This window comes from Limosilactobacillus sp. DJ3M12, from assembly GCF_947381695.1.
In the GTDB taxonomy this organism is placed as follows: Bacteria; Bacillota; Bacilli; order Lactobacillales; family Lactobacillaceae; genus Limosilactobacillus; species Limosilactobacillus kinnaridis.
The window spans coordinates 1-57671 of sequence record NZ_CANCWY010000008.1 but is presented as its reverse complement, the minus strand read 5'-3'; the positions used below and the strand labels follow the sequence as shown (position 1 = coordinate 57671).

Here is a 57671-nt window from a genome sequence, read left to right as displayed (position 1 = left end):
ACTTTCGCAATTTCTTCATTAAGCGGTTGAAGAGAAGCTAAATATTTGCGTGCATTTCTTTGGTAATCCTTAGCATGTTGCGGATCAATTTTACCATATTGAGTTGCAAGATCATTTGCTAACTTTTCGACCGTCTCAGGTGCATACCAAATATGCTCATTGTCGCCATCTTTCTTGCCGGTTAAAGATGCTACATTAATTACTTTAATCTTGTTATGGTTACTGCTTGATTTAACGAGTTTGTTTACCCAGCTATCGTAACCAAGACCATTTTCAATTACTACATTGGCTTTAGCAACTTGCTGGGCTTGCTTAGTATTGGGTTGATAATCATGAGGATCAACCGAAGCATTATCAATAAACGAAATCACTTGGCCATGATCGCCAGCTACTTTCTGCGCTACTTCACCATAGAAATTCATCCCAGTTACCACTCTAATTGGCTTTTGATTTTTCCCCATCGATTTCCACGGAACAAAGGATAACCCAAGAATTATAACCAACAAAGCAACAATACTACTAATACTGATAATATATTTTTTCATTCTTTCCCTCTTCTTTAATCGTAATCATTACTATTTAGAACAATGAATATAATATCGAACTTTATGCTAGATTGCAACTATAAAAATAAAAAGGACAAGAGGAGAGTGGAAAATAACCTCCTCGACAAGGCGGTGGGCTAAGCTAGAACGATGATTAGCACGGCATGGGCTGATTAGCGTTCGTACTTAGCCTCGAGTCTTGTGGCGACATGAAGCTAGTTTCACGTTATCTTACTATTGTTCATAAAAGCAGTTGAGGCTGGGAGAAAACAAAAGTTTTCTCTCAGCCTCATTCCTCTTGTCCTTAAATATAATCAAAGCAAAGTTACAACATGAACGTCGCGACAAAATCCCCGGATACTATTTTGAATCCGTTTTGCTCGCGATTCTGTATGGCAGATTGCGAAGACGGTTGGTCCCGTCCCACTCATCTGGGCAACATCGGCCCCCAATTCTTTCATCTTATTCTTTAGACGACCAATCTCTGGATAAAATTTCATCGTTAAGGGCTCTAAAACATTTCCCATATATTTTGTTGCTTCTTGCCAATCCTCTTTCTTTAAATTTGTCAGTAATGCTTCATTATTAAGATGTTGAAGCTTCTCATAATTAATTTGTCGTAAGATTTGCGGCGTAGAAACACTGATCTTCTGTTTTGCAATTACAGCCCAATAATGAGGTTGCGGTGGTAACAATTCGATTTTTTCACCATGGCCAGTAACGTGGGCTAATTTGTTATATATACAATACGGGACATCAGAATCAATTGTTAATGCGATCTTTGCTAGTTCTGATAAACTCAAGCCCAACCGCCAAATACTATTTAATGCGCGTAAAACTGCCGCTGCATCTGAAGAGCCACCGCCCAATCCGGCCGCGACTGGAATTTGCTTCTTAATCCGAATTGTAACGCCATCTTTACAATGAAAACGACTACGTAAAATATGAGCTGCTTGGTATGCTAAATTACGTTGGTCATTGGGTAAAAAGCCACTATTTGTATAGACTTTAATTGTTGCAGGGCGCCGGTGTGTCTCAACAGTTACATAATCAGCCAGGTCTGCCGAGACCATTACCATATCCCATTGAGGAGAACCATCAAAATATCGCATCGGCGTATCTAAACTCAAATTCAATTTTGCTGGTGCTTTTTCTGTAACTATCATCCGGCAACCCTCCTTATTTGTAATAATTTAGTTAGTTAAATTATACTAACGGAACTATAATCCTTGCAACTACTGTTTCCTAACTATTCCTAAAGCAAAAGGAGTGAATAAAAAACTGCCTTCCTGTTGAAAGGTATTTTTACTCACTCCTATTATTTTATAAATATGAATTTTAAATTATCAGTTTATTCTGCTTCATCGAAGGCAATTGAAATATTTCGTGTTAACAAATCAGTATAACTATAGGAAACTCGATCCAATGTTCCTTGTTCATCATTTAAATGAATAACAAATACTGCAGGATAAGTCTTACTTAAAATACCGTGATGGGTGGTAATACGTTTACGTCCAGCTTGCGCTTTTACTAAAACATGCTCGCCAATCCGTTCATCTAGCTTCTTCTTAATTTCTACAATGCTATTAGGCACGACTCCTTCACCTCACTGTAGACTAGCATACTCTTTTTTTACACAAAAATCAAAATTGTACCATAATATTTTATAACGGTCAACCATCTTTTACAAGAGATTTTGCCGGTGAAGAGCATTCGCAAGTTCAATAAATTGTTCGAGGGTTAATTTTTCTGGCCGGATTTGTGGCGAAATATCCAGCTGAGCTAAGACAGCAGTCATTTTCTCTTTTACCGCTGGATCCTTACCAATTACACTTTGCAAGTTATTCCAAAGACTCTTGCGACGATGAGCAAAGCATCCCCGGATAAAGCCAAATAATTTTTGCTTATCAAAAGGCTGAACCGGAAGCGGATTTGTCCGTGGCGTTAATACCACAATTGCTGAATCAACATTAGGCGACGGCACGAATACTTTCCGTGAAACATCAAAAGCAATTTTAGCTTGCATTTGGTATTCAATCGCTAATGTCAACTCACCATATTGTTTAGTTCCTGGTTTAGCAGTGAGTCGTTGAGCAACTTCCTTTTGCATCATCACACAAATCGTCGCCCACTCAACAGGACTAGCCAGCAAATTCATTAGAATGGGACTCGTAATGTAATAAGGGAGATTAGCAACCACCTTAATTGGTCGACTAGGATCCTTAAATTCCTTTTTGATTAACTCTGGTAAATTAGCTTGAAGGACATCTTGATTAATCACTTTTACATTATCATATGGTGATAATACTTCTTTTAATACCGGAATTAAATCTTGATCAATTTCTAAGGCTAAAACTTCTCCCGCCGCTTGTGCTAATTGCTCCGTTAAAGCACCAATTCCGGGACCAATTTCAATTACATTGTCATTAGCTGTAATATCTGCTGCCTCAACGATATTTTTTAAGACGTTCAAATCAGTAAGGAAATTCTGGCCGAAACTCTTTTTTGTTCGGATCCCGTACTTTTCCATTATCGCGCGGGTACGTGTTCGACTACCAATTTCTGGTGAATTACTCATGATCTGCCTCCTGATTTATTTGCTTAATCGCTTTTTCAAATGTTGCCCGGTCAACTTGAAACATGTTTAAACGGTGAATCAATTGTTTCCCATTTCCATAACCGATTCCGAGTAATTGCCCTAACTTTTCACGCCGTTTTCGTGAATCTGCTTGACCTGTTAATCCCCATTTTTGCAAATCTTCTCGCTTAAAAGCTTGCTGAGGTGTCGTTGTTTGAGTATAAAGGTGCTCCAAAGCTGATTTTATAATTGCTGGCGTTGCATGCTCAACCCCTAAGCTACCGTGAGCCTCAGTTGGCACACCATCTTTTCGTTTAATAAAAGCATGCTTAACGCCAGGAATGGCTTCACTGATTATTTTTCTAATCCGCTCCCCGTTAAAGTCCGGATCAGTAAAAACAATTAGGCCTCGGCTTGCTTGTAACTTTTTCAACTTTGCCAAGTCAGCCGTTGAAATTGCAGATCCATTTGTTTCGTAAGTATCGGCATCAACCGCTTTTAAAATTTGCTTAGTATCATCTTTACCTTCAACAACTATAACTTCTTTTATTCTAATCATAGGCCTCTTTCTTCATTTTCCAAAAATAAGCGACGGGCGTTCGTAAATGTTTTATATGCCACTTTGCCAGCATCAACCTGCTTTAAATCTGCAATTGCATCCACCGTAAATTTAGTAAAACCGGGTTCGTTTTGCTTTCCTCGGTATGGGAGCGGAGTTAGGTAAGGAGCATCCGTTTCAACCATCATCTTTTCCAGGGGAACAACTAATGCTGCTTCATGGACTTCTGTCGCATTTTTAAAGCTTACGACACCACTAAATGAAATCATCATCCCGAGATCCACAAATTTCTCTGCCCATTCTGAAGTCCCATTAAAACTATGCATAACCCCGCCAAATTCATCGACGTGGGCATTCCGCAAAATTTCATACGTGTCAGCCAGTGCATCCCGGCAGTGAATTGAGACCGGTAATTTAAGTTCTCGCGCCCACTCAAGCTGTTCAGCAAAAATTTCTTGTTGTTGCTGGTGAGGAGAATGCTCGTCATTATAATAATCTAAGCCAATCTCTCCAATTCCTACAACTAAGGGATCTGCTAATTGTTGGCGTAACTCTTTCTTGGTTTCACTATTCCAATTAGCAATATCTTCTGGATGCCAACCGATAATTGGATGCAGGTTATCGTACTGATGTCCCAACTTTAAAGCACGAGTATTCAATAGCTGGTTCGAGCCAACAATGTTCATCTCCGTCACGCCATAATGAGCAGCACGGTTAATAAAGGCAGGCACATCATCATAAAACACATCGTCATTTAGGTGGGTATGGGAATCATAAACCAATTGCTGGTGTTGATGATTACTCACTTTATTCAACGCCCATTCCAGGTACTAAATTGTCAGGAACAGTTACTACTTGAACATTACCGTCTTTTTCAGCAGACAAAAGCATTCCTTGGCTTAATTCGCCCCGCATTTTCCGTGGTTTCAAGTTAGCAACAATCAAAACTTTCTTACCTACTAAAACAGAAGGATCTGGATACCATTTAGCAATTCCAGAAAGGATTTGCCGACCTTCTTCTGTTCCATCATCCATGTGGAATTTCAGAAGCTTATCAGCACCTTCTACATGGTCGGCAGCAGTGATTTGAGCTACTTTCAATTCAACTTTGTCAAAGACATCAATCCGAATTGGCTTTTTGCCATCTGCTTTTTCTTCTTGTGCTGCTTCCTGGGCTTTTTCTTTTGCTTCAGCCATTGCCTTTCTTCCCTTCTTCTTTTCGTTTACTGTCATCTTGCTCTTAATAAATTCAACCTCGGCCTTCACATCCAATCGTGGGAAGATCGGAGTTCCTTTGGCGACAACCTGAGCTTCTGCTGGGAAATCATTAAATTGAAGATCGGTTAATGATAAGTCAGTCCCTTCAATTCCAAGTTGTTCAACAATTTGTTTTGGTGCATGCGGCATAATTGGTTGAATTAGGGCTGCAATAATCCGCAAACTCTTTGCTAGATGGGTCATCACATCTGATAATACATCCTTCTTACTATCATCTTTTGCTAATACCCATGGTTCAGTTTCATCAATGTACTTGTTAGCACGACTAACCAACTTCCAAACAGCTGCTAATGCTTCAGCAAATCGTGTTTTGTCCATCAGTTCTTTATACTCAGCGATTACATCACTAGCAGTTTGTTCTAAATCAGCATCAAAATCAGTAGTTGCATCATTAGTACCAAGCAATTTGCCGTTTTGATACTTATTAATCATCGCAACAGTCCGATTGAGCAAGTTTCCTAGATCGTTAGCGAGGTCATAGTTTACCTTATCAACAAAGTCTTCTGGACTAAAGACGCCATCATTACCAAATGGCATTGCCCGTAATAGGTAGTAACGTGTAGCATCAAGGCCGTAACGATCAACAAGGGTTTCAGGATAGATAACGTTTCCCTTTGACTTCGACATCTTCCCATCACGCATTGTTAACCATCCATGACCAATAACGTGTTTTGGCAATGGTAAGCCAAGCGCATGAAGCATAATTGGCCAGTAAATCGTGTGGAAACGAACAATTTCCTTTCCTACCATGTGAACATCAGCAGGCCAGTACTTCTTGAAGAGGCTATCATCATCACTGCCATATCCTAGCGCAGTAATATAGTTTGATAATGCATCAATCCATACGTATACCACGTGTTTAGGGTCATTAGGAACCTTAACCCCCCAGGCAAATGATGTCCGCGTAACTGCAAGATCTTCTAGCCCTGGCTTTAAGAAGTTATTAATCATTTCATTCATCCGTGATTGCGGTTCGATAAAATCAGGATGTTCCTTATAGTAGTTCATTAACCAGTCAGCATACTTACTCATCTTAAAGAAGTATGATTCTTCCTCAACTAATTGAACTTCATGACCTGATGGCGCTTTTCCACCGATCACATTACCGTCTTCATCACGGTAAACTTCTGCTAACTGACTTTCTGTGAAGTATTCTTCATCATCAACTGAGTACCAACCAGTATACTTACCCTTGTAAATATCCCCTTGGTCAAGCAATTGTTGGAAAATCTTTTGGACAGCTTTTTCATGGTAGTCGTCAGTTGTCCGAATAAACTTGTCATTTGTAATTTCAAGTTTTTTCCATAGCTCTTTAATTTGGGCAGCCATTTGATCAACGTATTCTTGTGGCTTCATGCCGAGCTTTTCAGCCTTTTGTTCAATCTTAAGGCCATGTTCATCGGTTCCTGTTAAGTAGAATACGTCATAACCCATCAAACGCTTAAAACGTGCTTCCGCATCACATGCAATTGTTGTGTACGAATTACCAATATGGAGTTTACCAGATGGATAGTAAATTGGTGTTGTAATGTAATAAGTTGGTTTTTGTTCAGCCATATGAAGCCCCTCTTTCTAAGATATTACTAATTAAGATTTAACATTTAGTATAGCATTTTATTAGGGCTTGCTCCATCCTAAAACAGATCAAGCTGTTCTGGTGATTTGGGTGCCAATCCCTCGAATTCAATATTCATCATTTTTTGAAGACTCAATGCATTGGGTGCTGCATCTTTAGCTGAGTTATTGTTGAAGATAACACAGAGTTCTTTAGGTTGCGGCTGCAAGGACTCAATTTGTTTTTTAAAGAATTGGAGTTCTTCCGTCGAATATCGATATAAAGTCCGCGTTTTCCGCCATTCTTTTCCTTGATTTTCCCATCCTTTGCGATTACGACCATGAAGGCGCAGCATGGCTAAGTCGGAATTAGTTGCTGCAAGCACAAATGGTACTGACGTCGGCGTATTATGGGGTTCATCAGCGGCCACTAATGTGAAATTGAGCTCACGACAGAAATTTAAGACTGACGGTAAAATTTCTTTCTTATACCAAGTTTGATTACGAAATTCGACTGCAATTGGCAAGTTTCCTAACCATTTCCGAATTAATCGTAAGTAAGAAAAGTCACGCACAGTTGCATCAAAATATGGAGGAAACTGAAATAATATCGTCTTTAATTGACCAGCAGCTACCAAGGGGGAGATTGTTCGGCGATATTGTTGAAAGACCTGTTCTAATTCGCCACGTTCTTGATTTCGCTGATGCAATGTCATTTTCTGGTTAGCCTTAACAATAAACTGAAAAGTTGGTGGAACAGTAGCAAGCCAGTTTTGAATTGTTGCTATCTGAGGTAAAGCGTAGAAAAAAGTATCAATCTCAACCACTGGAAAATGTTGAGCATACTCATCAAGCTTTACTGGGCGTTGTTCATCATGAATGAGTACTGGATGCTCTGTCCAAGTTGTCATCCCCATCGTTATTTTCATCTTTAATCCTCTCTTTCGTACCCCAAAATCCTCATCAAATTACTTAGCAAATTCTTATACACTACAAAATAAATCTATATTCATTTTTCAAGGACTTGAATCGTTGTTTTTATCGCTTTTATTCATTTTTGTAGTAAAAAGCGAACGGATTATGCATCATTTTCACCCATTAAAATGAAATCGTTTCTCATACTTCATTATTTCTCTAGGGAAAACGTTCAAAACATGTTATTTTACAAGTGAACAATATGAAAGGAGCGATCAGAAATGCTACTAAAGAACAAAGGTATTCGTCACATTTTTTATCAAGAAAAGGCTACTACTAAAAAGAAGGGTTCTCATTTAGTAGCACTCCCATTCAAAGTTGATGGGAAGGTCGTTTTCTTTGAATAACTACTGGAGCAAAAAGAAGCTGGAAATTGTCCTCAGACAACTGCAGCTTCTTTTTTATACTTTTAATTCGTCAAAGAATTTTGTTGCGTCGTCTTGAACCATTTGAAAGTCAAAAGGAAATTGCAATAACTGCTGATTAACAGCAATCACCTTTGCATTTGGATTGCGGTAATCTAGCAAGCCCGCAAATGGGTATACTTTCATCGAAGTACCCACAATCACAACTAAATCAGCTTGTTGCATTGCCTTGACAGAATTGACAATATCCTCTTGCTTAATTCCTTCATCATATAACACAATATCCGGACGCAAGGGACCATTATCCTTTTGATGCAAGCGACTATTCAAATATTCACTCACCGGAACTGTTTCATGACACTTTTCACAATAAACGTGGAAAAGGTTCCCATGAAAATCAATTAAGTGTTTTGTTCCAGCTTCTCCATATAAGTTATCAATATTTTGCGTTATAACTGTCGCGCGATCCTGTTGCGTCAACGCTGCCTGTTTTTGATGAATTACGTTAGGTTTTGCATCTGGAAAATATAAATTCTGCTTGCAAAATTCGTAAAAGCCTTCTGGATCACTAGCAAAATAACGGTGACTTAAATAATATTCGGCATTCCGATTTTGCGTATATAAACCGTTTGCTGACCTAAAATCAGGAATACCAGAAGCAGTTGAGATACCAGCTCCCGTTAGAAAGACAATATTTTTTGCGTCGTCAAATGTTTTTTGAATCGTCGCATCCATCTAACTCACTTCCTTACAATGTATGGAATGCTATTCTGTTCAAGAAATTCCTTCACTGGTTGATCATATATCTTCTTAAATTCTTCTGGCGCATTTTGAGCCGGTGCCGGAAGAGTAAACGAATTTTGACCATCACTCCGCCGAAGACCAACATAGGCGCGCTTATCTGTCCCCCGTTCTTTCATATCAGAGTGATAGATTTCAAAAACTTGACGCATCTCTAAACGTAATTGCCGGGCACTTAATACCGGTGAGAGAGTTGTATATTCATTATTATGTAAGGCTGGTAAGCCCCATTCCTGCATTTGTTGATCAAACAAAGAATAAATCTTAACAATTGACCGGCGCATATCGAATGGTGACTTAATTGGCTTCTTTGTAATCTCAGCATACATCTTTTTTGCTGCAGCTAGTGCGAGAGGGTACTTTTCTGCCAAAGTTTTTTCATACTTTGAAATGTGATCACCATAAAAGACTAAGGCATCCAAAAGGGTTAATAACCGTAACGTCCGTTCATCATCTTCCTCTTTTTCCGGAGTTAATGTGTATTCAATCCCCTTTAGATACTGCTTTTCAATCTCATCGGTAATAAAACCATGCTTACGTTGTTCTGCAACCACTACTCGATGCATGGCAATGTTATACAAATCCGTTGACATAATCATCATCTGTTCATCGAGTTCCTTATCACCAAGAGATAGTTGGAAAAAGATTTGTGGAAACCCTTTTAGCAACATCAAAAGGTGCAATAACTCATGTGAAGCAGTGTAATTTGGGGCAGTCAAGTCAGTCACAATAATAACCAAGGCACCAGGAATAGTTTGTTGAGTTGCTTGGTCATGGCGAACGTATCCTGACTTGTCACCATGAAACTGGACAAAGACACTACCTTCAGGATATAGACTGTTAACCTGATCAAGGAGTGCTTGATTTTCTTTATTTAGTGTAATTCTCTCTTCAGTCATTAACTTGGTCCTTTCTGATCGTTGATAGTATTTCTTTAGCAAGTGCTTGGTCAACATGTGATTGCTGCTTTAATTGAGCTACCACTAACGGTACTTCTGCTGGCGTAGCTCCGACACTTGCCGCTAATGAGCGATATTGGAGTTTCATATGACCAGCTTGAATCCCAGTAGTTGTCAATGCCCGCAAAGCAGCCAAATTTTGTGCTAATCCGACACTTGCTGTTACTGCTGCTAACTCTTCGGCGCTTTTAATTTGACTAATATGATAGTTTATCTTTGTTATCTTATTTAATCCAATTGAACCACCAATTACACCAACTGGTAAAGGAAGAACAATTTTTCCTACCAAGTAGTCGTCCTGAATTTCCCAAGTACTTAATCCTCGATATTGCCCATCACGAGCAGCATAGACATGGGCCCCGCTTTCAATTGCCCGCCAGTCATTTCCACTGGCGATCATGACCGCATCAATCCCGTTCATTATTCCTTTATTATGGGTAGCTGCCCGATAAGGATCAACTTGCGCAAGGTCACTAAGGCGGGTAATTCGTTGAGCAACCTCTTTACCATCCATCTCCGTAGTTGCTAAGTATCGAAAATCAACTTTACAAGTAGCGGTTTGCAGACTCTGCGTTGCAAGATTGCTTAAAATTGCGGTAATAACATGGAAGCCCTGGTCTGTTAACCATTTTCCAACCGCTTCTGCCATCGTATTGACACTATTAGCGCCCATTGCCTGACAAACATCAATCCCCAGGTCAATGCTAATAAAGTTCCCAGGAGTACGAACTTTCATCGACTTCGCACCCCCACCTCGTGCCTGCATTGAGGGATGAGCCTGGTTAGCAATTGTTAAAATCTCATCTTGGTGTTCTAATAACCATGCTTTAACTGCTGCTTTATCGATCACATCATCTAACACAACTTGCCCCACTAATTGTCGGTCTTGCCGAGGAGCAGTAAATCCTCCCGACCTACTTACCCGGTGTGCACCATTGCTAGCAGCGGCAATGACTGATGGTTCTTCAACCACCATTGGTACAACATACGGACGATTATTTACGGTTATATTTAAGGCTACTCCTTCAGGTAAAGAATAATCAGTAATATAATTTTCGACTAACTCATCCCCTAAATCTGAACTTGTATTTGCTAATACTTGCTCTTCCATAGGGGATAGGTGACGAGCTTTTGCTAATTGTTGACGTCGATCATCGGCAGATAACTTATAAAAACCGTGTTGCCAATCAGTCATGATGTCGCTTCCTTTGATTTACATATTCAGTGATGATTCCTTCGCGGACACCACTCTCTGAAAAAATAACCCGGCCATCACTGTTGCGTTGCAAAAGGGTTACAAGAGGCAGCATTCCACCAATAATAATATCTGCTCGTTCCGGTTCTAGACCAGTCAGCCGTTTACGCTGGGCCAAGTTCCGATTTAATAATTCACGGTAAGTCGCAAATACTACTCGTGAGGAGAGTTGATACCCATGAATCGAACCGTTTCGGCGGTGATGGTGATGATAGGATTGAGTCATACGCGCCAAAGTCCGGTTAGCACCACCTAATAAAACAATCGGAACACGCGTTGCATATCGTAACCACGGAATCTTGGTCAATCGTTCATTCATGGCTACCTGAGCACGAAAAAGGTCAGCCGAACGAACATAGCCATTTAAGTGGTATTGTTCTGATAAATTAACAGCTCCCACCGGAATAGAAATCAAATTACGTGCTTTTCGCTGTTGCACCAATATCAATTCACAACTTGCTCCACCAACATCTAGAATCAAACAGTGGTTAAGTCGCAATGTCCGAACAACGCCTAGATAATCATAATAGGCTTCTTTTTTACCAGATAAAACTTGTAGATGAATACCGACTTCTTGTTGAACACGATTCAAAAACTCTTGACGATTTCGTGCTTGCCGAACTGCAGCAGTTGTGATCGCACGAACTTTAATATTGGGAATCTCTTGGTAGATTTTTTTAAATCGTTTTAGAGCCGCAATTGTGCGTTCAATTGCACTCTCTTGTAACATTTTTTCTCGTCCCATTCCCTCAGATAAACGTGTATTTTCTTTTACACGTCGAATTTCACGAAATCGTCCATCTGGAGCAATTTCTGTTATTGCCATTCGGGCCGAGTTTGAGCCGAGGTCTACAATCGCGAGGTTTTCCACCATTTTCACCTCCGCTTTAATTAATTATTTTTCGTATAAATACATCTCTTTTATGTTACCATGTTCTGCTATGGGAGACACGAAAAAAAACGGGGCTCAGGTAAAAACTTATTTTCCTAGCAGCCTCGCTTTTTTAGTTTATATTTTTAGCCAAAGTAGTTAATCCCGATTGCATCACGAACTTCTTTAAGTGTCTGGTTTGCAACCTCATTTGCCCGTGCTGAGCCTTCTTTAAGAACTTGATCAACATAATCAATATTAGCTGCATACTCTTCACGCCGCTTGCGAATTGGTGAAAGTTCAGCTTCAAGAACTTCATTTAAGTAGCGTTTAATCTTAACATCCCCAAGGCCACCAGCTTGGTATTGCTCCTTCAATTTAGCAACTTGCTCTTTGTCTGGATCAAAGATGTCAAGGTAAGTAAAGACAGTATTGCCTTCAACGTGACCAGGATCACTAACCTTGATATGTGTTGGATCAGTATACATCGACATTACTTTCTTTTGCACTGTATCAGCATCATCAGAAAGATAAATTGCATTGCCAAGCGACTTACTCATCTTTGCATTACCATCTAGCCCTGGAATCCGTCCTTGACCCTTTGGTGGGAATACCCCTTCAGGCTCAACTAAAATATCTTGTTGGTAAATCCGGTTGAACGTCCGCACAATTTCACGAGTTTGTTCAAGCATTGGTTCTTGGTCATCACCAACTGGCACTGTATCAGCCTTAAATGCTGTAATATCTGCTGCTTGGCTTACCGGGTAAGTAAAGAATCCAGCTGGCACACTTTCACCAAACTTCTTTTGCTTAATCTCAGTCTTAACAGTTGGGTTTCGGCGTAAACGTGCAACAGTTACTAAGTTAAGGTAGTGCATCGTTAATTCACTCAATGCTGGAATTTGTGATTGAACCAAAATTGTTGATTTCTTTGGATCAATTCCAACCGCCAAATAATCCAGAGCAACTTCATGAAGACTACGGCGGATTTTTTCCGGATCCCGGGCATTATCGGTCAATGCTTGTTGGTCAGCAATCATGATAAATGTGTCATATTTACCTGTATTTTGTAATTCAACCCGATTCTTTAACGAACCTACATAGTGTCCAATATGCAACTTACCAGTTGGTCGATCACCAGTTAAAATAACGTGTTTTTCTTCTGCCATTTTAAATTCCTCCTAAATTACAAAACGCCCTACTTAGTCGTATAAACTAAATAGGACGCTTTTCGCGCGGTGCCACCTAAATTGCAATCATTATTGCCGCTCATTGTGTATCTTGTTGTGACCATTTCGCACTTTGGGGACCTTTTCACCGACCGCCCCTCGCTAAGGCTCGCGCTACTTAATATAATTAATTTTAATCCAACTCCTACTAAAAAGGCAAGACAATCCTGAATATGACAAGTATAATAATATTAAACGTCGAACAGGAGTGGTCTATATGCGCTCAAAAAGAAATAAAACAATCGATTTCACGCTGGAGGAAGCTTCACCTGAGCTCCTCAACCAAATTATTCAGCCTACTGATAATCTCCAGACAATATCCAATAAGATTATCAACGGGGATTCCTTCAAGGTAATGACTAAATTATCACCACACCAGGTTGATCTCGCCCTTATTGACCCTCCTTACAACCTTAATAAACAGTATGATGGTTTAAGCTTTAAAAAAATGTCCACAAGCCAATATCAAGCTTACACGCAAAAGTGGATTGACCTCTTAAAACCATTATTAAAAGAAAATGCTAGTATCTATGTCTTTTCTGATTGGGCAACCAGCATGGCACTTGCGCCGATCCTCGAAAAAAATTTTACAATTCAAAATCGGATTACTTGGCAACGAGAAAAGGGCCGGGGTTCACTGAAAAATTGGAAAAATGGGATGGAAGATATTTGGTTCTTAACCGCGAACCCGAGTGATTACACCTTTAACGTCGACCAAGTTAAGCAACGACGACAGGTGGTAGCTCCTTATCGTCAAGATGGGGTAGCTAAAGACTGGCAAGCTACTAAAAATGGTAACTTTCGGGATACAATGCCGTCTAATTTTTGGGATGACATTTCAATTCCGTATTGGTCAATGCCAGAAAATACTGGTCACCCTACGCAAAAGCCTGAGAAATTGCTGGCAAAAATCATCCTTGCCAGTTCTAATCCTAATGACTTCATTTTTGATCCTTTTGCTGGTTCCGGTTCGAGTTTAGTGACTGCCGCTAAACTTAACCGCCGTTATCTTGGAATCGAGCAAAGTCTTCTATATTGTGCATGGGGACAGTACCGACTTAATCAAATAAAAGATGATCCTAGCATCCAAGGCTACACTGATGGAGTCTTCTGGGAGCGTAATACCTTAGCAGTACAACGAAAGATTAAACGTCAACAAAGGGCAAGTGAAAAATAAAAAGACTGAGAGGAAAAATTTTCTCTCAGTCTTTTTATTTTCTACTGTTTATCTTTAATATCAAATTCTGGGAACCAAATACCAATTTCACGAGTGGCACTGTTAACGTTATCAGACGTATGAATGATATTTCGCAAGTTACCATCAGGCCATTCACGACCATAGTCACCACGAATTGTTCCCCATTCAGCTTCACCAGGGTTAGTAGCTCCTGCCATGTTATGAATTGCTTGGATTACATTAGTACCAGAAACAACAATTCCTACAACTGGTCCTTCTGTCATGTATTCTAATAATTCAGGGAAGAATGGTTTGTCAACTTTATCAAAATAATGCTGACGAAGCTTTTCTTCTGATGGGTTAATCATCTTAAGAGCTTCAATATTATACCCTTTCCGTTCAATACGGGTAATAATATCTCCAATATGACGAGTTTTTACCCCATCAGGCTTTACTAGTACAAGTGTGTATTCGTCTTTAACCATGGCGAAGCATCTCCTTTTTCTATATCTACCCCATTAGATTATCACAAGTCACCATCTCTTGAAAACGTTTTTAGACAATAGAAAAATTTAATTTTTATTTGGCAATTGATATTCAATCGTTAAAAGACGCCCAGCTTTCTCGTTAATTGCGTCGCTAACTGAACCATTGCTTAAAAGGACCAGTTCATGCATTGCCCGTGATGCCATTGTATAGATCATACCGACTTCATCAGTATTAGCTAGGTTTTTAGCAGAGACATCCGCAGCAAGGACAGCATCGAATTCGAGTCCTTTTGCTAAGTAAATTGGGAGAATTAAGATCCCCTTTGGCAATTCACTTGCATCCTTATCTAAGAGATGAATATTTTCAACCTTTTGCCGGCGAAGTAATTGATAAATAACAGCGGCTTGCTCTTGATTCTTGGTTAAGATCGCTACAGTTTCATGTTTGTTAGCTAGTTTAAGTGTCTCATCTAACAAGCTTTGCTGACTCTCTTTATCAGAATAACGGACTAACAAGCGTGGTTTCTTTCCATGGCGAGTGAAAGAAATTATCTTATCTCCATCCGGCAACAAGGCCTTCGCAAAATTAGTAATCTCCGTCGTGGAACGATAACTTCGCCGTAAAGCAATTAAATTAGGCCGCTTAGCCTTTAATACCCCACTAAGTTTGTTTAATAACTCTTCCGGTAACTGCAATGGCTTAAAAAGAGCCTGTTCACTATCACCGAGGACCGTAAACTTAGCTTGGGGAAAGGCGTGTTTTAAGTAGATTAACATCGCTGTTGAATAATCTTGCATCTCATCAATAAATACATATTGAAAAGAACGATTTTGTCCTGTACCGGAAATCAAATCACGCAGATACATCAAAGGTGCCGCATGCATTAATTCCAGCCGATGGCATTCAATCTCATCTTGAAAAGCAAGAATCATTGTTGCCCATTCCCGCTGACTAATTGTCTTAGGTACCTCAACTTGATGCAAAAACTTATTATATTGATTATAAAAATCGAGAAAGTAATTATTATAGATCGCATCTGCAATCACACGTAAGCGTCGTTTAGCTAAGCGCCGCGAAAGGTAAACATATTGCTCATCTTCATCCTTAAAGTCATCAATTGACTTCTTACCACAAAGATTGTGCAATTGTTGTAAATCAAGTGAATCCAGTTCTTTAGCTACCCAATCTTTTTTAGCTTCATCTTTAACTCGCCGCTGTAATTCACGAATTAACTTATTTTTCAATTGAACTAACTTATCAGCAGGAGCCATCGTCAATGGTAATTCTTTATAAAGATCTTTGACGTGGTCAGCTGAAAAGAAAACTTGACCATTAAAACGAATATCAGCAAACTGCAAATCCTCAATTGTCATTTTCTCGACATAATGTGCAATTGACGTCATAAAAGATTCACTTTCAATAAAGTCAGCAACAACATGAGAAACATTTTCAGGTTTTTGCCGCTCTTCATAGCGATCAAATAATGTTTCTACTTGCAAGCCTTCAAAACGCCGCCGGATAAACCCTTCTAATGTTACTTGCCGCATATTTCTTTCACCAAGACTTGGCAAAACTTCAGAAATGTAGTGGCTAAATAAATTATTGGGACTAAAGAGGACAATCTGATCCGCATTCAATTCTGTTCGACTATGATAAAGCAAGTATGCAATTCGCTGAAGGATCGCTGAAGTCTTTCCTGAACCAGCCACTCCTTGTACTAGCAAAAGATCACTACGCGTATCACGGATAATATCATTTTGCTCTTTTTGAATTGTTGCCACAATATTATGCATATACTGGTCATTTTGCTTTCCAAGAGCTGCTTGCAAAACTTCATCACCAACCGTTTCATTGGTATCAAACATGTTAGTGATCTTACCATCCTTAATAGTGAATTGGCGTTTCTTTTTTAATTCTGTGGTTTGCATCCCAGCTGGCGTTTCATAATTGACTTTCCCAAGGGTACCATTATAGTAAACCCCAGAAATCGGTGCCCGCCAGTCATAAATTAAAAAGTCTGTTTTATCTTCATTCATTAAAGAAGAAGTACCAATGTATAGCGTTTCACTCTTATCTTCACCAGGATCTTGAATATCAATCCGGCCAAAATACGGTGACCCTTTTAAGTTTTTCAAAGTTCTTAACTGGTGCTTTAGAATTGATTCACTTTCCGCTGCTCGTGAAACCAATTGTCGCTGCTGTTCAATCATTGACCGAGATTCAGCAATATCATCAACTTCATAACGATTAATAGATGCATTTTCACTATAATTACGTTCAACTGCCCGTGTTTCACGATGAGCATCTTCAACAGCTTTAGTGGTAGCAGCTATCTGTTGGTCAATTTGTTTTTCAACATTATCAACCCGCGCTTGCTCCGTTTCTCGTTCATGATTTTCCATCAAAAGCCCCCTTTACTCAAGTTCGTTGGCTGATCGTTTCAATGCATTCTTTAAAATAAATGGCGCTAATACAGTTGCGATAATAATCACGGTAATTACATCTGAATAATACATTGGCGAAAGAAGATGTGCTTCATAACCAATCTGGGCTGTAATTAATCCCATTTCACCACGGGCAACCATCCCACTACCGACAATATAAGAACTTGGCATGCTAAAGCCAGATAGCTTAGCACCCGCTCCACATCCAAGCAGTTTTGTTAAGCATGCAAGGATTGTCATTACAATAACAAAGACAAACGATTCACCAATATTATCAAAGCGCATGTTCAAGCCTACACTGACAAAGAATAGCGGAATAAACATTGCATATCCAATTGGAATAAAACTCCGGTCAACAACTTCTTTATGCTTGGTGTTAGCCACAGCAATTCCGGCGAAGAAGGAGCCAACAGCCCCACTCAAGCCAACATAATCAGCAATTGCGGCCATGCCTAAACAGATAATCATCGCCATTACCGACGTTGAAGCAACTGTTAATAGGCGATCACTCATATGAATCAGGTAAGGTGCTAACCAACGAATTAATAGGTAAGTTCCACCAAAGAACACTAACTGCATCAAGAGGACAATTCCTAAAGGCTGACCATTGCCGTGGCCACTATTGCTGCTTCCATTGATTACACTAATCATCACACTTAACAAGATAACACCAATAATATCATCGGCAACCGCTGCTCCAAGCACTGTTGCCCCCTCTCGGCTATCTAGGCGATTAAATTCACGCAATACTGCAACTGAAATACTAACAGATGTTGTCGCAAAAATAACCCCGATAAAAAGTGATTCAAGCTTAGTAAAGCCAAACATATAACTTACTGGTCCCATAATTACAATGGGAACAATTACCCCCAAAAGCGCCACAACAACAGCGGGCTTCAAGTATTTTCTTAGTAAGGATAGGTCGCTTTCCAATCCTGCGATGAACATCAAGATAATAACCCCAATTTCCTGAAATTCATTCATCATTGAATTTAAATGAACCCAATCTAAAACAGCGGGTCCTGCAATGATTCCAACTAGGATTTGTCCAATCACTTCTGGAATCTCAACGCGACGACATAAGTGTGCTACGATCTGGGTTGCAAGCAATAACCCCGCCAACACTGCAATAAATTCCATTTCTTTTCCTCCAATTTATCAATTAAGCTAATGCTATATAATTTTGATTTTAACATAGCCGTAATTTCAATCCTAATTATATTACTAGCAAGGTCATATTCTTATAAAGAAGAAAAGAGATTTAGAAAAACGAATCGTTTTTCTAAATCTCTTTTCTTAGTTCATTTTAAGCCATCTAGCGGGTTCGAACCGCCGACCTCATCCTTACCATGGATGTGCTCTACCTAGCTGAGCTAAGATGGCGCTTAAAGTATACCCGAAGATGGTCTTAAATTGCAAGAGTTACCAACCTAACTCTTCTGCATTTGCGGGAGCTGCTAATTTACCAGCGGCTAATTCCGCGAATGCTTGATCAATCATCGCAAAAGCTTGATCTAATTCTTTTTCTGTAATAACTAATGGTGGTTGGAAACGAAGAATACTCCCCCGTAAACTAATGATAATTGCTCCTAATTCAAAGATGCGGTACATTAGCTTGGTTGTTGCTTCTGTATCACCTTTTCCCGTAACTGGATCAATGATATCAATACCACCATCAAGTCCATACATTCGAACATCACCCACAAAAGGATATTTTTGCTGTTCAAGCTTAAAAAATTCAGCTGCTTTTTTGCCAAGGCGTTGTGAACGTTCTAAAAGATGCTCATTTTGAATAACATCTAAGGTCGCGTTCGCTGCTGCAGCCGTAATTGGGTTACCAGCTGTAGTGTAAACATTGGCTGGCGCACCTAATGATTCCAGAACCTCCTTACGACCAATCATTGCACTAAGCGGCATTCCCGAAGCTAAGGACTTACCAACAGACATTAAATCTGGTTCAATCCCAAAATGCTGGATCGACCACCATTTACCAGTCCGTCCCATCCCTTGATTAACTTCATCAATGGCAAAGAGAATTCCATTAGCTTTAGCAAATTCGTATACCCTTTGCATATAAGCAGGAGGAGTCTTAACAATTCCCCCATCACCTTGAATTGGTTCAATAAGAATTGCAGCAACTTCATCAACTGGCAAATAAGTTTCAAAAGGCAGCATAAATTGATGAAACATCCGCTCAACAAACGCCTCGTCACTTTCATTAGTTAATCGTTCCCAGGGACTCGGGAATGGTACTTTTACTACGCCTGGTAGCATTGGACCCATTTTTCGTGTCATATTTAATGAAACACCTGACAAGCTCATTGAACCGTAAGTTGAACCATGATAGGCCCCCGTAAAGGAAATAATATATTGGCGTCCAGTATATGCTCGCGCAAATTTGATAATTGCGTCATTAGCATCCGAACCAGAATTACCCCATACCATTTCAACTGGCCCGCTTATCGGCGCTAATTCTGCTAATCGAGGTGCCAACCGCGCTGCTTGTGAATTAGCAAAGTACGCTGGAGTATACTGAATCATTTTAGCTGCTTGTTCTTGAATAGCTTGCACTACTCGCGGATGCGCATGACCAGTATTAGTCGAACTAGCACTGGCAAGCAAATCGATATAATCATTTCCTTCAATATCAGTAACCATTGCCCCCCGTCCATGATCTAATACAATATCGTAGTACTTAATCCGGGCAGCAGTTGCAAATGCATTTTTTTCTTCTAATAAAACATCTCTATTCGTTTTCTCCTGCTTCAGTTTCGTTTTTAACATTTTGTCCATCTTCTTTCTTTACCATTGACGAGTGACGCATTCCATAAGCAAAGTAAATAATTAAGCCAAAGACAAACCAGATACCAGCGTAAAGTTTTGCCTGGTAATCTAATCCCATAAACACAAGTAATGAAGCAAGAAAACCAAGAGCTGGTAATACTGGATAGAATGGCATCTTAAATGAAGGATTTGGAATATCTTTTCCTTCACGACGACGTAATGCATAAATACCAAGTGAAACAAACATAAAGGCGATCAACGTACCGGTTGAGACCAATTGGGAAAGAAAGGCGAATGGGAAGAAAGCACCGATCAAAACAACACCAATTGTAAGTGTCCAAAGTGCACGATTTGGTCGATTATGTTTATCAAGTTTTCCAAGCCATTTTGGCAGCATTCCATCACGACCAAATGAGTAAATCAACCGCGAACTAGCCATACTCATCCCAATCAAGGCGGTAAACATTCCTAGAACAGCAATTGTTTGAACAACAGTTGCTACACCACTATGATGAGCTGCACGTAATGCAAGCCCAACTGGTTCAGCACTGTTAGCGTATTGTTGATATGGTAATACCCCAATCAGTACAAGACTAACTGCTATAAAAAGAACAACCGCGATTACTAAGGAACCAAGGATTCCACGTGGCATCGTTTTTTGTGGATTGATTGCTTCCGCTGAATTAGCAGCAATTGAGTCAAATCCGATATAGGAAAGGAAAATCATCGATACCCCGGCATATATACCTTGCCAACCACCAAATGCACCATTAGCTGTTTCATGGTATTGTGGAATAAATGGCATAAAATTGCTTGCTTTTATAGCGGTTAAACCAACAACAATAAAAAGTAAAATTGCAAAAACTTTAAGAATAACAAGAAGATTTTCAACACGAGCAGCTTGTGATACCCCGCGTGAAATTAAGAGGGCTACTAAAATAATTACAACAACTGAAACAATATCAACAACTCCGCCTTCTGTACCAAAAGCATTTGATAATGAAGCAGGCAGCTTCCAGCCAAGCGGAACAAATAATGCCCGGAAGTTAGCAGAGAGACCAGATCCAACAAAGGCCAAAGCAACAAAGTATTCAGCTAATAGTGCCCAACCAGCGACCCAACCAAAAAATTCTCCAAACACGACGTTAATCCATGAATAGGCTGAACCAGCAAACGGCATTGCAGCAGCCATTTCTGCATAGGCGAAGGCAACTAACCCGGCCACGATCGCAGCAATTAAAAAAGAGATAACTACTGAAGGTCCAGTATGCATTGCGGCCACTTCACCAGGAAGAGTGAAAACGGAAGTGGACACAATCGTTCCAACACCTAAAGCTAAAAAGTCCCGCACCTTCAAAGATCGAACTAAATGACCGTCTTTATTATCATAAACACGCGGGTCTTCTTTACGTGTAATTGTTTTCCAAAAACTCATAATTATCCTCCTTTTCTGAATAATTAAATTTTGATTATAATTATAAGAAAATCTTTAATACATTTTACCAAGGCGCCTTCCCTAGGTCAATCGTTTATTTAAATTAATCAAAGAAAGCGATTTCTACAATTATATCTTTATTAAACATTTTTTCTTTAACATAAATTGATGTCATATTGCTAACCCTCAATTTTACAAATAATAATTTAATGAGTATAAAATGAGATTATTACCCTTCGCTATTTTAATCATTCGGGTTAAAATAGTTATAATCATATTTGAAAAGAGTGATTTTATATGTTACCACCAGATGAAATTCGCTACTCAATCAAGGTCATGCGGCAAACATTTCCCGAAGCAGGAACAACTTTGATCGCTGACACAAACTACCACTTTCTTTTGGCTACAATCTTGAGTGCACAGTCAACAGATCAATCTGTCAATGAAGTAACGCCAGCACTATTCGCTCGTTTTCCGTTGCCAGCAGATTTAGCAGGGGTTGAACCCGCAGAAGTTGAGCCTTATATCAAAAGATTAGGGCTTTATCGAAATAAAGCTAAATTCTTAGTCAAAACTTCTCAACAAATTGTTACTGACTTTAACGGGGAGGTTCCCCACACCCTCAAAGAATTAATGACCTTATCTGGAGTCGGAAGGAAAGTTGCTGATGTGGTCCTCGCAGAATGCTTTAATATTCCTGCTTTTCCAGTTGATACCCATGTTAGTCGGGTTGCCCGCCGTCTCAGAATAGTTGAGCCCAAAGCATCCGTTCTTGCAATTGAAAAGAAATTAATGAAAACTATTCCCCCTGAACACTGGTTAGATGCTCATCATAGTATGATTTTTTGGGGTAGGTATGTCTGTACGGCAAGAAATCCTAAATGTCAGACTTGCCCGCTATTATCACTCTGCGTAACAGGACAAAATAATGTAATTTAAATGGATAATAAAATGAGAGAAATAGAAAGAACCCAATATATTGGAAATGGCTTTAGTGCTTATGGTGGTGAATTAAAAGTCTTATTAACCTACCAAGATGACAAGATTCAAGATTTACAAGTAATCAAACACCACGAATCTGAAATGGGCAAATGGGCTTTAGATGAACTTCCCGGCAAAATTATTGCAGCTAATAGTGCAGACGTTGATGGTATTACTGGAGCCAGTGCAACAAGTCGTGCGATTAAAGAAGCAACCAAGGATGCATTGCAACAGGCACAACAAAATTAAGCATAAATACAACAATAGCGAGAAATTAGAAAAATTTTATTTTTCCTAATTCCTCGCTATTTTCTTAATAAAGTTAAATATTTAATCGTTAGCAGCTGCTTTTCTTTCCCGTCCTAAAACAAGTGTTATTACCCAGGAAATAATTAGGAATATCGATACGAACCAATATGGGTATTGATAATTGACATCTAATAAATAGCCACTAATAAGAGGCCCAATAACATTTCCCACACTCGTTAATGACATATTTACCCCGTTTAATAATCCTTGGTTTGTCTTGCTCATCTTAGTTAATAATGTAGTAATTGTTGGGCGTAACATATCGAATGCTTCAAAAACAAACAAGGTTGCAATAATGATATGCCAATGATTGTGATCATAAATTACCATGATCGTTCCAACTAAACTAAGGAAAAAGCTATATCGCATTAGGCGAACTTCTCCCAGCCAGCGAACTAGCCGATCAAAGAAAAAGACTTGCAAAATAAGCGAAATAATCCCATTGAGAGTTAAAACAAGCGCAATTGCGTTTAAGTCAAAATTATGAACTTCATTGACATACAAACTATAAATACTTTCAAAACCTGCTAACCCAAATGAAGCTACAAAGATCATTCCAAAGAGCGTGATTAGTATTGGGGTCATAATTTGTTTCAACTGATTCCAACCACCAGTCAATAGTTCATTTTCAGGATTTTTAGTTTCACTCTTAAATAGTTCATCCTCATCATGAGGTAAAAAGCGCCAAGCAACAACCGTACTAATCAAGCCTAGAATACCAGCAACCCAAAATGGGAATTTATAATTTACATGCGCTAACATTCCACCAAGGCCCGGTCCTAAAATCAATCCTCCACTAAAAGCCGCTGATAGCCAACCAATAACTTTGGCGCGGTCTTTTTCACTAGTAATGTCTGCCGCTAATGCCATTGATGTTGGCACAAACATAGCTGCTGATAATCCATCTACCGCCCGCGATAAGTCAAATAACCATAAATGCTGTGCTAAGGCAAAAACAAATTCAGCAATCGCAAATATTAGCAATCCCCATACTAACATTGGCTTTCGTCCAACTTTATCTGAAATCCGACCAACAATGGGTGAAGCAATAAATTGCACAAACGCAAATAGGGAAGACATCACTCCCATGTCAAAGGCAGTAAAGTGGTATTCATTTTTAATGAATGGTTCAACTGGGAAGATAAGACTCATTCCGAGACAAATCAAAAACTCACAAAAAAGAACTACAAAGATTATACGCTTTACTTCTTTTGTCATGATATATTTCCTTTCTATATTTTTACAGAATAAAAGTGGTGCCACCAAATTTATCTGATGACGCCACTTTTATTTGTTAAGTATAGAAGCAACTCTACCATGCATAATTTTTTTATGCTAGTCTATTTTCTTTATTTAAATTTTCCTTAATCTTTTGCTTGCAAACTTTCTTGATATTTTTCCTTAATGAAATCGGCTGATGTTTGCAGCTTTTGCAGTTCTTCTTCTGTCAAGTCAAGTTGTGCTTGCTCTACAACTCCATCACGACCAACAACCGCTGGGTAAGACAAGTAGACTCCGTATTCTTCACGGAAGTTCGATACCGGTAATTCAGTTAATGAATCGGATAAAATTGCATTGACAAGCTTAACAGCTGCCGTTGCAACCCCATAATTAGTATACTTTTTCCCTTGAAAGACAGTCCAGCCACCCATCTTAGCTTCCTTATCAAGCTCTTCTAAGTCTAATCCACGCTTATCTGCTAATTCAGTTAAAGGACGGCCAAGAACGCGAACAGTGGACCATGCTGTAAATTGTGAATTACCATGCTCTCCAAGATTATAACCATCTACAGAACGCGGATCTAAATTAAGCCGTTCAGCTACTGCCCGCTTCATTCGTGCAGAGTCAAGCAGGGTCCCTGTTCCTAATACATGGTTCTTCGGAAGACCAGTTATTTTTTGGTAGAGCGAGGTAATAACATCAACCGGGTTAGTAATAGCCACAATCTTACCGTTAAAGCCACTTTCCTTAATCTTTTGTGCAACCTCTTTTACTTCTTGGCGGGTAAATGGAAGTTCCGCAAAACGATCAGCATTAGGATTATCTTGAAGTTTGATATTTCCTAACGCGGATACAATTACATCCGCATCCTTCAACGCACTATAATCATTAACAGTAATATTGGTATGGAAAGGCAAATTAGCCATCGCATCTGCAAAATCAAGTGCATCTGCCTTAACCTTTGCTTCGTTTTTGTCGATCAGAACTAGGTCATCTGCAAAACCCATTGCCACAATATAGTGGGCAACTGTTGACCCCACATTACCCATTCCGATAACTCCAACTTTTCGTGTCATTACTATGACCCCTTTCAATTTCTTTTTAATTATTTTTTAATCTTAGCATAATTATTTTTTAATTACTATAGATAGGCAAAATAAAAAACGATTGATGACCCAAATAAAACAAAATTTAAATTAAAAAATGCGTTGACAAAAATTAGAGAATCATTATAATGGAACACATAATAATTAATTGAACGTTAAAACATATCGAAAAGCAGAGTAAGTAGCGAGGCTTACAAGAGAGCTTCTGGGTGGTGTGAAGAAGCAAGCGTAACTATTGAAGATGGGCTTGGAATGGTATCGATGATTGTTAGTCGATAACGGGTTAGCACACGTTATTAGTGCTAGGTAATTCTAATTGTTTTATTAGAGTAACCTACTGAGGCTGGGTCTGTGAAGATTCAGCAAATAAAGGTGGTAACGCGAGCACTCGTCCTTTGAATAAAGGGACGAGTGCTTTTTTATTTACTAGCAAGTTAACGTTTTAATTAACCAACGAAAATATTTAATTGATTGAAAGGGAGTTTTTACTATGAAGAGAAAGAAAAGAAGAAATATCATTATTTGGTCAGTAGTTGCACTTATCGTTGTTATTGCCGGATACTTTAGTTTTATCCGTCCGCAACAACAAGCAAAACGGACTGTTACTGTCGGGATTATGGCTGGTTCAAAACAAGATGATGAAATTTGGAATTCAGTAAGCAAAACCGCTAAAGATAAGTACAATGTTACTTTAAAATTCAAACGATTCACTGATTACAACCAACCAAACAAGGCTTTGGAAAATGGCGATGTTGACTTAAACGCCTTCCAACACAAGTTATTCTTACAAACTTGGAATAAAGCCCATAAAACTGATCTTGTTTCTTTAGGCGATACATTTATTACTCCAATCCGGTTATACTCCAAGCAATACAAGAGTGTAAAGGAAATTCCTAATGGTGGAACGATCGCAGTACCAAATGATGCTTCAAACGAATCACGGGCATTATTCGCATTAAAGAATGCTGGTTTGATTGACCTAAAGAAGGGCACAAAGCTCGCAACCGTAAGTTCAATTTCTAAGAACCCACGCGATCTTAAGATTAAAGAATTAGCCGCTGATCAAACAGCACGGTCGTTAGATAACGTTGATGCTGCAGTTGTTAATACTAACTATGCACAAGCTGCTGGTCTTAATTACAAGAGTGCAATTTTCGTTGAACCAGTTAACAAGGATTCAAAACAATGGGTCAACATCATTGCTGTTAAAGACAGCGAAAAAAACAACAAGATTTACAAAGATGTTGTACGTGCTTATCAAACCGAAAAAACAAAACGAGAAATTAAGAAACTATACGGAACTGCAGAAATTCCTGCTTGGGACCTCAACTTCAATAAATAAAGGAGGATTAATATGGCGAACCCGATCATTGACTTAGATAACATTAGCGTAACTTTTAAGCAACGAAAACAGGTTGTTCACGCCGTTAAGGATGTTACTTTAAAAGTAGAAAAAGGCGATATTTATGGGATTGTTGGTTATTCTGGAGCTGGTAAATCAACATTAGTTCGAACCATTAACCTCCTCCAACTTCCCTCTGCTGGATCAGTAACAGTTAATGGTACTGTCTTTTTCAAAGACCACCAACAGCAAATTAGCAATAAAGAATTACAAGAAAAGCGGCGAAAAATTGGCATGATTTTTCAACACTTCAATTTACTAAATGAAACTTCAGTAATTGAAAATGTTCTTTTCGCTCTTAAACATACTGATTTAGACGATGACGCAAAAGAGAAGAAGGCACTTGAACTTTTAGACTTAGTTGGCTTAAAGGATAAAGCTGAATTCTACCCTGTTCAATTATCCGGTGGTGAACAACAACGAGTTTCCATTGCCCGGGCATTAGCTAACGATCCTGAAATTTTAATCTCTGACGAAGCTACTTCTGCCCTCGATCCCCAAAATACAAACCAGATTTTGGATCTTCTTAAACGGCTCAATGATAAATTGGATTTAACGATTGTCCTTATTACCCATGAAATGGACGCTGTTAAACGGGTAGCGAATAAGATTGCTGTCATGGAATATGGACAAATCATTGAGCGTGGTACCTTACAGAAAGTGTTCCTCCAACCACAACAAGACTTAACCCGGCAATTTGTGGGAGGATCCTTAGCCGCAGTCGATACCCTTAAAGCATTTGATCTTGGTCACCTTGATGATGATGAAGAGTTGCTGCAATTAGTCTACGATGCAAATAACGTGACTAAATCAATCATTATCGGGTTATATAAGAAGCTGCAAGTTGAAGCAAGTATGCTTTATGGAAACATTGAAGTCTTGGCTGGTTCACCAGTCGGTACCCTGTTTGTAGTTATCAAGGGCGATGCTGATAAGCGTCAACAAGCTATTGATTTCTTAAAAGAAAATGATGTTACTGTCACAAAGATTGATGATCGGAGGATTTGGAATGAATAATCTTATACCAAATGTAATTCAACTTGGCTGGGGTGGTGACAATGGTTGGGGTACTTCAATCGTCCAAACTATCTACATGACTTTCTGGCCTGCTATTTTCGGTGGAATTTTAGGATTAATCTTCGGAGTTGCGCTTGTGGTTACTGAGCCCGGTGGAATTTTAGAAAATCGAATTGTTTTTAGTATCGTTGATAAAGTCGTATCTGTTTTCCGGGCAATTCCATTTATCATTTTGTTGGCCTTCATTGCCCCCTTCACCCAATTGATTGTTGGAACACAGATTGGAACAACCGCCGCATTAGTGCCGCTTTCATTAGGTGTATTTGCTTTCTATGCTCGCCAAGTTCAAGTTGCGCTTGAAAGTGTTGACCACGGTAAAATTGAAGCTGCCCAAGCTATTGGGGCTACTAACTGGGATATCATTATTGACGTTTACCTCCGCGAAGCTCGTTCTGAACTTGTCCGTGTCTCCACCGTTACACTAATTAGTTTAGTTAGCCTTACTGCAATGGCTGGTGCAATTGGTGCTGGTGGTTTAGGTAATACCGCTATTTCATATGGTTACGACCGTTTTAACAACGACGTAACCCTTGTCGCCACGATTCTTGTTCTTTTATTTGTTTTAATCATTCAAGTAGTTGGCGATATTTTAGCCAAGAAGCTTAACCACCAAGATCGCTAACATATAGGAGGGATCATTATGGAAGTCAGTGAAAAAGTCAAAGTACTGCAGGATTTAATAAAAATCCATTCTGTTAATGGAAATGAAGTTGAAGTAGCACGCTACTTACAAAAACTTTTAGCAAATCACGGAATCGATTCAAAAGTTGATGAATTTGGTGATCGCCGTGCAAACTTGATTGCGGAAATTGGGACTGGGGAAAGTAAAAAAATCCTTGGGCTCACTGGACACCAAGACACTGTGGCAGTACCTAATCCAGACCGCTGGCAACATGATCCCTTTGGCGGTGAAATTAGTGGTGATTATATTTTTGGTCGTGGAGCTGCTGACATGAAGAGCGGTCTGGCTGCCCAGGCTATTGTATTAATCGAATTAAAAGAAGCTGGGCAACTGCCATCAGGAACTGTTAGATTTATTGCTACCGCTGGAGAAGAACTTGGTACTCCTGGAGCTTATCGTTTACAAAAGCAAGGAGTTGCCGATGACCTTGACGCATTAGTAGTCGGCGAACCAACCGGTGGGAAGGTTATTTTTGCTCACTCGGGGAGTATGAATTACCGCGTTACCAGTTATGGAAAATCTTGTCATAGTTCTCACCCGCAAAATGGTATTAATGCAATTGAAGGGCTGTTAAAGTTTATCGAAGAAGAAAAACACCTTTTTGATAACACCAAAGATGATCAATACCTTGGAAAAGTCCAACATAGTATTACAGTTATCGATGGTGGATCTCAAGTTAATACCATCCCCGACAGTGCTAGTTTGCAAGGAAATATCCGCCCTACGGCATCATTTAATAATGTTAAAGTCGCAGATCGATTAAATGATGCGCTTGAATATATTAACCACACAACTCCTTTCCAACTAGAGCTAAAAATTATTCAAGATTTTTATCCAATTGCGACAGAACCTAATAACGATTTTGTCCAAATTGCCCTCAATGCTGCCCAGCGAAACTATCCAAATGACATCAAGCTTGATATTATCAATGGTGCAACTGACGCAAGTGTATTTACATTAAATCGTCCCGACCTTCCAGTTGTAATTTTAGGATGTGACGATTGGAACGTTGCTCATCAAACTGATGAATATACAACTATTTCGAGTTACGTTGCTACAATTAAAGCTTATAAACAAATTATTCGTGACTTTTTTAAAGAGTAGGCAGTTGCTGAAATAACAACCCTAATTAGTAAAATAAAAGGTCTTTTTTAATCAATCTTGGTCAACTAATGCTATAATATAGTTGATGAAAGCGATAACAAGATTTATTAAGAAAGGGTGTTTACCATGATGTCATTATTAAGTAACGTAATCGCTGTTGTAAGTTTTTCCGCAATTTTAGTAGCTTCAATTATAAGTTTATTTGTGGGTGGTAAACACCAACACAGATTAAATTAAAAAGTTCATAGTAAAAGCAGAGTGAACAATACTTATCTCTTGTAGACTGTTATTGTTCACTCTCTTTTTATGCTAATATAGGGAAAATACCTTATTGAAGGCAGTATTTATGAAAGGCGAAAATACTTTATATCACAAACGGGCACGGGACATTTTAGGAAAACCATTCACCTCCATTGTTTCTCGTTACCTTGGCGTTAGTATTGCTATTGGGATAGTAACTGGTCTGGTAATCGGGGTTTTTCGCTGGATTATCGACCGGACCCTTACTTTACTGACAATTATTTATCCTTTTATGGGTAAACATCCTTGGCTATTAATTCCATATATATTAGGAACATTTATCGTTGCATGGTTAATCGGAAAAATCGTTAAGCCTTATGAAACAGATGTTGTTCGTTCTGGCGTTACCCAATTAAAAGCTGTTTTGTTAGGAAAGCATCGTATTCATTGGTAGCCAGTATTATAGCGAAAATTCGTTGCTAGTTTGCTTACTATCTGTCCAGGACTTTTCTTAGGGCGTGAAGGACCAAGTATCCAAATTGGTGCCTGTATCGGAGCCTGCTTTAACGAAAAATTCTTTCACTTTACGGACAAAGATAAATATTTATTGATGGAGTGTGGCGTTGCGGCCGGATTATCTGCGGCTTTTAGTGCACCTTTAGCAGGAACAATGTTTTTATTAGAAGAAATGACCCATAATTTTAATTCTCGAATTTTGATTCCTGCTTTAACTTCTTCAATCGTTTCTGCATTTATCACTTTTTTATTCTTTGGTACTAAACCTTGCCTATATATTCCGATCACAACTAAATTACCAGTCGCATCCTATCCATGTTATGATGCAATGTTAGAATAATTTAAAACCAAAATCGAGAATGAGGCTGAGAGAAAACTTTTGTTTTCTCTCAGTTCATTCTCGATTTTTAGCTATTTATCAAACAAACTTAGATATTCTCCGTAGCCTTTTTCTTGCAATTTATCAACTGGGATAAACTGCAAAGCGGCTGAATTAATGCAGTAACGCAATCCTCCGCGATCAGTTGGACCATCAGTAAAGACATGCCCGAGATGCGAATCAGCTTCCTTACTTCTTACCTCGGTTCGTTCCATCCCAAATGATTGATCGCGCTTTTCTGTAAGAACACGCTTCTTAATCGGTTTAGTAAATGCTGGCCAACCACATCCTGCATCGTATTTATCTAATGATGAGAATAATGGTTCCCCACTAACAACGTCAACATAAATACCCGGTTCATCAAATCGATCATATTTACCACTATATGGTTTTTCCGTAACCCCCATTTGAGTTACAGCATATTGCATTGGCGTTAATTTCTTTAATTCATTTTTATCCATTCAGCATCCTCCTCGTTTTCGTTACCTATTTTGATTATACGAATTCTCAGTGAATACTACTAATTTCCTGCTCAGTTATTTAATACTCCTTTCCACCGATGCAACAATATCCACGAGATCAATTGAACGATTCCTGCACAAATTAATGTCAAAGCCATTGTTAAGACTGTTCCCCACAAAATCGGCACTACCTGTTGCCCCTGCAGTCCTTCAAACAATAATTGACCCAGGCCACCGGCATTAATCGTTGCCGCAATAGTTGCCATTGCCATTGTCGAAGCTAGGGCCACTTGGATTCCACTAAAAATTGCCGGTAATGCTAGTGGCAATTGAATTTGGCGAAAAACCTGTCGAGATGTCATCCCCATCCCCACACCAACTTCGATTAATTGTGGATCAACGCCACGGATTCCCGTAATAAAGGAACGTAATAAAACATATTCAGAGTAGATCGTTAAAACAATAATTGCAGTCTTCATTCCTAATCCAGAAATCGGTAAGAGTAAGGCAAAAAAGGCAAAACTTGGAATTGAATATAAGAGTGAAAAGAAATAGATCAAACTATTAAGCCATTTTTCACGCCGTAAGAATAATAAGATTATTACAACCGCAATCACTAAGGCAATTGCTAATGAAGAAAGAACCATCGTTGCATGTTGCTGGACATCATCAAGCATTATCGGCCAATTCTCATTCCAATACTCAATCATATTGTTGCCTCCACAAATCTTGATTTTGGCGAATCGTCCCTAAAAGCTGCTCAACAAATTCCGTTGCTGGATGGCGAACAATTTCTTCTGGCGTAGCAAATTGAACGATGCGTCCTTCATGCATGATCATCACTCGTTGACCTAAAAATAAGGCTTCATTAATATCATGGGTTACAAACATAAAAGTCTTTTCTGCCAACGATTCATGAATCTTTTTTACTTCTCGTTGCAATTCCATTCTTGTTAAGGCATCCAGCGCGCCAAAGGGTTCATCAAATAATACATACGGTGGATTAGTCGCTAAAGCTCTTGCCACTCCTACGCGTTGTTGTTGCCCACCAGATAATTGTTGAGGATAGCGGTTCATATATTCAGCGGGATTTAGTTGAACAAGACTTAGTAATTCTTTAACACGATTATTAATCTCTTCCTTATCCCAATGCAGCATTTTGGGCACAACTGCAATATTTTGTCCAATCGTCATATGAGGAAATAACCCGATCTGTTGGACAACATATCCCATGTGCCGGCGCAATTTTACTAGATCGAGTTCTCGAAGCTTTTGTCCATCAATTAAGATTTCACCAGCACTTGGCGCTATCAACCCATTAATCATTTTCAAGGTAGTAGTTTTTCCCGAACCAGATGAGCCAAGAATCGTTATAAATTCGCCCTTGTTGACTGTAAAATTGAGATCAGGAATCACTGTTTGATCGTTAAAACGCTTCTCAACATGCTTAAATTGAATAATTGGTTCTGTCATGCTTTTGTACCTTTCTAATTAAAAAATCAAAGCTAATCATTGCCAGCAAGGATAAAATAGCAACGCTTACTGCGCCAATCACTACATAACTCATATCGTATAAGCCTAAGCCAGTAAATATTAGGGTCCCCAATCCACCAGCACCAATATAAGTAGCTAAGGTTGCACTAGCAATTATCTCAACCAATGCTAGTTTTATTCCGTTTAAAATATAGGGCAACGCCAGGGGAATTTCTATTTGCCGACGTAATCGGCGCTGATCCATCCCTAGGGCTATCCCAACTTCCTTATATAGTGGACTCACTTCATTAAAACCGAGAATTGTATTGATTAGCAACGGCGGAAGCGCTAAAACAATTAAAGCAATTAACGCAGGGACAACCCCCGTTCCAATAAATGGAATTAATAGAAACAGCAATGCCAAACTAGGAATGATTCGTAACAATTGCGCAAACATCACACAAAATTGAGCAACTGGTTTTATTCGCGAACCAATATATCCTAATGGCAATGCAATGATCATTGAAATCACTAGCGTTACAACAGTCAGAATTATATGCTGACCAACATATTGCCAATATTGGCCGCTATTTGTTTGAAAATACTGAATTATTTGCCCTAGCAAGCTACCACTCCCCATCTATTGCCTATAACGAAGGAGCAAATATCTAGCAAGAAAAACTAGCTATCTGCCCCTTTGGCACTTATTTCATATTTTGATTATACCAATTTTTAGCAACAGTCTTATAATTTTGCCCATCGACATTAACTTTCTTGTTTAGATCTGTTAATTGCTTAGTTGTTAACTTTGCATCAACTTTATTTAAGGCTTGCTCCATTTTGGGATGACTTTTGGCAGCTTTTTTATTTACTACTGGAACTAAATTATATGGTGGCCAAATATTCTTATTGTCCTTTAGTAACGTAAACTTGTCAGTTGCTAATTGACCATCAGTTGTTGAAACCGGAGCTGCTTGTGCTTTCCCTTGTTCCATAATCTTATAGAGTAAATTTACGTCATAATCCTTAATTGACTTAAAATCAAATTTACCATAAACCTTATTCATTTCCGGAAGGGCATCAGCACGTTTTTCGAACTCACCCTGTGAAACAAAGTTAATCTTCTTTGCATTCTTTTGCAGTTCACTTAAATTGGTAATGTGGTACTTCTTTGCGTCCTTAGTTGGCATTGCAACACCTTGGCGATTATCACCTGGGGCGTATTTAAATGTCGTTAAGCCGTCTTTTTGAATACCATCGTGTGCTAATTTAGCCATTTGACTAGCACTCTTGCCGGTCCCCTTCTTTTTAAGGTACGCCTCTACAATTGTGCCCGTATAATCAGGATAAACATCAACTTCGCCTTTTTGTGTTGCACTAAAAATCACATTATTTGAAATGTTGGGTTTCCGAGTAACCTTATAACCCTCATGCTCAAGTGCAAGCGCGTAAATTTCACTGATAGTCTTACTTTCTGAAACATTTTTTGAACCTACAATAATTGGTTTATTGCTGGCAGCACTTGCTACTGCCGGCGTAATAGTCCCTGCTAGTAAGCCAGCAATGCTTAATAAAGAAAGAGCAACGATTTTCTTAAATCTCATTTATTTTCTCCTAACTTGTAACTAAAAAAGTTTCAATCAATAAACTAATACTACATCTAAGAAAAATAACTGTCAAGGAAATGGCGAATTTAATCCCTTGACATCATGTAACTTTATAAATTACAATTAGCATTAAAGGAATGATAATATGAAAATTTCAACCCGTTTTAGTGATAGCATCCACATTCTTGCTTTCATTAATATTTATCAAGGAATTATTCCATTAACAAGTAATAATATTGCTAGCAGCATTGAAACTTCACCAGTTGTCGTCCGACGTTTGATGAGTGCGCTCAACAAAGCCGGATTAATCAATACCGTTCATGGTGCAGCAGATCCAGCACTTGCAAAATCTCCTGAAAACATCTCGCTTTATGATGTTTTTCTTGCGATCGAAGGAGATGCTCATCTATTTACGATTGATGAACGAACAAATCCACAATGCATCGTTGGCGGGAATATTCAAGAGACGCTTGATGGCTTTTACCAGCAAGCAGAAACAGCAGCAAAAGCTAAACTTGCAAGAATCAGTTTACAGGATGTCATCGACACTATTCGCGTTAAGCAAGCACTAAAAGATGCTGAAAAAGAAAGAAGGAATTAATAATGAAATATATGGTTACTGAGGCAACCGGGCACCTTGGTCAACACGTTGTTAAGCAATTAAGCAAGCTTATATCTCCAGATAATATCCGCGTTGGCGTTCACAATCCCGCAAAAGCTTCCCAATTCAAAGATGCCGGATACGAAATTGCGGCAATTGACTACTATGACGTCGCTAAGATGACAGCGGCCTTTAACGGAATTGATATTGTTATCTATATTCCAAGTATTACCTACTTAGTTAAGGATCGAATTGACGAATTCGAGAATTCACTAACTGCAATGTTTAAGGCAGATGTTCATAATTTAGTCGATGTTAGTTTTATTTCCGCCAAGATAGCGCTGAAGCCATCGCCAATGTAGCAGTCAAGCCATACTTGCGAGATAAGGGACAAAATTATCTCCTTACCATGAGCAAAAATTATACAATGCAAGAACTTAGTTATATTATGACTAATGTTACGGGTGAAGAAATTGGTTACGATCCCGTTACCGTAAAAAAATTTGCTGAAATTTACGCTGCTGAGGGTGACGGAAACGAACTTGCTTCTATGTACCAAGCAGCTGCAATGGGCTTGATGAACCAAGTCACTGACGACTTTCCGCATATCACTGGACATCAACCAACAGATATGAAAGAATTCCTTATAAAAAACTACTAAGCGTTTAAGTAAATTTTGAAAGGGTGTCTTTTCTATGTTTACTCTTCCCCTTGGTATTGGACAAATTCATGCAATGCACGAGTTATTTAAAACAAACCCGCGTCTTGCTGCCCTTGTCCTTCTTTTGATTATGGGAATTGCTATTTACTATAAATTTCATCGTTAATATAGATAAAAGAGGATGGAAAATCAGAATTTTTCCATCCTCTTTTATCTATATGCAGAAAATAATTTTCTTAAAAAACTATTACCAACTGGCAACTTATCTCCTAAATCATAATTATCAAGAATTGTTGCCCCAATATCGCTAAAACTTCTGCCACCGAGAGAAATATTTTGTTTAATCTGCGGGGCTGTTATAAGTAAGGGTACATATTCACGAGTATGTTTTTCACCAGGATAAGTAGGATCATTCCCGAAGTTCCCCGTCACAATCAGTAAATCATCATCTTGCATTTTATCGATGACTTTTGTAAGTTCGTGGTCAATCCGCATTAATTCCGTTCCAAAGCCTTCAGGATTACGTGCTTTACCAAATTGCTCTATCTCTCCCACTTCTGCTATACAAATACCTGTAAACTTTTTCTCGATCAGTTCTTGCAACTGAACAAAGCTCTCTTGATTATTCCCGGTTATTTCATAATGGTCCAAACCAAAGAACTGGGTACTTTTCCCGATTAACTTCACAGCATAACCCTCTTCCAAGAGACAATCAATAACCGTTGGACTTGCTGGAGCTAAAGGAAATCTATAAAGTTCTTGGGGATAAAAATTAGCCGCCTGGTTCCCACTAAAAAGAAGGCCATTCACATTTTCGATAGTATATGGGGAATTATCCAACATTTTTCGCAAAATCTGACAATCTTCTTTTAATTCGCCAACCGAAATAGTCTGTTCATGCGCAATTAACCAAACACTTGAAGAACTAGCCGTCGCTACTAGCAGACCACCTGTTGCCAATTGTTCAAGGCCATAATCTTTCAACGCAGTACGAATATTCATTAAGGAATTGCTTAAAAGAGGGCGCTTTGCTTTTCGCGCAAAATTAGTCGCTATTTTCAACGGCACACCATCAATAAAAACGTCAGGTTCAGCGGTCGTTGCTAAGCCCATCATCTCCCACTGGCTCTCGCGATTACTCAGGCCCGTTGAAATTGAACTCATTTGACCATAAGCAGCGTGAAGCTTTTCAAGCGAAGACATCCCCATAATCGGGTGTAAGTTGCCAAGACCCATTTTCTGAAAAGTCGGTAGTTGTAGCCGTACTCGAAAATGTTCCCCAAGGTGTCCTAGTGTGTCAGCCCCTAAACTCTCAAAATGATTGGCATCAGCCGTTGCTCCAATCCCTAATGAATCAATTATCACTACAAAAATTCGTTGATAAGATTGTCCATTTTGCATTATTTTTCACCAGTTTCCTTAATATTTCTAATTTTTTATTATATCATTGCATAAAAACCCTATAATTAAATTGTAGAAAGCACGAGGACTAAGCGGGGGTATTATGAAAAAACTATCTAATAAACAAAAATTAATCATCATCCTAGTAATTGCAGCAATCGCAGTTGTGCTCCAATTTGGATTTCATTTACAACTTTTTGCCCAAATTCTGGTTACTGTTGTCGGCGCAATTGTTGCTTTTTCAATGTTTATTGGCATGATAAAAACTATCCGTAGCGGTAAATATGGCGTTGATCTGCTTGCTATTATGGCTGTCGTTGCAACGCTAGCTGTTAGCGAATACTGGGCAGCGATGGTTATTCTTGTAATGTTAACCGGAGGAGATGCCTTAGAAGATTATGCTGCCAAAAAAGCAAGCACCGAATTAAAAGCATTACTTAATAATTCACCACAAACGGCGCATTTAATCACCAATGGCAAAACCAGCGACATCCCAGTTAACGATGTCAAAGTTGGTGACCAGCTTATCGTTAAGCCTGGAGAATTAGTACCAGTCGATGGAATCATTAAAAATGGTGAGGGATTGTTCGACGAATCGTCATTAACTGGTGAATCACGACCAGTTTCCAAAACAGCTGGTGACGAAGTGATGTCAGGATCAGTTAATGGTGATAATGCCATTACTTTACAGGTCACCAAACTAGCCAAAGATAGCCAATATCAGCAACTCGTTAAATTGGTTAAGGAGGCTGAATCGACTCCTGCCCACTTTGTTCGATTAGCCGACCGATACGCTGTTCCATTTACGATTATTGCTATTATTATCTCTTCACTTGCATGGGTATTTTCCGGTCGTCCCGAACGATTTGCGGAAGTTCTCGTTGTTGCTTCACCATGTCCGTTAATCCTCGCAGCTCCCGTGGCAATGGTTTCTGGAATGAGTCGAGCTTCACGAAATGGAATTGTTGTCAAAACAGGGAGTGTACTGGAAAAACTAGCAGTTGCTAAAACTGGTGCATTTGATAAAACAGGAACTATTACAAGTGGTCAATTGACCGTTGATAAAATCCTCCCTACAGGAAAAATAGACTCAACGCAGCTCCTCCATTATGCTGCAAGTGCTGAACAACAATCATCACATATCCTAGCACGCTCACTGATTTCTTATGCCACTGCATATAATGTTTCCTTATCAACCGTTGATCAACTTAAAGAATTAACCGGTAAAGGAATTTTAGCAACTGTTGATGGGCGGGAAGTTAAAGTAGGAAAATTAAAATTCGTATCTCCTGAAAATCTTGACCAGATGTTAGCAGCAACAGCTATCTATGTGAGCGTAGATGGGCAATACTATGGTGCAATTACTTTTACCGACCATATTCGTCCTGAAGCAAAGCAAACAATGAACCGGTTAAAACGGCTTGGTGTTGCCAATCTATTAATGTTAACGGGAGACCAAGCTGTCATTGCAGATAAAGTTGCCCAACAAGTCGGGATAACGCAGGTTAAAGCCGATCTTCTTCCACAAGATAAAATCAATGCACTTAAAGCCATTCCAACAAATGAACATCCTGTTTTCATGGTTGGCGACGGCGTAAACGACGCACCTTCTCTTGTGACAGCCGATGTTGGAATTGCGATGGGAGCTCACGGATCAACCGCTGCTAGTGAATCAGCTGCCGTTGTTATCCTAAAAGATGACCTTTCGCGAGTCGCAAAAGCCGTTAGCATTTCTCAGGAAACTCTGCGGATTGCAAAACAGGCGGTCCTAATCGGAATTGCAATCTGTACTATCCTAATGCTTATTGCTAGCACCGGAATCATTCCGGCCTTTTTCGGCGCCATGTTACAGGAAATAATTGATACTGTCTCTATCTTATGGGCACTAAAAGCACGGAAAATGACAGACTAAATAGAATAGCGAGGCTGAGAGAAATTTACTTCTTTCAGTCTCGCCATTTTATTTATTATTAGTATATAGTTTTTGAACTGCTTGCACATCATCTGGTTGGATCGTATAGAATGATCCAGCAGGCTGCATTACCGAAACAGCATTGGTATGATCAAGTCCAATCGCATGCCCCAGTTCGTGCTCGGCTGTATTAACAATTCGTTCCTGACTATAGCCATAACTTGGGTCAGTTAAATAATATGTATTTAAGTACACCGTTGCATGCATAAATCTCCTTGTCAACGAATTCGAGGACGTCTTCGTTAACCCAGCAGCATTTGAATCAGAACGGTTCATTGTTGTAACAACGATATCTGCTTTACTTTGATTATTTACTGGTTTGAACGTAAACGCCCCAGTCTGATTCCAGCTTTGAATTGCAGTATTAGTAGCTGCGTCAAGTTGAGCATTATTTGTATTTACATAGACCGTTGCTTGATTAGTCGCCCATCGTCCAGTAGATGGAATTGAAGTTTGTGTACTTGTTTGTTGTTCTGTCGTTGGTTCTTGGTCACTTTTGGAAGAGCCATTGTTTGTATCGTTTAAGTGCAGATTAGAATTATCGTTTGAGCTTGTATCGTCTCTGCCAATTAACTTAGCAATGCGATCACGAACGTTCCATGCAGTTTGGTTCGCCGTTGCTTGAACTTGTGCATCATTGAAATAAAGCCATCCTCCACCTACTAAAAGTCCTATTATAAATATCCGCTTAAGCAGTCGAAAAATGAAATTTATCTCGTTCACCTTCTTTCAATTATTACTAATTATAAAAAGTCAATCGGGATAAATCATGAACTAAATTTTAAATTTTGGTAACGATCAGCGACAATTTAATTCACGCTCTAAATCACAAGCATAAAATTTCAAGATCTGTTCAATCGCCATCACATCATTTTGGGCTTGATGATATTTAACCCGGGGAAGGTGCAATAAACGACACATCTTTTCCAGACTGATCCCACTTTTACTTTTCCATACTTCTTTAGCGACTAGCTTTTCCAGATCTAACGACTGAATCGTACGCCAGGGACGGTCCTCTTTCCTAATCTTTAATCGATTTGCTTCATAATTCAATGATTCAAAGTCAGTTCCATTATCCCAGCTTACAATATAGTCAGGCCGCTCTACCGCAATGAAATGAAAAATCCGGTTAAAAATCTGCCTAACCTCATATCCGTTTACTTCTGAAAGGCGGAGGTCATATTGTCGCAAAAAGGCCAATTGTCGCTCAGCAGACATATTCTGGGCATAGAGGTAGTAATTAAAGCTGTTTTGTGTTTCAAACATCTTCCCCGCAATCTGAGCAACGCCATTTCGATGCTTCTGCTGATCCTGAAAAAACTCAAGGTCCAAAATAAGGAATCGCGCATGACTATTTAATCGTTGACGTAATTGATCAAAGTTTTTAATGGCCGGCGCTTTCTGGTCCTCTTTGTCCTTCACGGCTGGCAACGACTGTAAAATCATCTCTGTCACCGGCGCAAAAGAACTAAAGTGAACTACCGACATCCCATCTTTTGGCATCTCTACTCCTCCTAAACATATGTTCGATTAATTATATCATAGAGTTGAGAGTTAGCATATAAAAAATAGGACTGGAGAAAATTTTGTTTTCTCGCAATCCTATTTTTCCTAGTGTAAACATGTGATAAAAGTGATTAAACCAAAGATAATACCAGGGAAATTTGCCCAGAAGACTGGCCAATCACGTTGCTGCTTGAAGTAAGCATAAATGCACCATAACGTACAGTTAAGCGCTGCCACTAATGGTTGTAAAGGAGCACCGTAATTTCCGGCCAAATTATTCTTAATCTGTGAAATGTAAGATACATACATCAAAATAGCTACGACTGTTGCAACCTTGCTTAAAATGTCGATAAACTTGGTCTCTTGAATAACTTGCTTCTTTTCATTTGCTTTTTGGGAGTGTTCTACTAAGTGTGCAGCTTTCATTATAATCTCTCCTCAATCAAAACTTTTTATAAATTAGTAAAACGTTTTATTTTGATGAAGCACAATCTATGATCAATAATATACAATGTTCATCTAATACGTTTTTCTTTAATATACAAGTTCTGACTGCAGTTGGGACTAATATATTTACGATATTATCCTAACACTTTGTTCAATATAACGCAAACTGCACAATTGCCTTATTTGAGCGTTTTAAGTGACAAAGCGTTTATTCTTAGTATAATTTGAAGGTACATAAAATAATTAAAATTGGAGGTTTCTTCCATGAAAACAGTCAAAAATATTATCATTGGTTTTGGGAAGGGCGGAAAAACGCTTGCGAAGTTTCTCGCTCAACATGGAGAACAAGTTCTTGTTATTGAAAAATCGAAGCAAATGTATGGAGGAACCTGCATTAATATTGCTTGTCTCCCTTCCAAACGGCTAATTATTGAAGCTGCTCATGGAACCTCATTTGAAGACGCGGTCGATGGAAAAAATGTAATGACATCCCAACTCCGACAAAAAAATTATCAAATGCTAGCAAGCGAAGAAAATATCACTGTCTTAGATGGAACTGCTCATTTTACTGGTAACCACACGATTGATGTGCAAACGCCAGATGGGCAAACTCTTTCCTACAAGGGTGAACGTATTTTTATCAATACTGGTGCAACACCAACCATCCCTGATATTCCTGGATTGAAGAGTAGTCCATTTCTCATGAATTCTACCCAAGCAATGGAGCAGCCTAAGTTACCACGTGAACTCGTGATTATCGGTGGCGGTTATATTGGTCTTGAATTTGCAAATATGTTCACTTCCTTTGGTTCACACGTCACGGTTCTTGATCACCATCAGACTTTACTACCACGTGAAGATGATGATGTGGCAGAAATGGTAATTCAAAACTTTAAGGATAACGGGGTTCGCTTTGAAGTTGGGGTTGATATTAAGGCAATTAGCGAACAAGATGAGCAAGCTGCAATTACTTTTGCTAGAGCTGATAATCGTGAAACAACTATTTTCGCTGATAAAATTTTAGTGGCAACCGGCCGGAAGCCTGCAACGGCGGACCTTGATTTACAAAACACAGATATTAAGGTCGCTAAAAACGGCGCGATTGTTGTCGATGACCTCCTCCATACTAGCGTTCCTAATGTGTGGGTAATCGGGGATGTTAAAGGTGGTCCCCAATTTACTTACATCTCGCTTGACGACTTCCGAATTATTAAAGATGAATTATTCGGTAATAAAGAACGGCGAGTTAGTGATCGTTTAATTGTCCCAACCAATGTTTTTATTGAACCTTCCCTTGCACAAGTCGGTTTAACGGAAAAAGAGGCGCAAAAACAAGGGAAAGATTACCTACTCTTTAAGATGCCTGCTGCCGCAATTCCAAAAGCAAAAGTATTGAAGGATACCCGTGGGCTGCTTAAGGTATTAGTCGATCCACAAACGAACTTAATTATTGGGGCTACCCTTTATGTCCAGGAAGCGCAAGAAATTATCAACATGATTGTTCTTGCAATGCGGGCAAAACTCCCCTATCAAATGCTTCGGGACCAAATCTATACCCACCCAACAATTAGTGAAGCATTTAATGATTTATTTAAACAACCAGTAAATAAAAAAGAATGATAAGAAATAGAAGTGGGAAATAATCTCCTCGACAAGGCTCAAGGCTAGTTCCACGATATCGTAACAATATTCGTATGAAAAACGAGGCTGTTGAAAAAACAAAAGTTTTTTCTCAGCCTCATTTTTTTATAGCTTATTATCAAGACGATCAATTAGTTTAGAAATATGATTATTAAGTTGATCAATCGTGTCTTTTTGTTCATCGATATGTTCTTGTTGTCGTTCAATGGTATCGCGTAATTCATCTTTCTTGCTTTGCTTGTTCTTCTTTTAACTCTTCTTTAGAGACTTTACTAGTGCTCCTATCGTATTGACATCAAATTCATTTAGTAAGCCAGCCAATTCATCTAATTTAACATCCCGAACTGAACGCTTATCACTAGTTTTTACCTTTCCTTTTGCCATAATATGCATCTTCTTTCTACGCCTTTAATTATAGAAAATTTAGCAAAAAATGAAAGCGATATATTGATGGTTACATTGCCAATAGGTTCATTATAGTTGAGGTCAATGGATGTTCTAAAACTAAATCCATCCCCACTGCCGCTTTTTTCTTTGGTCCAACCAATTCTTCTCTTACGGAGTCCGGTTGAATATAAGCAGGACCTAAATAATAAAATTCTTTGCCAACTGCATCACTCTGTTTTACAAATAAGTGTAATTTTACTTGCGGCTTACCCTCTTTTACTCCTGCAAGCAACCGCTGGACCTCATCAGATGAAAGATGCCGAGGTGTCCGTGTATACCAGCGCAATGAACGTCCATCTTGTAGTTGATTATTATAAATAGCATTTCTTTTTTCTTCCACATCCTTATGGTAGGTAATGAAAATTGGACACACATCTTCTGCCACTCGATACCCATATAACGGCGCACTTACATCGAGGGGCCAATTTAATAAACGACAAACATCTTTGCGGTCATATTGCTGATAAAGGGTAAATGCTTGCTTGAGGTCATATTGCTTAGCGATTTCAAGTCCCGTTGTTAGTACATCTATAAACAACCTATTGAAATCATTGTGACTTTCTAGTCCTGCTCGAATTTTTGAATTTAACTGATACGTTAACAAATCTGGATGATCAATAATCGGCTGTCCGCCATACTGATCCTTTTTTACCTGTTTACCAGCTTTTACATTAAAGAATTGCAAACTTAAAATATCGTCAACTGATTGTAAAACAGCTGGCGTAACGCGAATATTTTGATGCTTTAATTCTGCTTTAAAAGCATCAATTAAACACGTACCGCGAAGTAAGCGTTGAAGGAGAATCAATTCATGTGGCCGTTTACCGTTAAGCAACTCTTTAGTTAAAAAGGCTAGTACTTGACGCTCATAATTTGTTAATTTAAGTTCTATTCCCATCTTTTCTAAGAAGTCACCATAATGGTTGAGCTGGGAATTTTGCGCAAATACTCGGGGATCAACAGAACTATAACGATAAAAGTCATCCAGCAATGGTGTTCTCCCTAGTTGGTTAGTTAAATCATGGTATGCCTGCCGCAATTCACGCATCGAGTCCAATTTAACTTTATCAAGGGAGACTAAAATTTGTTCTTCGGCAACCTTCGTAAAGTTAATGGTTGAAACGTCAAAATTCGTTGGCACCTTAACTTCACGGCGCGCTTGATCCTTACTTCGACTATTATCCTGGTTAAGAGCAAGAGGAATCATGTAATTATGTTGGTAATTCCCAATAAAATCAATAACTGTCACAAAATCTTTACCAGGATATTTACGCAAGCCGCGCCCTAGTTGTTGAATAAACACAATTAGTGATTGGGTATTACGCATCATTACAATCTGATTTACTGATGGGATGTCGACCCCTTCATTAAAAAGATCGACGGTAATGATATACTCAATCTTTCCTGCCTCTAATTGCTCAACTGCCTTTGCTCGCTCTTGACTACTACTTTGATTTGTCAATGCAATTGCAGGATGGTTAGCCGCGGCAAATTGGACTGCCAATTCTTTTGCCTCTGCCTGCCGACTACAAAATACTAATCCACGGGGCTGATCGCCACAATATCCATAATAGTCTAATTGGTTAAGAACATAATTAACCCGTTTTACAGCAATCAACTGGTTTAACTTAGAAGTCTCAGTAATAACTTCTCCATCAACTTCATAATCGGTAACCCCCACGTAATGGAATGGTGCTAACATTTTAGCAGCCAATGCATCTTTCAGCCGAATTTCATAGGCTAAATGATAATCAAACAGTTTAAATACGTCTTGATTGTCCATTCGTTCAGGGGTTGCAGTCATCCCCAACCAAAATTGCGGCATAAAGTGGTTTAAAATTCGTTGATAACTAGGTGCTGCTGCACGATGGGCCTCATCGATCAAAATGTAGTCAAATTCGGTAGCTTTGAGCTTATTCAGTACTGCTTGTTGGCTTAGTGTTTGGACAGTTGCAAATAAATATTTAGCATTCCAATCATGGCGATTACCTGTCAATAACCCGTAATCAGTTTTTTTGCCGCCGATAACTCGTCGAAAACTAGCTAACGATTTTTTGGCAATTTGTTCTCGATGAACAATATATAAGAAACGGCGCGGCTGATATTTTTTAACCGCAAATGCTCCCAGATATGTTTTTCCAGTTCCCGTTGCTGAAACGACCAATCCTTTCTTAGCGCCAGTTTTTATCAGAGTGCTTAATTGTCCTAAAGCGGCCTGTTGCATTTGATTAGGTTCAATTGGTTTTAATTTTTCTGGTTGCGTCACCCTAGTCTTTGGTGGTTGCCAATTCTTTCGATACTCCGCAATCCACTCTGACGTTAGAACAGTACTCTCATGTTTAACAGCATCCAATTCCGTCGTTAGTTGTTGAAAAAAGCTTCCTTCTTGGCGGGAACTTAATTTTAAATTCCACTCCTTATTAACTAATAAAGCAGACCGTGTAAAATTAGCACTCCCAATAATTACGGTCTGATATTTCCCATGATCAAATAAATACCCCTTAGTATGAAATCCATTAAGATCAGCAATTCTGACCGTTAAATTAGGAATTTTTTGCAATTCTTCAAACATCGCGGGGTGATTAAAATTCAAGTAATTACTGGTAATGATGGTCCCGTGTACTCCTTGCTGTGCTAAGTCAGCCATCACTGCCTTAAAGGGGACTAACATATCTAACGTAATAAAGGCAACTGACCACGTAAAGTCTTTACATGACAGTAATTCGTGCCGTAACGTTTGCCAAATTGTCGATGATTGGTTGTTGGTTAATAATTGCGGACCTAACAGCGTATTACCTTGATATTGAGTACTAATAAGTCCATTCAAAATTGCATCTTGAAGCACTGAATTGTCCATGAAATACACCTTTCTAAAATTTAGACAAGAAATAAAAACGAACCACAAATAAAGCCACAAATAAACCCGATAACCACATCACGAGGAAAATGAACTCCGCCAATCACTCTCGTAATAGCAGAAACAACAGCTAAAACGAGTAAGATCACTCCTAAAATCAAATTTAACCTTAACCCACACATCGCAATAACAGTCGCCGAAAAAACATGACGACTAGGCAATGAATCACCAGTTTTTTGACGTAGAATTAAGGGGTTAATCGAAAATTCTTCATATGGTCGTGGTGCGTCAATTCGTTGGCGAATAAAAGAAAGCAGGATAAAGCCAATACCGGGAATAAGCAGAAAAGGTCCTGCTTTCAAGACATTATTTTTCCCTACCCACACTAATATAACGATGTAAGCAACGTACATAGTCCACACAACAAATTTATTAACCGCCCGTAATAAAGGAATTGTCCACGGGTATCGATAAAAAGGAGCTGTAATATGCTGATAGAACTGGAGATAATCTTTTTTCATTATGGCAAATCATTCCCGGCCGCAAGATATAGATCATACCATTCTTGGCTCGTCAATGTAATATCGCTCCCCTTAGCACTGTCAATAATATGAGCTGGCGTCATGGTACCAAGCAACACTTGCATATGCGCAGGGTGACGTAAAATCCATGCAACGGCAATTGCATTTTTACTTACCTTATATTTTTGTGCAAGAGTTTCTAACATTGCGTTTAACTCGGGGAATTGATCATTATTAATAAACGTCCCTGCAAATGTACCGTACTGGAAAGGCGACCATGTTTGAATCGTCATCTGTTTACGACGCGTATATTCTAATAATCCCCCGTCATGATTGATTGCAGCATCATCAGTCATATTTGTATGCAGGCCAAAATCAATCATCCCCGTATGCTTTAAGCCAAACTGTACCTGGTCAATCAAAAGTCGTTGATTTGTCGCCGCTTGAAGGAGCGCGATTTGTTGCGGGTTAAAATTTGATACTCCAAAATGGCGGACTTTCCCAGATGCTTGAAGTTGGTCAAAGGCCTCTGCTATCTCTGCGGGCTCCATTAAAGGGTCTGGACGATGAATCAAAAATGAATCAAGATAATCAATCCCCATCCGTTGCAAAATTCCATCAACAGCAGCAATTAAATGCTTCTTTGACGAATCATACCGCGTTATTTTATTATCCGCGTTCGCAAAAAGTCCTCCTTTTGATTGAATGTAAAAGTCATCACGGGTAAGACTGCTTTTCTTTAATGCTTCACCAAAATGGATTTCCGAAGATCCACGTCCTAACTGTGGGTCGTTGCCATAAATATCAGCTGAATCAATAAAGTTTATTCCAGCATCGTGGGCGGCTTCTAAGGCATCAATCGCTTTAGTCACTGCTAACGTCCCCATCCGCATAATACCTAATGCAACGTTCGATACTTTCCAACTTGTTCCACCAATTTGTACGTTTTTCATAATTAAAGCCCCTTTTTCTTTCTCCACCTTACTATTTTAAGTTACTTTCTTGGATGTTATCAATTAAAATTCATAAAACAGAGAATACAAAAAAACGCGATGGCAAAGGAAAAATCCTTTGCTATCGCGCTAGGTCAGGGCGGTATGTGGGATTCGAACCCACGCGTGCCGGACCCACAAACCGGTGTGTTAACCAAACTTCACCAATACCGCCATAACAACTGTTAATAACTATAACATAAAATGACGGCAAAGAGAAATACTTTTTTTATTTTTCTTGATCATTTTTAAGATAATTGACCATTCGCAAGAAATTATCAACATCTAAACTTGCCCGACCGATTAATACTCCATCCACATCCGGCTTGTTCATAATCATTCCGATATTATCTGGATTGACACTGCCCCCATAAAGAATCCTGATCTTATCAGCAATCTCATAAGTATAGTTATCAGCAATCGTTCGCCGAATTTGACGGCATCCTTCTTCAGCAAGAACTGGATTAGCATGCTGACCATATCCAACTGCCCAACTTGGTTCATAGGAAACAACTACATTTTTTATTTGGTCAAGAGAAACGCCCCTCAATACACTCATTAATTGTTGGAAAACGTAATGAATCTCTCCGTTGACTTCTTTTTGAACCATCGTTTCGTCCGTACAGATTATCGGGGTAACACCCATTTGAAGGGCCGCCAACACTTTTCGATTAACCAACTCATTATCCTCATGGAATAAATGGCGCCGTTCAATATGCCCTAACATTACGTATGAAACACCGGCATCAGCTAAACCTCGTAAGCTAATCTCACCAGTGAAAGCTCCCGAATATTCAGCTGCCGCGTTTTGCGCGATTATCTTTAATCCTGAATCATCAGCAGCATGAACCATACTCGGTAATGCAAAAGCTTGGGCCGCAATTCCGACTTCAACTTCTTGCGGATCTGGCAGTTTTCCTTTAATTGCGTCCACAAATTCAACCGATTCCTGGACATTCTTATGCATCTTCCAATTAGCAGCAATAAAGGGTTTTCGCATTTCTCGCCCCTCCTTTTAGTATTCATCTTTAAGTATCGCATATTTTTAACAATTATTTTGTTAAATATTAGCTAAATTTCTTGACCATTGCTATCCTAAGGTTAAAGCGTTTTCTTGAGGAGTATAAGAGAATGAAAAAAATATATAAATTAGTGGGACTGTGACATAAGTTAAGTTACTTTCATAAAAAGCAAATACGCAGTACAATAATGGCCTCTAATGTCCGGCAAAACCGAACGTTAGAGGCCTATTGTTGCTTGCGGGGGCTCCCAGAGGCTAGCTTCGCGTCGAAAAACGAAGTCACAAGTGACTTCTGTCTCGCTCCCTATTTTACGTCCATGTACAATCGGCGCACTAGCAATTCTAGGGATTTTATTAACTATTATCTTATTTACGGAAACTTTTTGGCTGATTCCCCTTATGCAAGATGGGAATACGGATCATGTTATTTTTAAGATTTTGGATCGTGTCATTGTCTTTTTTCTTTTCATTTATGACAATGATAATTGCCGCGCTAAAACATCATGGCCGAATTGCGGTCGATTTCCTATTAAGCTTAGGAATTATGGCTTTAATCCGGGGACTAATTGCCGCCCACGGTCAGCCTTATGAAATTCTTACTAATTCGATTGCCATTTTATTGTTAATCATCGGCATGGTAATATTGAAACACTTTATAAAATAGGAGTCTTAATAATGAAGAACGCATACTTAATTCATGGTACGTCTACCCGTGATGATGACTGGTTTCCATGGCTCGAAGAAGAAGCAAAACCAGTAATTACCCTTGATCGGATATGGCTACCAAATCCCTTTAATCCCCAACAAGCTGAATGGGATCAAGCGGTTGACGACCAAATTCATCCCCAAGATAACCTCATCCTTGTTGCCCATAGTTTAGGATGTATTACCGCCCTTCGTTATATTGAACATCATCATGTTAAAGATGCACGACTTTTACTTGTGGGAGCATTTGACAAAGAATTACCAGCTTATCCTGAATTAGATGAGTTTATGAAAGATCGGCCTCATTATGAGCATATACTCCCTAAACTTGCTAAAGCTACCGTTATAACAGCTAAAGATGACCCAATCGCTCCTTATCAAAATAGCATTGTGGTCGCTAATAAAATTAGAGCAAAACTCATAGTTAAAGAAAAAGGCGGCCACTTTTTGACTAGTGACGGCTTCACAAAATTTCCTCTAGCCTTAAAAGAATTAAACAGATTAGCTAAATAGATTAATTTTATAAAGAAATAATTCGATTTGACTTAATAATTAAAAATTATTAATTCATATGATAGTTACTTATAATATTTTGCTTATAATCACTCCTTTCTTTCGTAGAAAAGCTCATTAAAAGCTTAGCTAATTATTATCGTCACTATTGCTAAGACCTGTTACAATACTTGGTGGAGAGGGGAAAACAATCATTATAATTTGTTTTCCAAAAAGGCAACTGTAATTAGTTGTGCTGTAAAAAATATTTTAATTATGTAAAGGAGTTGTTCAATATGATGTCAATTATGAGTAATATGATCGCTGTAGTAAGTTTTATGGGACTGATTATTGCAACATGCGCCCACGTAATTAATAACCGGGCCTAGCAATTATTTTCATTATTATTTTGAGTAAAAGCTGAGAAAATCGTTTTCTCGGCTTTTATTTTTTGCGTTACAATTAAACTGATTTTATTAATCAAGGAAGTTCTTAAATTAATGACTAAATTTAAAAGACATACAGCCGAAGAAATGAATAACTGGGAAAAAACGCAAGCAAATGAACTAGCAAAGATTCGAGCTTCCCAACACCATTTAATCTATAACTTGATTGCTTATGTTGTTATTTCAATTATCGAGTACTGGTTAGCTGAAATAAGTAAATCGCAGACGTTACGAGCCGATGCCTTTAACAACCTTTCGGGAATTATCTCGACCTTTTTATTGATGATGGGCTTACACATTGCTCAGGATGTGGATGATGATGATATCATCGGCGCACGGCTGCCTTCGGGAAATTATCAAGCGCACATGGGATCTGACCAGCGAGTACAATTCGTTCGTTGGCGTTATGAGACAATTTTTTCCCTTGTCACAGCGGTCGTTATGGTTGCGATTGCCTTAAGCGTTATCATCGATGGCATTAAAAGTCTACTCGATCCTGCAAGTCGGGTGGTTCCCCAACCAGTCGCATTGATTGGGGCCGGAATCGCGTCAGTTATTATGTTAGTTGTTTGGTATATGAATCGCCAAACAGGGCTTAAATTAAAAAACGCCGCGTTGCTTGCTTCTGCCCAAGATAGCCTGAGTGATGCTTTCACCAGTATTGGAACTTTGATTTCAATTGGCGGTGCTCTCCTCTTTAACCTTCGTTGGCTTGATGGTGCTACCAGTATTGTCGTTGGTTTCTTCATTCTGTATTCTGGACTAAAAATTTTCTTTGAAAGCAGTCTTAACTTAACCGACTACTTTGATCCGCGGGCTGAACAGGAATACCGCCAAACAATCACCAATATTCCACACGTTGTAAAAGTTGTCGAACTAAAAGCTCACTATAACGGAAATGTGGTCACGCTTGATGCTTCCGTGATGGTTAACGCTAAAATGACGATCCTCAAAAGTTTCCAATTATCAGAGCACATCGAAAATGTAATGCGAGAAAAATTTGGAATAATTGACACTGATATTTCTTTTGTCCCCGACCCTCATTCATTTTCTGATAAGGATATTTCTGGCGAATTTTAAAATTAGAGTTTGACAAAATCAAATTAGAATGTTTTAATAATTATAACTTAACTTGAAAGGAACGACTAACATGATTCAACACTCATTAACTTCAACCAAGTATTATAACAACTATGCTTACCGTGCATAATTGTCTGTACTCATTTAGGTACGGACAGCGGTGTTCGTACCTAAGCAGGGTTGTTTTAATGAGTCCTTTGCTAGGTACATTGATCTAGTAAGGGCGTGTAGTTTTCCGCGAGTTTTTATACTACCGTAATACCAACTAGATTAAGCAAATGCCGCTGATCTAGTTGGTATTTTTTTATTAAAAAATAAGGAGAATTACACAATGAAAACTATTAACAAATCAAAAAATAGTCCTGAGCCAGTGATTGGTTTTACTGAAAGTTTACTTATTCTTGGCGTTATTTTATGCATCTTAGGCTACCCTATTATTTTTAAGCACCAAGAACCGCAAGCCCCATTATTTATTTCATTTGTTTTGCTTGCTGTTTACGGGCGAATTCGTGGATTTAAATGGGATACCGTGATGGGGGGAATGCGTCATGGTTTGCGAGCCGGTGTTGACCCTCTCATTATCTTTCTTTCTATCGGCGTCTTAATTGCTACCTGGATTTTCTCAGGAACTATTCCAACAATTATGTACTTTGGGTTTGAGATTATTTCTGTAAAGTTCTTCTTACCAACAGTTTTTATTGTTTGTACCCTTGTTGGGGTTGCTTGTGGAAGTTCATTTACTACTGTATCAACAATGGGAATCGCCTTTATTGGCATTGGCGCAACTCTTAAAATTAACCCCGGTTTAACTGCGGGGGTAATTGTTTCAGGGGCCTTTTGTGGTTCGAATATTTCCCCGCTTTCAGGAACAACAAACCTTGCCGCCAGTGTTGGTGAAATTAGTATCTACAAGCATATTAAATCCCTGCTCACCACCGATATTCCTGCCTGGGCAATTTGTCTTATTCTTTACACTTTCTTAGGGTTAAACTCCAAAAATGTTAGTTTAGGCGCCGTTCACCAAATGATGGCCGGGCTACAAAGTGGGTTCTGGATCTCTGGATGGGCTCTTCTCCCAGTTCTGCTCCTAATCGTATTAGCCATTTTCCAAGTTCCTGCTATCCCTTCCCTTGGTCTGGGCTCACTCTTCGCGGTCATACTTGGCTGGATTCATGCACCTAAAACCAGCCTCACGACGATTACTAATACCATCATGACTGGTTACGTCTCCCATACCGGTGATAAAACAATCGATACATTGCTTTCTAAAGGCGGTATCTCTAGTATGCTTACTTCTCTAGCCTTAATTATCTTCGCGCTTGCTTTAGGTGGCTTATTGATCAAGTTCAATATTATTAGCGCTATCATCAATCACTTAACTGGGATTGTAAAGACACCTGGTCGGTTAACATTCTCCACAGCTCTTACTTGTATTGGGGTTAACCTCCTTGTTGGGGAACACTACCTTGCAATTATTCTTCCCGGGCAATCATTTCTCCCATCATTTGACAAATTAGGCTTAAAGCGGGTTGATTTAACCCGGATTCTCAATGATGCAGGAGCCGCAGTCAACGCAATTGTCCCATGGAGTGTTTCTGGGGTATTCATCGCTAGTACCTTACAAATCAATCCATTAAGTTTCATTCCTTGGGCATTTTTCCCATTCCTCGTTACGATCCTAACTATCATTGCAGGAATGCTCGTGAAAGTCTCAGTCAAAAGCCCTGCTGCAAACTTAGCAACTGAATAAATTGAATTTCCGATGTCATTACCATTTTCGTGTTATAGTGGTGATAGGATAACGAATAAACTTGTCATCTATTTTCATATCTCATTACACTCATACAGGAAGAGGCCGAGTCAATTCCCAGCTTCTTTATGGGAGGGATTATTATGCGGTCATTTACTCACAATGAATTAGCGCAATATAATGGGCAAGAAGGTCGTCCAGCATATATCGGGGTGCGTGGAAATGTTTATGATGTTTCTGAAGTTCCAGAATGGAAAGGCGCAGAAATCCACGGTAATGTTTTCGGCCATAATTTATCAGATGTCACCTATCAACAAGCAGCCAAAAAGTGTTCACCGGTTTCAAAACTTCCAATTATTGGAAAATTAGTTGACTAATATTAAAAGGCATGAGAATTGATTTGCGTTCTCATGCCTTTTATAGTTCCAATAACTATTCTGCATCAACAACGGTAATTCGTTCACGATGGTGGCGTGGTGCTAAAATTTCATTGACCACTAACTTTGCCATTGTTCCTGCAGTTACCTTTGATTCATTTTGTTCATTAAATAATAATTCATCCTGACCAAGAATATAATTAGTCGCAACCCCAGCTTCAAATACTGCCGATGGTGAAATTCCTAGCCAGTCAATATCAGAAATAGTTTCAAGATACTGTAATTCTTTTAACTGCTGGCGGGGTGTATTAATCCATGTCTCAGCACCAGGCATCTTTTCAATATCATCAACAAATAGATGCTTATCCTTACCAGTTTTAAGGCTTCCGGCACCGAGGATGAAAATTAAACGGATTTTATGTTTTCGGGCTAAAACTACTAATTTCTCAGCCAGTCTTACTTGCCGATCCGCATTCTCTGGACTAGTACCATATGCATCAACAATTACATCAAACCGCGACAACAAACTATCACTTAAGGCAAAAATATCACCACTGATCAAATTGGCATCATCACCAAGGATCTTTCTGGCCTTACTCTCATTTCGAACAATTCCAGTTACATTCAAATCTTTTTTCGTCGATGCTAATTTATAGATTGCACTGCCTGCCATTCCAGAAGCACCAATTATTCCAACTCTTATCATGACTATCCCTCCTTGGACTACATTCCCTTCATGAATAACTCTATCACGAGGAAGTATTCTTGCCAAAGAAAAGGCTTTCTATTCGTTACTAGCTAAATAATGGCGAATATTGCGAATACACTTATTAAGCTCAACCCAGTCATTAAAATTCAGGTCAAGGTCTTTCACTTGATAGCGATCAGGTGGCGTAATGACTGCTCGTTCTTGTCCATGATATTTAAGAATTAGTTGTGCGTCTACTTGTTCTAATGTATAGCCACGTCCATGAAGCCAATTTTGAAGTGCTTCTAAGGTTGCTGTATTCATTGCGTTTCCTCCTTATCCTTATTTTATTATAAGGACTTTTCTAATAAATAGCTAAATCTGACCAAAAATGCCATAATTAGAGAAAAGCTTAGAGAGGAGTTTTATATATGCAAACAGTTGTTATTAGTGGTGGAACCTCTGGGATTGGTCTTGCCACTGCTGATATTTTTCTTAAAAATGGATGGAATACGGTACTTATCGGTCGTGATACCGAAAAGGGGATGCAAGTTAAACAACAATTAGGCGAAACGTATTCCCCGACACAAGTTGCTTTTATTCAAGCCGATATTAGTAAATCAAGTGAGGTTGAACATGCTAAGCAAATAACCCTCAATAAATTTAAAACCGTTGATGCGATTATCAATAATGCAGGAATCGTTATTCACGGCGAGGTTCATGAAACAAGTGAAGAAGATTGGGATAAAATCTTTGATGTTGATGTTAAGGGAACTTTCCTCGTTAGCAAAGCCTTCTTGCCAACAATGATTGAACAAGATCATGGTAGTATCGTTAATATTTCCTCTGTCTCAGGAATGGCTGGTGATCGAGCAATGGTTGCTTATAATGCCGCCAAGGGAGCAATTATTAACATGACTCGGGCAATGGCAATTGATTACGGTAAAAATAATATTCGCGTAAATGTTGTTGCACCTGGTCCGACTAATACCCCGCTTTTTCACCAAGATAAACAAAAATTCGCAAAAAACAGTCCATTAAATCGGATTGTTGAACCCGAAGAAGTCGCCGCTGCAATTTATTTTGTGGCTAGCCCAGCTGCTAGTGCAATCACGGGAGAAGTAATTCCTGTAACAGCTGGCTTTGAAATCTCAACTGGACAACCAATGTAAATAATAAAGCCACTAGTATCATTTAATATGTGTTACTAGTGGCTTTATATCATTATTTATGACTGGACCAAAGTTTTTGCATCATCTTTTTTAACGGGGACATAAATTTTTATCTAATAGCTATAATCAGTAAGTTTTCTCACTAATTACTCTAAACAAGATATTATTTAGTATAATCCATATCCTTTGTTTCTTTTGTCAATAACCAAGAAATAACTGCTAGTACTGATAAAACTAGCATATAATATCCGGCCGAATGTAATCCATAATTAGCAATTAACCAAGTTGTTACAGTTGGAGCAACGGCTGCCCCAACCACTGCAGCTAAGTTGTAAGTAATTCCTGCACCAGAATAGCGAACTCTGGTTGGGAACAGTTCAGGCAAAACAGCGCCGACTGGACCATAAAGAGTGCCCATTACTAAGAATCCTAGTCCTAAGAAGAGTAAAACGCCAACTAAGTTATGTTGTCCTGTAAGGAAATATGGGAATACCAAGGAATAGCCAACTAGTGCTACTGACGCAGTTAATAGAACTTTTTTCCGACCAACACGATCTGCTAATACAGAAGTTAACATGATCAAAACAGCGAATTCAGCAATTGCACCCATTAATAATAATAAAAATTCCGAAGAGGTAAAACCTAAAGCTGTTGTAGCATATGATAATGACCAGGTTGTTAATGTAAAGAATAGTGCATAGGTTGCTCCCATGATGAAAGTTCCTTTTAAGATTTCACGCCAATTAGATTTGAATACTTCACGAAGAGGCGAAGCAGTTGTGTTATCACGTTCTTGAGCCAACTTAAACAAAGGTGTTTCTTGTAAACGACGTCGGACATATAACCCTATAACGACTAAAACAGCCGAGGCCCAAAAAGGAATTCGCCAACCAAACGTCATCATTTGCGCTGGTGTTAGTACCCGTTCTAAAGCAAAAAATAAGCCATTGCATATGAAGAATCCGATTGGTGCTCCCACTTCCGGAAATGCACCATATAATGCCCGCTTGTTAGCCGGAGCATTTTCAGTAGCTACTAATACAGCCCCGGACCATTCACCACCAAGCCCGATTCCTTGGACAAACCGACAAAGGCAAAGTAACAATGCTCCCCAAACGCCGATAACTTGATAGCTAGGAATGAAACCAATGGCTACTGTCGCCACTCCCATTACTAAAAGTGAGACCACAAGTGTTTTCTTGCGTCCTAAACGATCACCATAATGTCCAAAGAGGAAGGAACCTACCGGGCGTGCTACAAAGGCTACTCCAAAAGTCAACAAACTTAAAAGTGTTGCGAGTAAAGGGGTCATTTGCGGAAAGAAAATTTTGGGAAAATAGGCAGCAGATGCAGTCCCGTAAGCGTAAAAATCGAAAAACTCAATTGCCGTTCCCATCATCGAAGCCAAAATTACTGTCTTGACAGGATCACGTTTTACATTATGCTTGCTGTTTGTCTGCGGGGTGTTAGTTACTGTACTATCCATAGTATTTACCTCTCATTTCAATTTAATTTACGATCTATTATCACTTAGTCTTAATTTCACTTTCCATTTTTTCCACATCCCTTCAATAAAAAAAAAACCAGCTAACTGTTGAACAGTCAGCTGGCCGACAGAAATGTCTCTACCAATATCACTGTTCACATCCCTAGTATAGTGATACGAACAGCACTAATTATTCGCATCATCTAATTAATGATCCGAATAATAATAATATTTACGTGTACATTAGTAGTAAATGACATTAATCTGTTCTCGCTTTCGTTTTAATTAATAGTAAGATCTTATTATAGCCATAATTAGAAGTCAATAAAAATTCACATCATTTTTTAATTTTATTCTAAATTTATAGTGTTATATATTCTTCCCCATTTCTCCATTTCAATAATAAGTGGAATTAACGTTTGTCCAAAGTTGAAATTAACTTATCATGATTTACCGTGTCGAAATACTTCTCAATATCAAGATCGATCACCCATTGATAGTCAGAATCTAGATATTCTAAAACTTGCTCAATGGCATCATGTGCACTGCGTTTAGATCTAAAAAGGAAAACGGAGCTGAATGAAATCCGAAGATTTCATCCAACTCCGTTTATTATTAGGGACTTATGTCACAGCCCCTAACTTCAATTTTTAGTGACCACCTGGTTCTATTTCAACAAATTTGACAAAGAGTCAAAAATTCTAGCATATGTAACACCATAAAGACGAATGGGTTACAATCATGCTTATTACTTTTTACTAACGATCTAAAATCTTGATTCAAATAAAGACTATGACCTAATCAGATGATAATCTCACATCAGTTATAGCAAATTCCAATTTCTTTGATTAATCTATGATCATTATTCTTCGTGATGCTTCTTCTTTAATCCGAGTAGTCCGAATAAGCTTAAAAACAGCCCTAATATTTCTAAAATCGTAACATCTTTAGTTCCTGTTTGTGGTAATGTCTTTAAGCTATTATTCTTGCTACCACTCTTAGCTGTATTTCCATTCATACTTTCTGCATTATTGACAGTGTCACCACTGGTTTCATCATCAGTATTAGAAATAGTCCCATTAGATCCACTAGAAGAATTTGAATCATGCTTATTTCCAGAAATACCTTTAATTAAATCTCTGCCTGGGATAGTGTCCTTGGAGCCATCTGGGTATGTTATGGTTGCTGTTCCATCATCACCTACTGTAATCTGACTGCCTGATGGAAGAGTATCCTTGTTGGCATTAGTTACATTAGTCTTGACTTGGTCCTTTTCACTATCAGTTAAGTGACTTGGATTCGTTACTGGTACCTTGGTTTCTGGAACACTTGGAGTAGTCTTATCTGCGTCGGTTGATTGACGAACTAGGTCACTTCCTGGAATGGTGTCCTTGGAGCCATCTGGGTAAGTTACTGTGGTGGTACCGTCATCGCCTACTGTAACTTTAGTGCCTGCTGGGAACTTATCCTTGTTAGCATTATCGACGTTGTTCTTAACTTGATTCTTTTCATCATCAGTTAAGTGACTTGGATCCTTAACAGTTACCTTGTC

57 protein-coding genes, 2 tRNA genes, 3 pseudogenes and 1 other annotated feature (1 of these 63 running past the window's edge) are annotated in these 57671 nt (G+C 38.9%); of the genes and pseudogenes, 21 read left to right on the top strand and 41 right to left on the bottom strand.

Features of this window, described 5'->3' with window-relative positions:
• From QOS06_RS05935 to QOS06_RS05900, 8 genes are all read right to left on the bottom strand, one after another.
• Positions 1-545, bottom strand: partial view of a metal ABC transporter solute-binding protein, Zn/Mn family gene (locus tag QOS06_RS05935; RefSeq protein WP_003671305.1) — the 5' portion only. The gene continues 367 nt to the left of window position 1, outside the view; only the first 545 of its 912 coding nucleotides appear in the window; it begins with the start codon at positions 543-545; its stop codon lies beyond the left edge, outside the window.
• A 314-nt stretch (positions 546-859) separates the two neighbouring features.
• The gene (ispE, locus tag QOS06_RS05930; protein ID WP_003667188.1) at positions 860-1711 is read right to left on the bottom strand and encodes a 4-(cytidine 5'-diphospho)-2-C-methyl-D-erythritol kinase; all 852 of its coding nucleotides are present in this window, start codon (positions 1709-1711) and stop codon (positions 860-862) included.
• 185 nt (positions 1712-1896) lie between these two features.
• Positions 1897-2139, bottom strand: a complete 243-nt coding sequence (locus tag QOS06_RS05925; protein WP_003665581.1) for a Veg family protein — start codon at positions 2137-2139, stop codon at positions 1897-1899.
• Positions 2140-2229: 90 nt separating this feature from the next.
• Positions 2230-3123: a 16S rRNA (adenine(1518)-N(6)/adenine(1519)-N(6))-dimethyltransferase RsmA gene (gene rsmA, locus QOS06_RS05920; RefSeq protein ID WP_003671308.1), complete on the bottom strand. Its 894-nt coding sequence runs from the start codon at positions 3121-3123 to the stop codon at positions 2230-2232.
• A complete protein-coding gene (rnmV, locus tag QOS06_RS05915; RefSeq protein ID WP_003671309.1) occupies positions 3116-3682 on the bottom strand; it encodes a ribonuclease M5 in 567 nt (188 codons plus the stop codon). The genes rsmA and rnmV overlap by 8 nt, the downstream gene beginning before the upstream one ends.
• Positions 3679-4497, bottom strand: coding sequence for a TatD family hydrolase (locus QOS06_RS05910; RefSeq protein WP_003671311.1), 819 nt, complete (start codon positions 4495-4497; stop codon positions 3679-3681). The genes rnmV and QOS06_RS05910 overlap by 4 nt, the downstream gene beginning before the upstream one ends.
• Positions 4490-6517, bottom strand: a complete 2028-nt coding sequence (metG, locus tag QOS06_RS05905) for a methionine--tRNA ligase (RefSeq protein ID WP_098035309.1) — start codon at positions 6515-6517, stop codon at positions 4490-4492. Before metG ends, QOS06_RS05910 begins: the two co-directional genes overlap by 8 nt.
• A gap of 77 nt (positions 6518-6594) precedes the next feature.
• Entirely contained in the window at positions 6595-7443 is an 849-nt protein-coding gene (locus QOS06_RS05900; protein WP_085680103.1) for a DUF72 domain-containing protein, read from the bottom strand.
• 267 nt (positions 7444-7710) lie between these two features.
• On the opposite strand from QOS06_RS05900, the gene QOS06_RS05895 reads away from it, so the two are divergent.
• Positions 7711-7836 (top strand): hypothetical protein, encoded by a 126-nt coding sequence (locus QOS06_RS05895; RefSeq protein ID WP_003671317.1) that lies wholly within the window; start codon positions 7711-7713, stop codon positions 7834-7836.
• Between the two features lie 54 nt (positions 7837-7890).
• Here the strand turns inward: QOS06_RS05895 and QOS06_RS05890 are convergent, their stop codons facing one another.
• From QOS06_RS05890 to trpS, 5 genes are all read right to left on the bottom strand, one after another.
• Positions 7891-8589 (bottom strand): NAD-dependent protein deacylase, encoded by a 699-nt coding sequence (locus QOS06_RS05890; protein WP_085680105.1) that lies wholly within the window; start codon positions 8587-8589, stop codon positions 7891-7893.
• Positions 8590-8594: 5 nt separating this feature from the next.
• Complete coding sequence (locus QOS06_RS05885; protein ID WP_085680107.1) at positions 8595-9554, bottom strand: IpaB/EvcA family protein; 960 nt, start codon at positions 9552-9554, stop codon at positions 8595-8597.
• Complete coding sequence (locus tag QOS06_RS05880) at positions 9547-10809, bottom strand: hydroxymethylglutaryl-CoA reductase, degradative (protein WP_085680109.1); 1263 nt, start codon at positions 10807-10809, stop codon at positions 9547-9549. The genes QOS06_RS05885 and QOS06_RS05880 overlap by 8 nt, the downstream gene beginning before the upstream one ends.
• The gene (locus QOS06_RS05875) at positions 10802-11743 is read right to left on the bottom strand and encodes a Ppx/GppA family phosphatase (protein WP_085680112.1); all 942 of its coding nucleotides are present in this window, start codon (positions 11741-11743) and stop codon (positions 10802-10804) included. Before QOS06_RS05875 ends, QOS06_RS05880 begins: the two co-directional genes overlap by 8 nt.
• A 143-nt stretch (positions 11744-11886) precedes the next feature.
• Positions 11887-12909: a tryptophan--tRNA ligase gene (trpS, locus tag QOS06_RS05870; RefSeq protein ID WP_003671322.1), complete on the bottom strand. Its 1023-nt coding sequence runs from the start codon at positions 12907-12909 to the stop codon at positions 11887-11889.
• Between the two features lie 277 nt (positions 12910-13186).
• On the opposite strand from trpS, the gene QOS06_RS05865 reads away from it, so the two are divergent.
• Positions 13187-14146 (top strand): DNA-methyltransferase, encoded by a 960-nt coding sequence (locus tag QOS06_RS05865; RefSeq protein ID WP_003671323.1) that lies wholly within the window; start codon positions 13187-13189, stop codon positions 14144-14146.
• A gap of 41 nt (positions 14147-14187) precedes the next feature.
• On the opposite strand, the gene ndk is transcribed toward QOS06_RS05865, so the two are convergent.
• From ndk to QOS06_RS05835, 6 genes are all read right to left on the bottom strand, one after another.
• Positions 14188-14631 carry a nucleoside-diphosphate kinase gene (gene ndk, locus QOS06_RS05860; RefSeq protein ID WP_087214907.1) on the bottom strand — a complete coding sequence of 148 codons (444 nt, stop codon included), beginning with the start codon at positions 14629-14631 and terminating at the stop codon, positions 14188-14190.
• A gap of 87 nt (positions 14632-14718) precedes the next feature.
• Entirely contained in the window at positions 14719-17037 is a 2319-nt protein-coding gene (gene helD / locus QOS06_RS05855; protein ID WP_087214905.1) for an RNA polymerase recycling motor HelD, read from the bottom strand.
• 12 nt (positions 17038-17049) lie between these two features.
• Entirely contained in the window at positions 17050-18219 is a 1170-nt protein-coding gene (locus QOS06_RS05850) for a cation:proton antiporter (protein WP_078009261.1), read from the bottom strand.
• Between the two features lie 169 nt (positions 18220-18388).
• A tRNA-Thr gene (locus QOS06_RS05845) sits at positions 18389-18462 on the bottom strand.
• 39 nt (positions 18463-18501) lie between these two features.
• A complete protein-coding gene (locus QOS06_RS05840; RefSeq protein WP_180374492.1) occupies positions 18502-19863 on the bottom strand; it encodes an aspartate aminotransferase family protein in 1362 nt (453 codons plus the stop codon).
• Positions 19826-21298, bottom strand: a complete 1473-nt coding sequence (locus QOS06_RS05835) for an APC family permease (protein WP_283595645.1) — start codon at positions 21296-21298, stop codon at positions 19826-19828. The genes QOS06_RS05840 and QOS06_RS05835 overlap by 38 nt, the downstream gene beginning before the upstream one ends.
• Positions 21299-21595: 297 nt before the next feature.
• On the opposite strand from QOS06_RS05835, the gene nth reads away from it, so the two are divergent.
• Entirely contained in the window at positions 21596-22237 is a 642-nt protein-coding gene (gene nth / locus QOS06_RS05830; RefSeq protein WP_003671331.1) for an endonuclease III, read from the top strand.
• On the top strand, positions 22238-22528 hold the full coding sequence (locus QOS06_RS05825) for an FMN-binding protein (protein WP_003671333.1): 291 nt from the start codon (positions 22238-22240) through the stop codon (positions 22526-22528).
• 81 nt (positions 22529-22609) lie between these two features.
• Here the strand turns inward: QOS06_RS05825 and QOS06_RS05820 are convergent, their stop codons facing one another.
• A complete protein-coding gene (locus tag QOS06_RS05820) occupies positions 22610-23806 on the bottom strand; it encodes an MFS transporter (RefSeq protein WP_078009264.1) in 1197 nt (398 codons plus the stop codon).
• Between the two features lie 146 nt (positions 23807-23952).
• Positions 23953-24885 (bottom strand): L-lactate dehydrogenase, encoded by a 933-nt coding sequence (locus QOS06_RS05815; RefSeq protein ID WP_078009265.1) that lies wholly within the window; start codon positions 24883-24885, stop codon positions 23953-23955.
• Between the two features lie 186 nt (positions 24886-25071).
• Positions 25072-25314, top strand: a binding site (T-box leader).
• Positions 25315-25405: 91 nt separating this feature from the next.
• Between QOS06_RS05815 and QOS06_RS05810 the strand changes: the two genes are divergently transcribed.
• The 6 genes and pseudogenes from QOS06_RS05810 to QOS06_RS05785 form a co-directional block, all read left to right on the top strand.
• Positions 25406-26257, top strand: coding sequence for a MetQ/NlpA family ABC transporter substrate-binding protein (locus QOS06_RS05810; RefSeq protein ID WP_003671339.1), 852 nt, complete (start codon positions 25406-25408; stop codon positions 26255-26257).
• A gap of 12 nt (positions 26258-26269) precedes the next feature.
• Positions 26270-27334, top strand: a complete 1065-nt coding sequence (locus QOS06_RS05805; RefSeq protein ID WP_003671341.1) for a methionine ABC transporter ATP-binding protein — start codon at positions 26270-26272, stop codon at positions 27332-27334.
• Positions 27309-28016, top strand: coding sequence for a methionine ABC transporter permease (locus tag QOS06_RS05800; protein WP_003667163.1), 708 nt, complete (start codon positions 27309-27311; stop codon positions 28014-28016). The genes QOS06_RS05805 and QOS06_RS05800 overlap by 26 nt, the downstream gene beginning before the upstream one ends.
• Positions 28017-28034: 18 nt before the next feature.
• Entirely contained in the window at positions 28035-29180 is a 1146-nt protein-coding gene (locus QOS06_RS05795; RefSeq protein WP_229411560.1) for an ArgE/DapE family deacylase, read from the top strand.
• Between the two features lie 346 nt (positions 29181-29526).
• Positions 29527-29874, top strand: a complete 348-nt coding sequence (locus tag QOS06_RS05790) for a voltage-gated chloride channel family protein (RefSeq protein ID WP_225432477.1) — start codon at positions 29527-29529, stop codon at positions 29872-29874.
• Positions 29875-29901: 27 nt separating this feature from the next.
• A pseudogene (locus tag QOS06_RS05785) lies at positions 29902-30276 on the top strand (chloride channel protein); the annotation flags it as partial.
• 71 nt (positions 30277-30347) lie between these two features.
• On the opposite strand, the gene msrB reads toward QOS06_RS05785, so the two are convergent.
• From msrB to QOS06_RS05760, 5 genes are all read right to left on the bottom strand, one after another.
• The gene (gene msrB, locus QOS06_RS05780; protein WP_003665495.1) at positions 30348-30776 is read right to left on the bottom strand and encodes a peptide-methionine (R)-S-oxide reductase MsrB; all 429 of its coding nucleotides are present in this window, start codon (positions 30774-30776) and stop codon (positions 30348-30350) included.
• Positions 30777-30847: 71 nt separating this feature from the next.
• Positions 30848-31486 (bottom strand): ABC transporter permease, encoded by a 639-nt coding sequence (locus tag QOS06_RS05775; RefSeq protein WP_003671349.1) that lies wholly within the window; start codon positions 31484-31486, stop codon positions 30848-30850.
• Positions 31479-32249: an ABC transporter ATP-binding protein gene (locus QOS06_RS05770; RefSeq protein ID WP_283595641.1), complete on the bottom strand. Its 771-nt coding sequence runs from the start codon at positions 32247-32249 to the stop codon at positions 31479-31481. Before QOS06_RS05770 ends, QOS06_RS05775 begins: the two co-directional genes overlap by 8 nt.
• Entirely contained in the window at positions 32224-32889 is a 666-nt protein-coding gene (locus QOS06_RS05765) for an ABC transporter permease (RefSeq protein ID WP_003671353.1), read from the bottom strand. The genes QOS06_RS05770 and QOS06_RS05765 overlap by 26 nt, the downstream gene beginning before the upstream one ends.
• 64 nt (positions 32890-32953) lie before the next feature.
• Positions 32954-33853 (bottom strand): glycine betaine ABC transporter substrate-binding protein, encoded by a 900-nt coding sequence (locus QOS06_RS05760; protein ID WP_283595640.1) that lies wholly within the window; start codon positions 33851-33853, stop codon positions 32954-32956.
• Between the two features lie 148 nt (positions 33854-34001).
• On the opposite strand from QOS06_RS05760, the gene QOS06_RS05755 reads away from it, so the two are divergent.
• The 3 genes and pseudogenes from QOS06_RS05755 (at position 34002) to QOS06_RS05745 (ending at position 35284) form a co-directional block, all read left to right on the top strand.
• Positions 34002-34457, top strand: coding sequence for an Rrf2 family transcriptional regulator (locus QOS06_RS05755; RefSeq protein WP_085680138.1), 456 nt, complete (start codon positions 34002-34004; stop codon positions 34455-34457).
• 2 nt (positions 34458-34459) lie between these two features.
• Positions 34460-35118: pseudogene (locus tag QOS06_RS05750) on the top strand (NAD(P)H-binding protein).
• A 34-nt stretch (positions 35119-35152) separates the two neighbouring features.
• Positions 35153-35284, top strand: a complete 132-nt coding sequence (locus QOS06_RS05745; RefSeq protein ID WP_003667147.1) for a hypothetical protein — start codon at positions 35153-35155, stop codon at positions 35282-35284.
• A gap of 44 nt (positions 35285-35328) precedes the next feature.
• On the opposite strand, the gene QOS06_RS05740 is transcribed toward QOS06_RS05745, so the two are convergent.
• Entirely contained in the window at positions 35329-36519 is a 1191-nt protein-coding gene (locus QOS06_RS05740; protein WP_087214893.1) for a phosphopentomutase, read from the bottom strand.
• Positions 36520-36622: 103 nt separating this feature from the next.
• On the opposite strand from QOS06_RS05740, the gene QOS06_RS05735 reads away from it, so the two are divergent.
• Positions 36623-38431 (top strand): heavy metal translocating P-type ATPase, encoded by a 1809-nt coding sequence (locus QOS06_RS05735; RefSeq protein ID WP_152697173.1) that lies wholly within the window; start codon positions 36623-36625, stop codon positions 38429-38431.
• A 48-nt stretch (positions 38432-38479) separates the two neighbouring features.
• Here QOS06_RS05735 and QOS06_RS05730 read toward each other — a convergent pair whose 3' ends face one another.
• From QOS06_RS05730 to QOS06_RS05720, 3 genes are all read right to left on the bottom strand, one after another.
• Entirely contained in the window at positions 38480-39214 is a 735-nt protein-coding gene (locus tag QOS06_RS05730) for a M57 family metalloprotease (protein WP_078009274.1), read from the bottom strand.
• A gap of 75 nt (positions 39215-39289) precedes the next feature.
• Positions 39290-39994, bottom strand: coding sequence for a hypothetical protein (locus QOS06_RS05725; RefSeq protein ID WP_003671365.1), 705 nt, complete (start codon positions 39992-39994; stop codon positions 39290-39292).
• Positions 39995-40102: 108 nt separating this feature from the next.
• Complete coding sequence (locus QOS06_RS05720) at positions 40103-40423, bottom strand: hypothetical protein (RefSeq protein WP_003671366.1); 321 nt, start codon at positions 40421-40423, stop codon at positions 40103-40105.
• Positions 40424-40708: 285 nt separating this feature from the next.
• On the opposite strand from QOS06_RS05720, the gene QOS06_RS05715 reads away from it, so the two are divergent.
• On the top strand, positions 40709-42064 hold the full coding sequence (locus QOS06_RS05715; protein WP_085650270.1) for an FAD-dependent oxidoreductase: 1356 nt from the start codon (positions 40709-40711) through the stop codon (positions 42062-42064).
• Positions 42065-42334: 270 nt separating this feature from the next.
• Here the strand turns inward: QOS06_RS05715 and QOS06_RS05710 are convergent, their stop codons facing one another.
• The 6 genes from QOS06_RS05710 to tpiA all read right to left on the bottom strand — a co-directional run bounded on the left by QOS06_RS05710 (position 42335) and on the right by tpiA (position 47902).
• Positions 42335-42469 (bottom strand): hypothetical protein, encoded by a 135-nt coding sequence (locus tag QOS06_RS05710; protein ID WP_258415011.1) that lies wholly within the window; start codon positions 42467-42469, stop codon positions 42335-42337.
• A 70-nt stretch (positions 42470-42539) separates the two neighbouring features.
• Entirely contained in the window at positions 42540-45389 is a 2850-nt protein-coding gene (locus QOS06_RS05705; RefSeq protein ID WP_283595635.1) for a DEAD/DEAH box helicase, read from the bottom strand.
• Between the two features lie 20 nt (positions 45390-45409).
• Complete coding sequence (locus tag QOS06_RS05700) at positions 45410-45910, bottom strand: phosphatase PAP2 family protein (RefSeq protein ID WP_003671371.1); 501 nt, start codon at positions 45908-45910, stop codon at positions 45410-45412.
• Complete coding sequence (locus QOS06_RS05695) at positions 45910-46863, bottom strand: aldo/keto reductase (protein ID WP_035160034.1); 954 nt, start codon at positions 46861-46863, stop codon at positions 45910-45912. Before QOS06_RS05695 ends, QOS06_RS05700 begins: the two co-directional genes overlap by 1 nt.
• A gap of 138 nt (positions 46864-47001) precedes the next feature.
• A tRNA-His gene (locus QOS06_RS05690) sits at positions 47002-47076 on the bottom strand.
• Positions 47077-47131: 55 nt separating this feature from the next.
• The gene (gene tpiA / locus QOS06_RS05685) at positions 47132-47902 is read right to left on the bottom strand and encodes a triose-phosphate isomerase (protein WP_019252844.1); all 771 of its coding nucleotides are present in this window, start codon (positions 47900-47902) and stop codon (positions 47132-47134) included.
• 442 nt (positions 47903-48344) lie between these two features.
• Between tpiA and QOS06_RS11140 the strand changes: the two genes are divergently transcribed.
• From QOS06_RS11140 to QOS06_RS05660, 5 genes are all read left to right on the top strand, one after another.
• Positions 48345-48587 (top strand): phosphate-starvation-inducible PsiE family protein, encoded by a 243-nt coding sequence (locus QOS06_RS11140; RefSeq protein WP_463201423.1) that lies wholly within the window; start codon positions 48345-48347, stop codon positions 48585-48587.
• 11 nt (positions 48588-48598) lie between these two features.
• Positions 48599-49141 carry an RBBP9/YdeN family alpha/beta hydrolase gene (locus QOS06_RS05675; protein WP_204758917.1) on the top strand — a complete coding sequence of 181 codons (543 nt, stop codon included), beginning with the start codon at positions 48599-48601 and terminating at the stop codon, positions 49139-49141.
• 479 nt (positions 49142-49620) lie between these two features.
• The gene (locus QOS06_RS05670) at positions 49621-50646 is read left to right on the top strand and encodes a cation diffusion facilitator family transporter (RefSeq protein ID WP_283595631.1); all 1026 of its coding nucleotides are present in this window, start codon (positions 49621-49623) and stop codon (positions 50644-50646) included.
• Positions 50647-50977: 331 nt separating this feature from the next.
• Positions 50978-52396, top strand: coding sequence for a Na+/H+ antiporter NhaC family protein (locus QOS06_RS05665; RefSeq protein WP_085719616.1), 1419 nt, complete (start codon positions 50978-50980; stop codon positions 52394-52396).
• Positions 52397-52539: 143 nt separating this feature from the next.
• The gene (locus QOS06_RS05660; RefSeq protein WP_283595630.1) at positions 52540-52773 is read left to right on the top strand and encodes a cytochrome b5-like heme/steroid binding domain-containing protein; all 234 of its coding nucleotides are present in this window, start codon (positions 52540-52542) and stop codon (positions 52771-52773) included.
• Positions 52774-52828: 55 nt separating this feature from the next.
• Here the strand turns inward: QOS06_RS05660 and QOS06_RS05655 are convergent, their stop codons facing one another.
• Both QOS06_RS05655 and QOS06_RS05650 read right to left on the bottom strand, forming a co-directional pair.
• A complete protein-coding gene (locus QOS06_RS05655; protein ID WP_085650262.1) occupies positions 52829-53479 on the bottom strand; it encodes an NAD(P)-dependent oxidoreductase in 651 nt (216 codons plus the stop codon).
• Between the two features lie 78 nt (positions 53480-53557).
• Positions 53558-53785, bottom strand: a complete 228-nt coding sequence (locus QOS06_RS05650) for a hypothetical protein (RefSeq protein WP_085650261.1) — start codon at positions 53783-53785, stop codon at positions 53558-53560.
• A gap of 107 nt (positions 53786-53892) precedes the next feature.
• Between QOS06_RS05650 and QOS06_RS05645 the strand changes: the two genes are divergently transcribed.
• The gene (locus tag QOS06_RS05645) at positions 53893-54633 is read left to right on the top strand and encodes an SDR family NAD(P)-dependent oxidoreductase (RefSeq protein ID WP_098035208.1); all 741 of its coding nucleotides are present in this window, start codon (positions 53893-53895) and stop codon (positions 54631-54633) included.
• 163 nt (positions 54634-54796) lie between these two features.
• Here the strand turns inward: QOS06_RS05645 and QOS06_RS05640 are convergent, their stop codons facing one another.
• The 3 genes and pseudogenes from QOS06_RS05640 to QOS06_RS05630 form a co-directional block, all read right to left on the bottom strand.
• Positions 54797-56119 (bottom strand): MFS transporter, encoded by a 1323-nt coding sequence (locus QOS06_RS05640; protein WP_283595628.1) that lies wholly within the window; start codon positions 56117-56119, stop codon positions 54797-54799.
• 424 nt (positions 56120-56543) lie between these two features.
• Positions 56544-56681, bottom strand: a pseudogene (locus QOS06_RS05635) (group II intron reverse transcriptase/maturase); the annotation flags it as partial.
• A gap of 300 nt (positions 56682-56981) precedes the next feature.
• Positions 56982-57671 (bottom strand): MiiA motif-containing surface protein (locus tag QOS06_RS05630; RefSeq protein ID WP_283595627.1); only part of this gene is annotated, 690 nt, incomplete at its 5' end.

Bases quoted from the DNA above. Each gene is read 5' to 3' on its own strand.
- ispE (WP_003667188.1), bottom strand. From the start codon at position 1,711: ATGATAGTTACAGAAAAAGCACCAGCAAAATTGAATTTGAGTTTAGAT.
- rsmA (WP_003671308.1), bottom strand. From the start codon at position 3,123: ATGAGTAATTCACCAGAAATTGGTAGTCGAACACGTACCCGCGCGATA.
- rnmV (WP_003671309.1), bottom strand. From the start codon at position 3,682: ATGATTAGAATAAAAGAAGTTATAGTTGTTGAAGGTAAAGATGATACT.
- metG (WP_098035309.1), bottom strand. From the start codon at position 6,517: ATGGCTGAACAAAAACCAACTTATTACATTACAACACCAATTTACTAT.
- QOS06_RS05900 (WP_085680103.1), bottom strand. From the start codon at position 7,443: ATGAAAATAACGATGGGGATGACAACTTGGACAGAGCATCCAGTACTC.
- QOS06_RS05895 (WP_003671317.1), top strand. From the start codon at position 7,711: ATGCTACTAAAGAACAAAGGTATTCGTCACATTTTTTATCAAGAAAAG.
- QOS06_RS05890 (WP_085680105.1), bottom strand. From the start codon at position 8,589: ATGGATGCGACGATTCAAAAAACATTTGACGACGCAAAAAATATTGTC.
- QOS06_RS05885 (WP_085680107.1), bottom strand. From the start codon at position 9,554: ATGACTGAAGAGAGAATTACACTAAATAAAGAAAATCAAGCACTCCTT.
- QOS06_RS05880 (WP_085680109.1), bottom strand. From the start codon at position 10,809: ATGACTGATTGGCAACACGGTTTTTATAAGTTATCTGCCGATGATCGA.
- QOS06_RS05875 (WP_085680112.1), bottom strand. From the start codon at position 11,743: ATGGTGGAAAACCTCGCGATTGTAGACCTCGGCTCAAACTCGGCCCGA.
- trpS (WP_003671322.1), bottom strand. From the start codon at position 12,909: ATGGCAGAAGAAAAACACGTTATTTTAACTGGTGATCGACCAACTGGT.
- QOS06_RS05865 (WP_003671323.1), top strand. From the start codon at position 13,187: ATGCGCTCAAAAAGAAATAAAACAATCGATTTCACGCTGGAGGAAGCT.
- ndk (WP_087214907.1), bottom strand. From the start codon at position 14,631: ATGGTTAAAGACGAATACACACTTGTACTAGTAAAGCCTGATGGGGTA.
- helD (WP_087214905.1), bottom strand. From the start codon at position 17,037: ATGGAAAATCATGAACGAGAAACGGAGCAAGCGCGGGTTGATAATGTT.
- QOS06_RS05850 (WP_078009261.1), bottom strand. From the start codon at position 18,219: ATGGAATTTATTGCAGTGTTGGCGGGGTTATTGCTTGCAACCCAGATC.
- QOS06_RS05840 (WP_180374492.1), bottom strand. From the start codon at position 19,863: ATGTTAAAAACGAAACTGAAGCAGGAGAAAACGAATAGAGATGTTTTA.
- QOS06_RS05835 (WP_283595645.1), bottom strand. From the start codon at position 21,298: ATGAGTTTTTGGAAAACAATTACACGTAAAGAAGACCCGCGTGTTTAT.
- nth (WP_003671331.1), top strand. From the start codon at position 21,596: ATGTTACCACCAGATGAAATTCGCTACTCAATCAAGGTCATGCGGCAA.
- QOS06_RS05825 (WP_003671333.1), top strand. From the start codon at position 22,238: ATGGATAATAAAATGAGAGAAATAGAAAGAACCCAATATATTGGAAAT.
- QOS06_RS05820 (WP_078009264.1), bottom strand. From the start codon at position 23,806: ATGACAAAAGAAGTAAAGCGTATAATCTTTGTAGTTCTTTTTTGTGAG.
- QOS06_RS05815 (WP_078009265.1), bottom strand. From the start codon at position 24,885: ATGACACGAAAAGTTGGAGTTATCGGAATGGGTAATGTGGGGTCAACA.
- QOS06_RS05810 (WP_003671339.1), top strand. From the start codon at position 25,406: ATGAAGAGAAAGAAAAGAAGAAATATCATTATTTGGTCAGTAGTTGCA.
- QOS06_RS05805 (WP_003671341.1), top strand. From the start codon at position 26,270: ATGGCGAACCCGATCATTGACTTAGATAACATTAGCGTAACTTTTAAG.
- QOS06_RS05800 (WP_003667163.1), top strand. From the start codon at position 27,309: ATGATCGGAGGATTTGGAATGAATAATCTTATACCAAATGTAATTCAA.
- QOS06_RS05795 (WP_229411560.1), top strand. From the start codon at position 28,035: ATGGAAGTCAGTGAAAAAGTCAAAGTACTGCAGGATTTAATAAAAATC.
- QOS06_RS05790 (WP_225432477.1), top strand. From the start codon at position 29,527: ATGAAAGGCGAAAATACTTTATATCACAAACGGGCACGGGACATTTTA.
- msrB (WP_003665495.1), bottom strand. From the start codon at position 30,776: ATGGATAAAAATGAATTAAAGAAATTAACGCCAATGCAATATGCTGTA.
- QOS06_RS05775 (WP_003671349.1), bottom strand. From the start codon at position 31,486: ATGATTGAGTATTGGAATGAGAATTGGCCGATAATGCTTGATGATGTC.
- QOS06_RS05770 (WP_283595641.1), bottom strand. From the start codon at position 32,249: ATGACAGAACCAATTATTCAATTTAAGCATGTTGAGAAGCGTTTTAAC.
- QOS06_RS05765 (WP_003671353.1), bottom strand. From the start codon at position 32,889: ATGGGGAGTGGTAGCTTGCTAGGGCAAATAATTCAGTATTTTCAAACA.
- QOS06_RS05760 (WP_283595640.1), bottom strand. From the start codon at position 33,853: ATGAGATTTAAGAAAATCGTTGCTCTTTCTTTATTAAGCATTGCTGGC.
- QOS06_RS05755 (WP_085680138.1), top strand. From the start codon at position 34,002: ATGAAAATTTCAACCCGTTTTAGTGATAGCATCCACATTCTTGCTTTC.
- QOS06_RS05745 (WP_003667147.1), top strand. From the start codon at position 35,153: ATGTTTACTCTTCCCCTTGGTATTGGACAAATTCATGCAATGCACGAG.
- QOS06_RS05740 (WP_087214893.1), bottom strand. From the start codon at position 36,519: ATGCAAAATGGACAATCTTATCAACGAATTTTTGTAGTGATAATTGAT.
- QOS06_RS05735 (WP_152697173.1), top strand. From the start codon at position 36,623: ATGAAAAAACTATCTAATAAACAAAAATTAATCATCATCCTAGTAATT.
- QOS06_RS05725 (WP_003671365.1), bottom strand. From the start codon at position 39,994: ATGCCAAAAGATGGGATGTCGGTAGTTCACTTTAGTTCTTTTGCGCCG.
- QOS06_RS05720 (WP_003671366.1), bottom strand. From the start codon at position 40,423: ATGAAAGCTGCACACTTAGTAGAACACTCCCAAAAAGCAAATGAAAAG.
- QOS06_RS05715 (WP_085650270.1), top strand. From the start codon at position 40,709: ATGAAAACAGTCAAAAATATTATCATTGGTTTTGGGAAGGGCGGAAAA.
- QOS06_RS05710 (WP_258415011.1), bottom strand. From the start codon at position 42,469: ATGGCAAAAGGAAAGGTAAAAACTAGTGATAAGCGTTCAGTTCGGGAT.
- QOS06_RS05705 (WP_283595635.1), bottom strand. From the start codon at position 45,389: ATGGACAATTCAGTGCTTCAAGATGCAATTTTGAATGGACTTATTAGT.
- QOS06_RS05700 (WP_003671371.1), bottom strand. From the start codon at position 45,910: ATGAAAAAAGATTATCTCCAGTTCTATCAGCATATTACAGCTCCTTTT.
- QOS06_RS05695 (WP_035160034.1), bottom strand. From the start codon at position 46,863: ATGAAAAACGTACAAATTGGTGGAACAAGTTGGAAAGTATCGAACGTT.
- tpiA (WP_019252844.1), bottom strand. From the start codon at position 47,902: ATGCGAAAACCCTTTATTGCTGCTAATTGGAAGATGCATAAGAATGTC.
- QOS06_RS11140 (WP_463201423.1), top strand. From the start codon at position 48,345: ATGTTATTTTTAAGATTTTGGATCGTGTCATTGTCTTTTTTCTTTTCA.
- QOS06_RS05675 (WP_204758917.1), top strand. From the start codon at position 48,599: ATGAAGAACGCATACTTAATTCATGGTACGTCTACCCGTGATGATGAC.
- QOS06_RS05670 (WP_283595631.1), top strand. From the start codon at position 49,621: ATGACTAAATTTAAAAGACATACAGCCGAAGAAATGAATAACTGGGAA.
- QOS06_RS05665 (WP_085719616.1), top strand. From the start codon at position 50,978: ATGAAAACTATTAACAAATCAAAAAATAGTCCTGAGCCAGTGATTGGT.
- QOS06_RS05660 (WP_283595630.1), top strand. From the start codon at position 52,540: ATGCGGTCATTTACTCACAATGAATTAGCGCAATATAATGGGCAAGAA.
- QOS06_RS05655 (WP_085650262.1), bottom strand. From the start codon at position 53,479: ATGATAAGAGTTGGAATAATTGGTGCTTCTGGAATGGCAGGCAGTGCA.
- QOS06_RS05650 (WP_085650261.1), bottom strand. From the start codon at position 53,785: ATGAATACAGCAACCTTAGAAGCACTTCAAAATTGGCTTCATGGACGT.
- QOS06_RS05645 (WP_098035208.1), top strand. From the start codon at position 53,893: ATGCAAACAGTTGTTATTAGTGGTGGAACCTCTGGGATTGGTCTTGCC.
- QOS06_RS05640 (WP_283595628.1), bottom strand. From the start codon at position 56,119: ATGGATAGTACAGTAACTAACACCCCGCAGACAAACAGCAAGCATAAT.